The organism is Bradyrhizobium sp. 63_E2_N1_3 (genome assembly GCF_052076005.1).
In the GTDB taxonomy this organism is placed as follows: Bacteria; Pseudomonadota; Alphaproteobacteria; order Rhizobiales; family Xanthobacteraceae; genus Bradyrhizobium; species Bradyrhizobium barranii.
The window spans coordinates 1-57671 of the sequence record NZ_CP197235.1 but is presented as its reverse complement, the minus strand read 5'-3'; the positions used below and the strand labels follow the sequence as shown (position 1 = coordinate 57671).

The 57671-nt window shown below is 64.4% G+C and carries 48 protein-coding genes and 1 pseudogene (1 of these 49 running past the window's edge); 11 read left to right on the top strand and 38 right to left on the bottom strand.

The window, feature by feature from the left end; translation table 11 throughout:
* The 11 genes from AB7531_RS00245 to tsaB all read right to left on the bottom strand — a co-directional run.
* Positions 1-160: the beginning of a helix-turn-helix domain-containing protein gene (locus AB7531_RS00245; protein ID WP_008131807.1), read on the bottom strand. Its footprint begins 254 nt before the window's first position; the window shows 160 of its 414 coding nt (coding positions 1-160); its start codon is at positions 158-160; its stop codon lies beyond the left edge, outside the window.
* A 219-nt stretch (positions 161-379) separates the two neighbouring features.
* Positions 380-1993 carry an apolipoprotein N-acyltransferase gene (gene lnt / locus AB7531_RS00240; protein WP_063980133.1) on the bottom strand — a complete coding sequence of 538 codons (1614 nt, stop codon included), beginning with the start codon at positions 1991-1993 and terminating at the stop codon, positions 380-382.
* Positions 1990-3108, bottom strand: coding sequence for a hemolysin family protein (locus AB7531_RS00235; protein WP_063980132.1), 1119 nt, complete (start codon positions 3106-3108; stop codon positions 1990-1992). Before AB7531_RS00235 ends, lnt begins: the two co-directional genes overlap by 4 nt.
* Before the next feature lies 1 nt (position 3109).
* Entirely contained in the window at positions 3110-3598 is a 489-nt protein-coding gene (gene ybeY, locus AB7531_RS00230) for an rRNA maturation RNase YbeY (RefSeq protein WP_223153827.1), read from the bottom strand.
* 82 nt (positions 3599-3680) lie between these two features.
* The gene (locus AB7531_RS00225; RefSeq protein ID WP_063980131.1) at positions 3681-4676 is read right to left on the bottom strand and encodes a PhoH family protein; all 996 of its coding nucleotides are present in this window, start codon (positions 4674-4676) and stop codon (positions 3681-3683) included.
* A 64-nt stretch (positions 4677-4740) separates the two neighbouring features.
* Complete coding sequence (gene miaB / locus AB7531_RS00220) at positions 4741-6135, bottom strand: tRNA (N6-isopentenyl adenosine(37)-C2)-methylthiotransferase MiaB (RefSeq protein ID WP_063980130.1); 1395 nt, start codon at positions 6133-6135, stop codon at positions 4741-4743.
* Positions 6136-6289: 154 nt separating this feature from the next.
* A complete protein-coding gene (locus AB7531_RS00215) occupies positions 6290-6697 on the bottom strand; it encodes a hypothetical protein (RefSeq protein ID WP_063980129.1) in 408 nt (135 codons plus the stop codon).
* Between the two features lie 16 nt (positions 6698-6713).
* Entirely contained in the window at positions 6714-7397 is a 684-nt protein-coding gene (locus AB7531_RS00210; protein ID WP_063980128.1) for an HAD family hydrolase, read from the bottom strand.
* 52 nt (positions 7398-7449) lie between these two features.
* On the bottom strand, positions 7450-7905 hold the full coding sequence (locus AB7531_RS00205) for a Fur family transcriptional regulator (protein ID WP_028150589.1): 456 nt from the start codon (positions 7903-7905) through the stop codon (positions 7450-7452).
* Positions 7906-7944: 39 nt separating this feature from the next.
* Positions 7945-8430: a ribosomal protein S18-alanine N-acetyltransferase gene (gene rimI / locus AB7531_RS00200; protein ID WP_063980127.1), complete on the bottom strand. Its 486-nt coding sequence runs from the start codon at positions 8428-8430 to the stop codon at positions 7945-7947.
* Complete coding sequence (gene tsaB, locus AB7531_RS00195) at positions 8427-9122, bottom strand: tRNA (adenosine(37)-N6)-threonylcarbamoyltransferase complex dimerization subunit type 1 TsaB (RefSeq protein ID WP_063980126.1); 696 nt, start codon at positions 9120-9122, stop codon at positions 8427-8429. The genes rimI and tsaB overlap by 4 nt, the downstream gene beginning before the upstream one ends.
* Before the next feature lie 306 nt (positions 9123-9428).
* Here tsaB and AB7531_RS00190 point away from each other — a divergent pair, with 306 nt between their 5' ends.
* The gene (locus AB7531_RS00190) at positions 9429-11114 is read left to right on the top strand and encodes a methyl-accepting chemotaxis protein (RefSeq protein ID WP_063980125.1); all 1686 of its coding nucleotides are present in this window, start codon (positions 9429-9431) and stop codon (positions 11112-11114) included.
* Between the two features lie 110 nt (positions 11115-11224).
* Here AB7531_RS00190 and AB7531_RS00185 read toward each other — a convergent pair whose 3' ends face one another.
* From AB7531_RS00185 to murJ, 4 genes are all read right to left on the bottom strand, one after another.
* Positions 11225-11794, bottom strand: coding sequence for a NifU family protein (locus AB7531_RS00185; RefSeq protein ID WP_063985958.1), 570 nt, complete (start codon positions 11792-11794; stop codon positions 11225-11227).
* Positions 11795-12094: 300 nt separating this feature from the next.
* A complete protein-coding gene (locus AB7531_RS00180) occupies positions 12095-12589 on the bottom strand; it encodes a universal stress protein (RefSeq protein ID WP_063980124.1) in 495 nt (164 codons plus the stop codon).
* Between the two features lie 110 nt (positions 12590-12699).
* A complete protein-coding gene (trpS, locus tag AB7531_RS00175; RefSeq protein ID WP_063980123.1) occupies positions 12700-13752 on the bottom strand; it encodes a tryptophan--tRNA ligase in 1053 nt (350 codons plus the stop codon).
* Between the two features lie 75 nt (positions 13753-13827).
* Positions 13828-15378 (bottom strand): murein biosynthesis integral membrane protein MurJ, encoded by a 1551-nt coding sequence (gene murJ, locus AB7531_RS00170; RefSeq protein ID WP_063980122.1) that lies wholly within the window; start codon positions 15376-15378, stop codon positions 13828-13830.
* Positions 15379-15503: 125 nt separating this feature from the next.
* On the opposite strand from murJ, the gene AB7531_RS00165 reads away from it, so the two are divergent.
* Positions 15504-16505: an adenosine kinase gene (locus AB7531_RS00165; protein ID WP_063980121.1), complete on the top strand. Its 1002-nt coding sequence runs from the start codon at positions 15504-15506 to the stop codon at positions 16503-16505.
* A gap of 141 nt (positions 16506-16646) precedes the next feature.
* On the opposite strand, the gene AB7531_RS00160 is transcribed toward AB7531_RS00165, so the two are convergent.
* Together AB7531_RS00160 and AB7531_RS00155 are read right to left on the bottom strand one after the other, a co-directional pair.
* Positions 16647-18341, bottom strand: coding sequence for an AMP-binding protein (locus AB7531_RS00160; RefSeq protein WP_063980120.1), 1695 nt, complete (start codon positions 18339-18341; stop codon positions 16647-16649).
* A gap of 193 nt (positions 18342-18534) precedes the next feature.
* Complete coding sequence (locus tag AB7531_RS00155; RefSeq protein ID WP_231143725.1) at positions 18535-19728, bottom strand: serine hydrolase domain-containing protein; 1194 nt, start codon at positions 19726-19728, stop codon at positions 18535-18537.
* A 347-nt stretch (positions 19729-20075) separates the two neighbouring features.
* Between AB7531_RS00155 and AB7531_RS00150 the strand changes: the two genes are divergently transcribed.
* Positions 20076-20396, top strand: a complete 321-nt coding sequence (locus tag AB7531_RS00150) for a hypothetical protein (protein WP_028150598.1) — start codon at positions 20076-20078, stop codon at positions 20394-20396.
* 112 nt (positions 20397-20508) lie between these two features.
* Entirely contained in the window at positions 20509-22002 is a 1494-nt protein-coding gene (locus AB7531_RS00145; RefSeq protein WP_063980118.1) for an NAD-dependent succinate-semialdehyde dehydrogenase, read from the top strand.
* 12 nt (positions 22003-22014) lie between these two features.
* Here the strand turns inward: AB7531_RS00145 and AB7531_RS00140 are convergent, their stop codons facing one another.
* A complete protein-coding gene (locus tag AB7531_RS00140; RefSeq protein WP_187387847.1) occupies positions 22015-22914 on the bottom strand; it encodes a helix-turn-helix transcriptional regulator in 900 nt (299 codons plus the stop codon).
* A 30-nt stretch (positions 22915-22944) separates the two neighbouring features.
* Here AB7531_RS00140 and AB7531_RS00135 point away from each other — a divergent pair, with 30 nt between their 5' ends.
* Both AB7531_RS00135 and AB7531_RS00130 read left to right on the top strand, forming a co-directional pair.
* Positions 22945-23865, top strand: a complete 921-nt coding sequence (locus AB7531_RS00135) for an NAD(P)H-binding protein (protein WP_063980116.1) — start codon at positions 22945-22947, stop codon at positions 23863-23865.
* Complete coding sequence (locus AB7531_RS00130; protein WP_063980115.1) at positions 23862-24227, top strand: nuclear transport factor 2 family protein; 366 nt, start codon at positions 23862-23864, stop codon at positions 24225-24227. The genes AB7531_RS00135 and AB7531_RS00130 overlap by 4 nt, the downstream gene beginning before the upstream one ends.
* 45 nt (positions 24228-24272) lie before the next feature.
* Here the strand turns inward: AB7531_RS00130 and AB7531_RS00125 are convergent, their stop codons facing one another.
* The 3 genes from AB7531_RS00125 to AB7531_RS00115 all read right to left on the bottom strand — a co-directional run bounded on the left by AB7531_RS00125 (position 24273) and on the right by AB7531_RS00115 (position 28752).
* Positions 24273-26489 carry a SulP family inorganic anion transporter gene (locus tag AB7531_RS00125; protein WP_063980114.1) on the bottom strand — a complete coding sequence of 739 codons (2217 nt, stop codon included), beginning with the start codon at positions 26487-26489 and terminating at the stop codon, positions 24273-24275.
* A gap of 352 nt (positions 26490-26841) precedes the next feature.
* Positions 26842-27756 carry a phosphoribosylaminoimidazolesuccinocarboxamide synthase gene (locus AB7531_RS00120; RefSeq protein WP_063985957.1) on the bottom strand — a complete coding sequence of 305 codons (915 nt, stop codon included), beginning with the start codon at positions 27754-27756 and terminating at the stop codon, positions 26842-26844.
* A 78-nt stretch (positions 27757-27834) separates the two neighbouring features.
* A complete protein-coding gene (locus AB7531_RS00115; RefSeq protein WP_063985956.1) occupies positions 27835-28752 on the bottom strand; it encodes a pirin family protein in 918 nt (305 codons plus the stop codon).
* Positions 28753-28816: 64 nt separating this feature from the next.
* Between AB7531_RS00115 and AB7531_RS00110 the strand changes: the two genes are divergently transcribed.
* The 3 genes from AB7531_RS00110 (at position 28817) to AB7531_RS00100 (ending at position 32086) form a co-directional block, all read left to right on the top strand.
* Entirely contained in the window at positions 28817-29389 is a 573-nt protein-coding gene (locus AB7531_RS00110) for a GNAT family N-acetyltransferase (RefSeq protein WP_063980113.1), read from the top strand.
* A 62-nt stretch (positions 29390-29451) separates the two neighbouring features.
* Entirely contained in the window at positions 29452-30516 is a 1065-nt protein-coding gene (locus tag AB7531_RS00105) for a helix-turn-helix domain-containing protein (protein ID WP_063985955.1), read from the top strand.
* A 142-nt stretch (positions 30517-30658) separates the two neighbouring features.
* Entirely contained in the window at positions 30659-32086 is a 1428-nt protein-coding gene (locus AB7531_RS00100) for a serine hydrolase domain-containing protein (protein WP_063980112.1), read from the top strand.
* Between the two features lie 193 nt (positions 32087-32279).
* Here AB7531_RS00100 and AB7531_RS00095 read toward each other — a convergent pair whose 3' ends face one another.
* Positions 32280-33647 (bottom strand): MmgE/PrpD family protein, encoded by a 1368-nt coding sequence (locus AB7531_RS00095; RefSeq protein WP_063980111.1) that lies wholly within the window; start codon positions 33645-33647, stop codon positions 32280-32282.
* A 124-nt stretch (positions 33648-33771) separates the two neighbouring features.
* Here AB7531_RS00095 and AB7531_RS00090 point away from each other — a divergent pair, with 124 nt between their 5' ends.
* On the top strand, positions 33772-34887 hold the full coding sequence (locus AB7531_RS00090) for an FUSC family protein (protein ID WP_063980110.1): 1116 nt from the start codon (positions 33772-33774) through the stop codon (positions 34885-34887).
* A gap of 4 nt (positions 34888-34891) precedes the next feature.
* Here the strand turns inward: AB7531_RS00090 and AB7531_RS00085 are convergent, their stop codons facing one another.
* The 7 genes from AB7531_RS00085 to AB7531_RS00055 form a co-directional block, all read right to left on the bottom strand.
* Positions 34892-36205: an SMI1/KNR4 family protein gene (locus tag AB7531_RS00085; RefSeq protein ID WP_063980109.1), complete on the bottom strand. Its 1314-nt coding sequence runs from the start codon at positions 36203-36205 to the stop codon at positions 34892-34894.
* Between the two features lie 143 nt (positions 36206-36348).
* The gene (locus tag AB7531_RS00080; protein ID WP_063980108.1) at positions 36349-36999 is read right to left on the bottom strand and encodes a 2-hydroxychromene-2-carboxylate isomerase; all 651 of its coding nucleotides are present in this window, start codon (positions 36997-36999) and stop codon (positions 36349-36351) included.
* Between the two features lie 22 nt (positions 37000-37021).
* Entirely contained in the window at positions 37022-38416 is a 1395-nt protein-coding gene (locus tag AB7531_RS00075; RefSeq protein ID WP_063980107.1) for an MATE family efflux transporter, read from the bottom strand.
* A 228-nt stretch (positions 38417-38644) separates the two neighbouring features.
* Positions 38645-39940 (bottom strand): UDP-N-acetylglucosamine 1-carboxyvinyltransferase, encoded by a 1296-nt coding sequence (gene murA / locus AB7531_RS00070; protein ID WP_014491005.1) that lies wholly within the window; start codon positions 39938-39940, stop codon positions 38645-38647.
* Positions 39941-40294: 354 nt separating this feature from the next.
* The gene (locus AB7531_RS00065) at positions 40295-40762 is read right to left on the bottom strand and encodes a hypothetical protein (RefSeq protein ID WP_063980106.1); all 468 of its coding nucleotides are present in this window, start codon (positions 40760-40762) and stop codon (positions 40295-40297) included.
* Positions 40763-41389: 627 nt separating this feature from the next.
* Positions 41390-41818 carry a hypothetical protein gene (locus AB7531_RS00060; RefSeq protein ID WP_199877118.1) on the bottom strand — a complete coding sequence of 143 codons (429 nt, stop codon included), beginning with the start codon at positions 41816-41818 and terminating at the stop codon, positions 41390-41392.
* A gap of 161 nt (positions 41819-41979) precedes the next feature.
* Complete coding sequence (locus AB7531_RS00055; protein WP_187387846.1) at positions 41980-42474, bottom strand: hypothetical protein; 495 nt, start codon at positions 42472-42474, stop codon at positions 41980-41982.
* Between the two features lie 522 nt (positions 42475-42996).
* Between AB7531_RS00055 and AB7531_RS00050 the strand changes: the two genes are divergently transcribed.
* Positions 42997-43611, top strand: coding sequence for a MarC family protein (locus AB7531_RS00050; RefSeq protein WP_063980104.1), 615 nt, complete (start codon positions 42997-42999; stop codon positions 43609-43611).
* Positions 43612-43824: 213 nt separating this feature from the next.
* Here AB7531_RS00050 and gyrB read toward each other — a convergent pair whose 3' ends face one another.
* From gyrB to dnaA, 9 genes and pseudogenes are all read right to left on the bottom strand, one after another.
* The gene (gene gyrB / locus AB7531_RS00045) at positions 43825-46260 is read right to left on the bottom strand and encodes a DNA topoisomerase (ATP-hydrolyzing) subunit B (RefSeq protein WP_063980103.1); all 2436 of its coding nucleotides are present in this window, start codon (positions 46258-46260) and stop codon (positions 43825-43827) included.
* Positions 46261-46542: 282 nt separating this feature from the next.
* The gene (locus AB7531_RS00040; protein WP_063980102.1) at positions 46543-47286 is read right to left on the bottom strand and encodes a hypothetical protein; all 744 of its coding nucleotides are present in this window, start codon (positions 47284-47286) and stop codon (positions 46543-46545) included.
* Positions 47287-47425: 139 nt separating this feature from the next.
* Positions 47426-47611 (bottom strand): annotated as a pseudogene (locus AB7531_RS00035) (hypothetical protein); the annotation flags it as partial.
* A 164-nt stretch (positions 47612-47775) separates the two neighbouring features.
* Entirely contained in the window at positions 47776-50214 is a 2439-nt protein-coding gene (locus AB7531_RS00030) for an arylsulfatase (protein WP_063980101.1), read from the bottom strand.
* Positions 50215-50459: 245 nt separating this feature from the next.
* Positions 50460-52643 carry a hypothetical protein gene (locus AB7531_RS00025; protein WP_063980100.1) on the bottom strand — a complete coding sequence of 728 codons (2184 nt, stop codon included), beginning with the start codon at positions 52641-52643 and terminating at the stop codon, positions 50460-50462.
* Positions 52644-52749: 106 nt separating this feature from the next.
* Positions 52750-53493, bottom strand: coding sequence for a hypothetical protein (locus AB7531_RS00020; RefSeq protein ID WP_063985953.1), 744 nt, complete (start codon positions 53491-53493; stop codon positions 52750-52752).
* Positions 53494-53613: 120 nt separating this feature from the next.
* Positions 53614-54750 (bottom strand): DNA replication/repair protein RecF, encoded by a 1137-nt coding sequence (gene recF / locus AB7531_RS00015; RefSeq protein ID WP_063980099.1) that lies wholly within the window; start codon positions 54748-54750, stop codon positions 53614-53616.
* A 109-nt stretch (positions 54751-54859) separates the two neighbouring features.
* Positions 54860-55978, bottom strand: coding sequence for a DNA polymerase III subunit beta (dnaN, locus tag AB7531_RS00010; protein WP_014491013.1), 1119 nt, complete (start codon positions 55976-55978; stop codon positions 54860-54862).
* 280 nt (positions 55979-56258) lie between these two features.
* On the bottom strand, positions 56259-57671 hold a 1413-nt coding region (gene dnaA / locus AB7531_RS00005; RefSeq protein WP_063980098.1), incomplete at its 5' end, for a chromosomal replication initiator protein DnaA.

Below are 57671 nucleotides of genomic sequence, written 5' to 3'. Positions count from 1 at the left end.
TTGCGCCGACGCGATTCGTGCCCTTCTCGTACTTCTGGATCTGCTGGAAAGTCAGGCCCAAAGCTTCACCGAGCTTTTCCTGGCTCATGCCCAACATGATGCGGCGCATACGCACGCGGCTGCCGACATATTTGTCAACAGGGTTGGGCGCTTTCGACATTTCCTCAGCCTCCAAACATCACCTTCGGCGCAATCACAAGAATGCCTCCGGTGCCAGCAGCGTCAAAATCAAACCCTGTTATTGGGAAACATTGCGGAGAAATTTAGCAACGCCCACTGTCTTTTGCAGCCGGTGCAGAATGAGGAGGGCGCGTGCAGTCTGTCAACCGTGGGACTACGGTTGTCAAAGGATTCCGGTCGCGGCGGCCGCGAGGCGTGATCAGGGGTGCCGTTTGGCAACACGTCGGCGGACCGCCAGAAACACGGCCAGCGCAACGAGCATGGCTGCGGGCACGTCGCCCACCCGCGCATAGACGGTCGGCGGAATTGCGGCGGGCAGGTTTGCATCCAAAATGCCTTCGACGCCGAGGCCGAGGCTGGCAACGGTTCGTCCCACCGGATCGATCACCGCTGACACGCCGGTATTGGCGGACCGGACCAGCGGCAATCCGAGCTCGATCGCACGCATCCGGGCCTGCTCGAGATGCTGATAGGGACCGGTCGATATGCCGAACCAGCCGTCATTGGTGAGGTTCACGATCCAGCCCGGACGCTCATTGCGGCCGGCGACCTCGCCTGGAAAAATTGCTTCGTAACAGATCAGCGGCAGCGCGGGCGGCGCGCCGGGCACCGATAGCGCATGTCGCACGCTGCCCGGAATGAATCCGCCGCGCACGCGCGTGAGTTGCTCAAAGCCGAGCTTCTCCATCAAGTCCTGGTAGGGCAGGAATTCGCCGAACGGCACGAGGTGCAGCTTGTCATAGACCGAAAGCACGCTGCCGTCGTGATCGATCACGTAGATCGAGTTGTAGGCGCGCGTGATCGGCGTGCCCCGCGGCAGGTCGGGGGCGCGAACCGAGCCCGTGATCAGCACCGTACCCTTCGGCAGCAGCTCGGCGATCTGCGCCATCGCGTCGGCTTCGCGGGTCAGGAAGAACGGAAAGGCGGATTCCGGCCAGATCAGGATGGTGGCATCGCGCACGCCGGTCGATTGCGGCCCCGAGGCGCGGTCCGACAGCGCCAGGTATTTCTTCATCACCTCCGCCTTGGCGGCGTAGTTGAATTTCGCGTCCTGCTGGAGGTCCGGCTGCATCAGGCGCAGCTTCGCGCCCGCGACCATCGTGGTCGGATGCAGCGACAGGCGGATCGCGCCGAAGATGCTCATGACAATCAGAAGGGCAATCGCAGCAGCCGGCGCGCGCCATGCCGGGCGGCGATCGGGCGTACGGTCGATCAGCGCCGCCGGGCTTGCGAAGATCGCAACGCTAAGGAACGTCATGCCCCACAGGCCGATCAGCGACGCTGTCTGCGCCAGCGGCAGCGGCTCTGACAGGGCATAGCCGAACGCGTTCCAGGGGAAACCGGTCAATGCGTGACCACGCAGCCATTCGGCGATGGTGAGACTTGCGGCGAGCGCGAGGATGCGCGTGGCATCCTTGGTCCAGAGCAGGCGGGCCAGCGCGAATCCGATCGCGGTGAAGATGGAGAGATAGGCCGGCAGGCCAAGCACGGCGAACGGCGTCAGCCACGCGAACACGTCGGCGTCGACGAAGAAGGCGTAGCCGATCCAGTAGAGGCCGGGGACGAAATAGCCGAGCCCGAACCAATAGCCCGTCAGTGCCGCGGCAGGGACGCCGCGATATCGTCCGGCGCCCGCGCCGTCGATCAGCCAGACCAGCACCGGGAAGGTGATGAACAGCACCGGAAAGACATTGAATGGCGCCAGCGCCAGCACCGACAGCGCACCGCATCCCATCGCGATGAGCGCACGCTTCCATCCCCAGGTGAGGATGATGGCAAGCGCAATCTGCCGAAACCGCTGGAACGGGCTCACTGCGAACCGGTCCCGTCGCTTGGCGGCGGGACGGGCGTGTCGCTGGAAGGCGGTTGACCGCTCTCCGGCGTGGCTTCGCGGCGGCGGCTCTCGCGCTGGGTACGCGGCGCAGGGCGCTCCTTCCGTGTCGAGATGCGCAGCCGCTTGACGCGGCGCGGATCGGCATCGAGCACCTCGATCTCGTAATGGCCGGGGCCGGAGATCACCTCGCCGCGCACCGGCAGGCGCCCGACGAAGCTGACGAGATAGCCGCCGAGCGTCTCGACTTCCTCACCCGCCTCGCCGGTGACGAAATCCTCTCCGATCACCGTGCGGACGTCGTCGAGGCTGGCGCGGGCGTCTGCAATGAAGGCGTTGTCGGGCAGCCGCACGATCGAGGGCGGCTCGTCGCTGTCATGCTCGTCGTCGATCTCGCCGACGATCTGCTCGACGATGTCCTCGAGCGAAACCAGTCCGTCGCTGCCGCCATATTCGTCGACCACCAGCGCCAGATGAATGCGCGTCGCCTGCATCTGCGCCAGCAGGTCGATCGCCCGCATCGACGGCGGCACGTAGAGCAGCTTGCGGATGATGCGCGCATCCTGCAGCGGTAGCGCCAGGTCGACCGTACGCAGGTCGAGGCCGGCCGGCAGCGGTTTCTTGCGCTTGGTTTTCGTGGCCTCGGACACCCGTGCGCGCGCGGTCATGAAAGCGAGCAGATCGCGGATGTGGACGATGCCGACGGGGTCGTCCAGCGTCTCGTTGTAGACGACGAGACGCGAATGGCCGGCGCTCTCGAAGCGGTCCATCAATTCGCCGAGCGGGATGTCGCGCTTCACCGCGATGATGTCGGCACGATGCACCATGACGTCGGCGATGCGGCGCTCGTGCAGACCGAGGATGTTGCGCAACATGGTGCGCTCGACGGTCGAGAAGCCGGTGTCGTCAGGCGTCGTGGCATCGAGCACGACCTGGAGATCGTCGCGCACCGATCCCGCCTTCCAGCCGAACAGGGTGCGAATGGCACGCAGCAGCCAGCCTTCCGCGGTCGGCCGCATCACCTCGCCTGATGTCACCACGACCGGCAAATTGGCGGTATTGCGCGGATTGTCGTGAATAGGGTCGGAATCGGGCATCTCAATGCGTCCCCGGGCGGTCTGCATAGGGATCGGGTATGCCGAGATGAGACAGGATCTCTCGTTCGAGCGCTTCCATCTCCTCCGCGTCGCCATCGTTCTCGTGATCGTAGCCGACCAGGTGCAGGAAACCATGCACGGCGAGATGGCTCAAATGATGATCGAACGGCTTCTGTTCCTCGTCCGCCTCGCGCCGCATGGTCTCGTAGGCGATCGCGATGTCGCCGAGCATGCGCGGCGCATCGCCTTCCTTCCACTCGCCCTCCGGCTGGAGCGCGGGAAACGACAGCACGTTGGTCGGCTTGTCGATGCCGCGCCAGTTGCTGTTGAGCGTACGGATACCGGCATCATCGGTCAGCATCACGGCCACTTCGGCGTCGGCAACGTCCTCGTCGACACTCTCGGCGGCGGCCGCCACCGCACGCTGGATCACCGCTTCGGAATCGGGTTCGCGCTGCCAGCAATCGGCAACGACGAGGACCTCGGTCATGGGAAGGTTTGGATGTGACATCTTGTCTGTTCGGAACCAAAGGACGCCCTGTCCGCGCCCGTATGGTCCGGTTGTTGTCTCGTCAGGATTTACCGGCGGCCGGCCGCTGCGGCTGCCCCTCATAGGCAGAGACGATTCGTGCCACGAGCTCGTGGCGGATCACGTCCTCGGCTTTGAAATGAACTTGTGCAATACCTTCGACGCCGCCCAGCAGGCGCGTCGCTTCCGCAAGGCCCGAAGTCTGGCCGTTCGGCAGGTCGATCTGCGAGGGATCGCCGGTCACGATCATGCGGCTGTTCTCGCCGAGACGGGTCAAGAACATCTTCATCTGCATAGACGTGGTGTTCTGCGCCTCGTCCAGGATGATCGCGGCGTTGGTCAGCGTGCGGCCGCGCATGAAGGCGAGCGGCGCGATCTCGATCTCGCCGGTCTGGAGCGCCCGCTCGACGATGCGCGCGTCCATGAGATCGTAAAGCGCGTCGTAGATCGGACGGAGATACGGATCGACCTTCTCGCGGAGATCGCCGGGCAAAAAGCCGAGCCGCTCGCCGGCCTCGACCGCCGGACGCGACAGGATGATCTTGTCGACTTCCTTGCGCTCGAACAGCTGCGCGGCATGCGCGACCGCGAGCCAGGTCTTGCCGGTGCCGGCGGGGCCGATGCCGAACACCAGCTCGTGGCGCTTCAGCGCGCGGATGTAGGAATCCTGCGCGGCAGTGCGTGCGCGCACCGGGCGCTTGCGCAAATTGATGCTGTCGAAGGTGGATTTGGCCGATTTGGCGTCGAATTCGAACAGCGAGCCCTGTGCGATCACGGCGCGGATCGCGCCTTCGACTTCGCCCTGGTCGAGATCCTGCCCCTTCACGGCCTGCGCGTAGAGTGTCTCCAGCACGCGGCGCGCGGCGTCGCAGCCGTCGCGCGTGCCGCCGATGGTGATGTGGTTGCCCTTGGAGTCGACCACGACGCCGAGCCGCCGCTCGATCTGGGCGAGATGCTGGCCGTAGGGGCCGACCAACGCGGATGCGGCGCGGTTGTCGTCGAAGTCGATGACGACCTGGGTCTCGGGCGGAACTTGCATGTCGCGGTCAAATTTGCGGCTGGGAGCGAACGAAGACGAATCCGATGCGCTTTTTGGCAAGGGTTCAGGCTCCAATGGCTTGCGATAAAGCGGGCTCGCGCGCGTTACGCGGCGTCACGAGCTCACCGAGGAAACTATAGCGTTCGAGGCTGTCGATCCGGACCGGCAGGATTTGTCCGATGATGTCGGGCGAGGCCATCACATGCGCAGGCTGGAGGAAGGCAGTGCGGCCGACGATCTGGCCCTCCTTGCGGGCCGGACGCTCGAACAGCACATCGACCGTTGAGCCAATCGCGGCCTTGTTGAAGGCCGATTGCTGGCTGTCGATCAGTTCCTGGAGCCGCTCCAATCGCTGGTCCATCTCGGCGGGGGACACCGTCTCCTGCATATCCGCGGCCGGCGTTCCCGGCCGGGCGGAGTATTTGAACGAATATGCGGCAGCGTAGCCGATTTGCGTGACAAGCGCGAGGGTGGCGAGAAAATCTTGCTCGCTTTCACCGGGGAAGCCCACGATAAAATCTGATGAAAAAGCAATGTCTTGGCGCGCGGACCGGAAACGGTCGATGACACGCCGATAATCATCGGCGGTATGTTTCCGGTTCATGGCGGCAAGAATCCGGTCCGAACCCGACTGCACCGGCAGGTGCACGAACGGCATCAGCTCGCCGAGATCGCGATGGGCTGCAATCAAACTGTCATCGACATCGCGGGGATGGCTGGTCGAATAGCGCAGCCGCGCGATGCCGGGAATCTTCGCCAGATGTTCGAGCAATCGGCCGAGCGGCCAGCTTGTCCCGTCCGGTCCCTCGCCATGATAGGCGTTGACGTTCTGCCCGATCAGCGTGAGCTCCCGGACGCCGTTGTCAGTCAGCCGCTTCACGTCATCGACGATCTTCGCCACGGGACGCGAGACTTCGGCGCCGCGCGTATAGGGCACCACGCAGAAGGTGCAGAATTTGTCGCAGCCCTCCTGCACCGTGACGAAAGCGGAAATGCCGCGCGCGCGGATTGCATCGGGTTTTGGCTGGGCCAGGAAGCCGAACTTGTCAGCCGCGGGAAATTCGGTCTCGATCGCGCGGCCTTCGTCGCGCGCTCGCTTCAACAACTCCGGAAGGTGATGATAGCTCTGCGGGCCGACCACGACGTCCACCACCGGCGCGCGGCGCGTGATCTCAGCACCCTCGGCCTGCGCCACGCAGCCCGCCACCGCGATCTGCATCGCCCGGCCCCCGCGCGCGGCCTCGTCCTTGGCAACCCGCAGCCGGCCAAGCTCGGAATAGACCTTTTCGGAGGCCTTCTCGCGGATATGGCAGGTGTTGAGGATGACGAGGTCGGCATCCTCCGCGTTGGCCGTCTCCACGAATCCTTCCGGAGCCAGCGTGTCCACCATGCGCTGGGCATCGTAGACGTTCATCTGGCAGCCATATGATTTGATGTGCAGCTTGCGCGGCGGCGTCATGGAACCCGGAATTGAGGTGGAGGACGCCCCTCAGATATAGGCTGGAGGGGCGAAAATCCAGCGAATGGAGCCCTCAACGGGATTCCGGGCGCTCCCAAAGGGGAGACAGGTCCCAAAACCCCTCGAATCGGGCCCGCCTGGCGTGGATCCAGCACTACACGCGAGGGGCGGCGAGCCATTCCGGAAAAAACTCTTCCTGCGCGTCGACCGAGGCCGGGGTCACATCAGGCCCGGTGTCGAAGATTTCGACGAGGTCGGCCATGCGCGCATGGACACCTTTCTTCATCCGGTATGCCTTCAGCCCGGCTCCCATGTCCCTCGCCATTGCGGACGGATACACATTGAGGCTGGCGCCGTAGCAGAATGGGATAAGCCCTTCACGCTCGAGCTGACGGCGGATCAAGCACAGGGCCTCGAAGAAATCGGGGGCTTCAGCTTCGATCATCTTTCCGCGATAGGTGCAGGTCAGCTTGCAGACGACAGGATCAATTTCGTACTCGGTGATTACTGCCCTTTCGTCGTTACTGCCGCCGATCAGAGCGATGTTGTGTTGCTCGTCCATGGTCCCGACACGCTCTTTACGACCGAAGCTCGGCCATACCGACGTTTCGCTGGACCAACTCCGGCAACTGATGCATGTCGGCAAAGGTCAGGTCGGCCCCGGCCTTGCGCAGGGTCTCGGCATGGCCGTCCCCGCAATGGCTGCCCCCATGGAAGCCGAACACGGTCATGCCGGCCGCTCGCGCCCCGGCGATGCCGGCCAGGCTGTCCTCGATCACGACGCAGCGCTCGGGCGCCACGCCCATTTCCTTGGCCGCGAACAGGAACAGGTCCGGTGCCGGCTTGCCGTTCTTGACCTGCGAGGCCGAGAAGATGTTCGGCGCGAGGCGCTCATAGAGGCCCGTGCTTCCCAGGCTCACCTGCATGCGCTGATGCGAGCCGCTCGAGGCGACGCAGACGGCCTGCGTGACGACATCGAGCACATCGTGGATGCCGCGGATCGCTTCGAGGTCGGCTTCGAACGAGCGGAACAGCTCGTCCTGCAGATCGCTGTGATAGGCCTCGGGCAATTTGCGACCGAGCTCGGTCTCGATCTCCAGATTGGCCTGCCGCGTCGAGCGACCGAGGAAGCGCGCGAATACCTGCTCCGAGGTGATGGAATAGCCGTGCCGCGTGAGTACATCGGCATGGGCGCGACAGGAGATCACCTCGCTGTCCACGAGCACGCCGTCGCAATCGAAGATGATGAGATCTATAGGCACGAGGGCATGATCCGGAAAAGTGTGAAGCGGTTTTCCGACAAGATCATGCCACTTAAGACGTCGGCTTGTCGTCGTCGAGCGGGACGCAATAGAGCTCGAGCCGATGGTCGACCAGCTTGTAGCCGAGCTTGCGGGCGATCTCCGCCTGCAGCTTCTCGATCTCCTCGGAGGTGAACTCGATCACCTTGCCGTCGCGCAGATTGATGAGGTGGTCGTGATGGCTGTCGCGCATCGTCTCGTAGCGCGCGCGGCCCTCGCGGAAATCATGGCGCTCGATGATGCCGGCATCCTCGAACAGCTTGACGGTGCGATACACGGTCGAGATCGAGATCTTGTCGTCGACGGCGACGCAGCGCCGGTACAGTTCCTCGACGTCGGGGTGGTCGACCGATTCCGCCAGCACGCGGGCGATGACACGGCGCTGCTCGGTCATGCGCATGCCGGTGGCGGCGCAGCGAGCCTCGATGCCGGTCGCCTTGGAGGCGGAGGAAGGTTTAAGTCCAGTCATAGTGTGTCTGCCTGACGGGGGCGCTTTCTGCCATCAATGTTACGACAAGTCACGTCGCATCAGAAGTGCGTTCAATTGTTCCCCGTTGGGCTGCTTATAGTAGCGTTCGCGGCGCCCGACCACCATGAATCCGGCCCGATCGTAGAGCCGCCGCGCCGGCTGGTTATTTTCCTCGACTTCGAGAAATATTGTGCGCACGCCGCGCCCTGCGAGGTGGCCGAGATGCGTCATCAGCAGCGTGCCGGACAGCCCGCGGCCGCGGTGAGCCTGGTCGACCGCGATGGAGAGGATTTCCGCTTCGTCCGCGCCGATCCGCGACACCGCGAATCCGATGGTCTTGCGGCCGAGCCGCAACCGGTGCACGAGCGTGTTGCGCTCGCCGATCATGCCTTCGAACTCGCCTTCGCCCCAGCCGCGGGCAAAGGATTGTCCGTGCAGCTGCGCCAGCCGCGCGGCGTCGCGCGTGGAGGCCGGCTCGACGGCGGCCGTGCCGCCGCGCCACCATTCCGAAAGCCATCTCATCATGAGGTTGCGGCTTGTGCTGCGAACGGTGGCTGTGCGGCCGGCTTTGCGTCGGGTGCCTTCAGATAGAACGGCCGCGCCGGCGTGGTTTCGGGATTGGCCGCGGCGCCGAGCCAGGCGACCCAGCCGATGTCGGGCGCGGGCTGGGCGTCGACCGCAACGGGTTGCGGACCGTCCTTCGGCCAGCGATCGGCGAGGATCTTTGCGGCATTGCCGACCAGATGCGGCGCACCGAATTGCGAGGCCGCGATCGCCGCGTCAATTGGCACGACGCTCGGCCGCACCAGCGGGCTACCGTCGCCGGCTACGATCTGGAAGTAGACGTGATCGTGCCGCGCATCGATCGCCGAGATCACCGGCGCCGTTCCGCTCTGGCCGACGACGGTGGCGGCATAGGCCGAAAGCGTCGTCAGCCCGACCGCGGGCCGCTTCGCCGCAAGCGCAAGGCCGCGCGCCGCCGAAATGCCGACCCTCAGGCCCGTGAAGCTTCCGGGACCGACGGTGACGGCGATGCGGTCGAGCGAGGTGAAGGCAAGATCGGCCGATTGCATCACACGCGCGATCATCGGCATCAGCGCTTCGGCGTGGCCGCGCTTCATCAGAAGCGATTCCTCCGCAAGCAGCTGGACGGCGTCGGTGTCGAGAACGGCAGCCGCGCACGCTTCCAGCGCGGTATCGATGGCAAGGATCAGCATCGAATCAGCTTAGTCGGTCGAGCCGCGGTCGAACCAGTCCAAGTTTGATTTCTCGACAGGCGCACGATCGGCCCCGTAATTCTACGTGGACGCGAAGGCGACAAAATTTTCGCTCCCCATTTTCGATGCGGATGCATCAATTTGCAACCTTAGAGATAGCTAAGTGATTGAAATGTTGGCATTTTAAGTAATCATTAGCAAACCAATGACACCGTCAACGGGCGGGAGAGTGAGTCAACGACGACTCAGACGGGGCGCTTTGGCAGATCAAGCCGCGCCTGTTCGGTCATTTGGAAGGGTTCATTTATGTCTTTTTGGCGAAGCGGTTCTTCGGCTAGGGAGGCTTTGGCTCAGGTCATTGCACTCGGCAAGTCGCAGGCGGTCATCGAATTTAATCTCGACGGCACCATTATCACGGCCAACCAGAATTTCCTGGACGCGATGGGCTACCGGCTCGACGAGATCGCCGGCAAGCACCACAGCATGTTCGTGATGCCGGAGGAGCGGGGCAGCGCGGCCTATCGCGAGTTTTGGGCGCAGCTCGGCCGCGGCGCATATCAATCAGCCGAATACAAGCGGCTCGGCAAGGGCGGCCGCGAGATCTGGATCCAGGCGTCCTACAATCCGATCATCGACGAGGCCGGCAAGCCGGTGAAGGTCGTCAAGTTCGCGACCGACATCACCGCGCGCAAGATCCGCAGCCTCGAAGATGCCGGCAAGATTTCCGCGATCGGCCGCGCCCAGGCGGTGATCGAGTTTAATCTCGACGGCACCATCATCACCGCCAACGAGAATTTCCTGAGCACGGTGGGGTATCGGCTCGACGAGATCCAGGGGCAGCATCACAGCATATTCGTGGGGGCAGGTGAGCGCGATAGCGCAGCCTATCGCGAATTCTGGGCCAAGCTCGGCCGCGGCGAATTCCAGTCCGGCGAATACAAGCGCTTCGGCAAGGGCGGCAAGGAGGTCTGGATTCTCGCTTCCTACAATCCGATCCTCGATGAGACCGGCAAGCCGTTCAAGGTGGTGAAGTTCGCGACCGACGTCAGTGCGCAGAAGCTGTCGAATGCGAATTTTGCCGGGCAGATCGAGGCGATCGGCAAGTCGCAGGCCGTGATCGAGTTCAGCATGGACGGTAAGGTTTTGACAGCCAACGAAAACTTCCTCGGCGCGCTCGGCTATACGCTGTCCGAGATCGTCGGCAAGCATCACAGCATGTTCGTGGGCACTGACGAGCGCGACAGCGAAGCCTATCGGGCCTTCTGGGCCAGGCTGAACGCCGGTGAATTCCAGTCCGGCGAATATCAGCGCGTCGGCAAGGGTGGCCGGCAGGTCTGGATCCAGGCCTCCTACAACCCGATCCGCGACCTCAACGGCAATCCGTTCAAGGTCGTGAAATACGCCTCCGACACCACCGCCCAGGTGATCGCGCGCAAGCGCAGCGAGAAGGTGCGCGATATGATGGAATCGGTCGCCGCTGGCGCCGAGGAGCTCAACGCCTCGGTGCGCGAGATTGCCGAGGCAATGACGCGCTCGCGCGAGACCGCATCGACCGCGGTCGATCGGGTCGAGGCGGCGGACCATCAGGCGCAGCGGCTGACGCAGGCGGCGGAGTCGATGAGCATGATCGTGCAGCTGATCGGCAGCATCACCGGTCAGATCAATCTGCTGGCGCTGAACGCCACCATCGAATCCGCGCGCGCCGGCGAGGCCGGTCGCGGCTTTGCCGTGGTGGCATCTGAAGTGAAGAACCTCGCCAATCAGGCCAAGCAGGCCGCCGACCGGATCGAGCAGGAGATCGGCAATCTGAACGGCATCTCGGTCGACGTGGTCGCCGCGCTGGGGGCGATCCGGGGCGCGATCGAGGGCGTCAGCGAATATGTGTCGTCAACGGCCGCCGCCGTCGAGGAGCAGAGCACCGTCACCAGCGAAATGTCGGCGAGCATGCGCAAGGCCGCGGAAGAGGCGGCGAGCATCGGCCAAGCGGCGTAGGAGAGATCTCGTAGGGTGGGCAAAGCGAAGCGTGCCCACCTCTTCTTTTCGCGATGATTGCATAGTGGGCACGGCGCAAGCGCGCCTTTGCCCACCCTACGGCACTTCGCCTACATCGGCCGAACTTCGACCACGTCGGGCACGAAATGCTTCAGCAAATTCTGAATGCCGTGCTGGAGCGTCGCGGTCGACGACGGGCAGCCGGCGCATGAGCCCTTCATGTTGAGATAGACGATCCCGTCCTTGAAGCCGCGGAAGGTGATGTCGCCGCCGTCATTGGCGACCGCGGGCCGCACGCGGGTCTCGATCAGATCCTTGATCATGTCGACCGTCTCGGCATCGGACTCGTCGAAGAACTCATCCTCGTCGTCGAGATCGGCATCGCTTGGAGCCGCGCCATCGGCGAGCAACGGCGCGCCGGACATGTAGTGCTCCATGATGGCGCCGAGGATCGCGGGCTTGAGCTGCTGCCATTCACCGTTCGCCTTGGTCACGGTGATGAAATCCGATCCATAGAACACGCCGGTGACGCCGGGCACGTCGAACAGCTTTTCGGCCAGCGGCGAGCGCGTGGCCGATTCGCGGCTCGAAAATTCCATCGGGCCGCCGTCGACGACGACGCGGCCGGGAATGAACTTCAGCGTGGCGGGATTGGGGGTGGCTTCGGTTTGAATGAACATGGTTTTCTCCAGACGTCGCCGGTTCAAGGCCGGCGCGCAAGCTATCCAGTAGCAGATGGCGACGGGGAACGCACGGTCAAGGGGTGGGTAGGACGTTTCGTTGCGATATCAGCGGGTTAGGACACTTTAATATTCCCGCGCCGTCATGGCCGGGCTTGACCCGGCCATCCACGCCTTGCTTCGTGGCGCCAAGAACGTGGATGCCCGGGCCTTCGCCGCGCCGAAGCGGCTTCGGCCGCGCAGGCGGGACAAGCCCGGGCATGACGGATATCTGGTTGGCCGCAGTCCAGATAGGGACGCCTACGACAGCGAATCCACGCTTCCATCGCTCAGCGCGCCCGAGATGATCGTCACCGGCACCGGGAACGTGCCCAGTTCATGCGCCAGCAGCGAGACCAGCGGTCCCGGACCCTCCGCGCCGGGATTGGCGGCGAGCACCAGCATGGCGATGTCAGGGTCCTCGTCGATCACGGCGAGCAGTTGTTCCATTGCATCGCCTTCGCGGATCACCCGCTCCGGCGTGATCGCGGCGATGCCGTTGGCGCGGCCGGCGGCGCGGTCGAGCGCGGCTTCCGCCGCCTCCTGCGCCTCGGCGCGCATGATCTCGGCCACCCCGAGCCATTCCTGACTCTGCTGCTCGGGCTCGATGATGCGCAGCATGACCACACCGCCGCCGGCGCGGATCGCCCAGCGGCTGGCATAGTAGACCGCGCGATCCCATTCGGCGGTGTCATCGACGATCACGAGGCATTTGGGCTTGTGACCCGGCTCGAAGCAAAGTCGCTTGCTGGTCATGCATGTCCCGGAATGTGCACGGCCGGCATGCTGCCACACTCCCTCACGCTTGGGGAGAGGAGAAGCTGCCGGCGCAGTGGGCGCCGGCCGGGTCTCGCAAATGCGGGAAATCAGCGCCGGCGGATGAAGCCGACGATGTCCTTCGAGAGCTTCATGGTCTCGTCGGCGATCGCGCGGGCCCGGTCGGCGCCATCGTTCAGGATCGCGTCGATATGGCCGGGGTCGGCGACGAGGCGCTTCATCTCGCCGGCGATCGGCGAGAGTTTCGTGACGCACAGATCCACCAGCGCATTCTTGAAGCTGGAGAACTGGCCGCCGCCGAATTCGCGCAGCACGTCAGCCTTGGAGCGGCCGGAGAGCGCGGCGAAGATGCCGACGAGATTGTCGGCCTCGGGGCGCGCTTCCAAGCCCTTTTCCTCTGACGGCAGCGGCTCCGGATCGGTCTTCGCCTTGCGCACCTTCTGCGCGATGGTGTCGGCGTCGTCGGTCAGATTGATGCGCGAATTGTCGGACGCGTCCGACTTCGACATCTTCTTGGTGCCGTCGCGCAGGCTCATCACGCGCGTCGCGGGGCCCGTGATCAGCGGCTCCGGCAGCGGGAAGAACAGGCCGTCATTGGCGCCGAGGTTGCGGATCGAGTCGCCAAAGTCGTTGTTGAACTTCTGCGCGATGTCGCGAGAGAGCTCGAGATGCTGCTTCTGGTCCTCGCCGACCGGAACGTGGGTGGCGCGGTACAGCAGAATGTCGGCGGCCATCAGCACGGGATAGTCGAACAGACCCACGGAAGCGTTCTCGCGGTCCTTGCCGGCCTTCTCCTTGAACTGGGTCATGCGGCCCAGCCAACCCATGCGCGCGACGCAGTTGAAGATCCAGGCGAGCTCGGCGTGGCCGGAGACCTGGCTCTGGTTGAACACGATGTGCTTCTTCGGATCGATGCCGCTCGCGATGAACGCCGCGGTCACCTCGCGGGTGTTGCGCGCGAGCTCGACCGGTCCGCCCCAGACGTCCACGCCTTGCGTGATTGCGTGCATGTCGACGACGCAATAGATGCAGTTGTGGGTTTCCTGCATCTTCACGAAGTTGACGATCGCGCCGAGGTAATTGCCGAGATGCAGATTGCCCGTCGGCTGGACGCCCGAAAAGACCCGTTCAACGAATGCCATGGTAAGTCTTCCTGGAAGGTATTCGGCCGTCGTTTCCAACAGCGGCGCTGCCCCGTCAAGGGTAATTCGATGGCGTCAAGCCTCGGACTCGGTCCGGGCCGGGCGCTTCAGCGCGTTAGCCGCCTCGCGCCACGAGGCCGCGCCGAGGACCTGCAGGAGCACGCCATAGACGGCGATTCCGGCTGCGATCTGCACGCCCAGGACGATGAAGCGGATCAGCCCATGCGCCTCGGCGGGCGTCAGACCGGTCGTGAGCCAAAGCAGGGCGCCCATGGCAGCCGCGGCGAGCATGATCCGCGGCAGCCGGTTGCGGGCGGCCGCATCGACCGAGAAGCCGAACTCGCTGGTGCCTTTCCGCAGCAGCGAGATCGCGCTGCTCCAGGCGCCGGCCGCGATGCTGGCAGCGATTCCGCTCGCGCCAAGGACGTGTCCGAGCACGACAGCGAGGGCGATCGCGACCACAAAGCCCTTGGCGGTCGCCAGCAGCGGCGTCATCGTGTCGCTGCGGGCAAAGTAGGCCGGCGACAGCGCCTTGATCAGCACATGCGCCGGCAGGCCCAGCGCCAGCCACATCAGCGCATGTGCGGTGGCCGTGCTGTCGTCCGCGCCGAATGCGCCATGCTCGAACAACAGTCGCACGATCGGTTCGGCCAGAACGATCAGGCCGAGCGTCGCGGGCAGCGCCAGCCCGGTCGCCAGTTCCAGCGCGCGCGATTCCGCATGCGCCACGGCGTCACGGTCGCCGCTACGCACCGCGCGCGTCAGCTCCGGCACCAGCACCGTGCCCATCGCGACGCCGACGATACCGAGCGGCAGCTCGATCAGGCGGTTGGCGAAATAGAGCCAGGACACGGCGGAGGGCGTTGCAGAGGCGATGATCGCGCCCGCGACCATCAGCCATTGCGGGCCCGAGCTTGCGATCATGCCGGGGATTGCCTTGGCGAAAAAGCCGCGCATCTCCTGGTCGAAGCTGATCCGCAGCGGCGTCGCCAGTCGCGCGCTTCGCTGCGACAGCAGCATCAGCAATTGCAGCAGTCCGGCCACGCCGACGGTCGCCGCCAGCATCCATGCTGCGAAGCCGGCGTCGGCATGCCAGACGAGCAGCATCGCAATGGCCGCAATCAGCGCGATGTTGAACAGCAGCGGCGAGAATGCTGTGAGTGCAAAGCGCCCCTGCGCATTGAGCAGCCCCATCAGCACGGTGACAGGTCCGGCGAAGGCGAGATAGGGCAGCATCAGCCGCGCGTTCGCGACGGCAAGATCGAGCGTGCCGCTGCCGAGAAAACCCGGCGCGATGATCGTGATGATCAATGGCATCAACAGCGCAATCACGATCGAGATCGCGATCAGCGCCGCGCTGACCGTGCCGAGCACGCGTCCGGCGAAGGCGGAAGCGGCCGCTTCGCCGTCGCGGTCACGGACGCGTAGCCAGGCCGGGATCAGGGCAGCGTTCAGCGCCCCCTCGCTGAGCAGTCGCCGAACCACATTGACGAGCTGAAACGCGGCCAGAAACGCATCGGCCACCGCGCCCGTGCCCAACAGTGCAGCAATCATCGAATCGCGTGCAAAACCAAGCAGCCGCGAGGCCAGTGTTCCCGTTGAAACTGTCAGGAAAGAGCGGATCATTGCGCCGACATAATACCGTTGCTTGCCCGCCTGGGGCCGGTCGTGATAGGCCGCGAGCCAGATTTCAGACCGACAGGAAGCGGATTTCCGCGGGTATCGCAATCCGCCAAACAGGATCAAGGTGAATGGCTGACGTGAAATATGACGTTCTCGGCATCGGCAACGCGCTGTTCGACGTGCTGGTCCGGACTGACGAGGCTTTTCTGGCCAAACACGCCATGACCAAGGGCAGCATGTCCCTGATCGACGAGGCGCGGGCCGCCGCCATCTACAAGGACATGGGCCCGGCGACCGAAGTCTCGGGCGGCTCGGCCGCCAACACCATCGTCGGCATCGGCAGCCTCGGGGCACGCGCGGCCTATGTCGGCAAGGTCAAGGACGACCAGATCGGCAAGCTCTATGTCCACGACATCCGCGCCGCCGGCGTCGCCTTCAACACGCCCGCCGCGAAAGACGGCCCTGCGACCGGCTGTTCCTACATCCTGGTCACTGATGACGGCGAGCGCACCATGAACACCTATCTCGGTGCCGCACAGGACCTGTCGCCCGCCGACATCGATCCGGCCGAGATCGCGTCGGCCGGCATCGTCTATCTCGAAGGCTATCTCTGGGATCCGAAGAACGCCAAGGACGCCTTCGTCAAGGCGGCCCAGATCGCGCATGATGCCAAGCGCAAGGTGGCGCTGACGCTGTCGGATTCGTTCTGCGTCGACCGCTATCGCGACGAATTCCTCGGGCTGATGCGCAACGGTACCGTCGACATCGTGTTCGCCAACGAATCCGAGCTGCATTCGCTCTACACGACCTCGGACTTCGACACCGCGCTGAAGCAGCTGCGCAACGACGTCAAGCTCGGCGTGGTCACCCGCAGCGAGAAGGGCTGCGTGGTGGTGACGCCGACCGAGGCCGTCGCCGCGCCGGCCTCGCCGATCGCGAAGCTGGTGGACACCACCGGCGCCGGTGATCTCTTCGCCGCCGGCTTCCTGTACGGTCTCGCGCGTAACCTGGCGCACAAGCAGTGCGGCGAGCTCGGCGCGCTCGCGGCTGCCGAAGTGATCCAGCACATCGGCGCGCGGCCGCAGGTGTCGCTGAAGGAGCTGGCGCAGCAGCGCGGGTTGACCGTTTAAGGAAGTCGCGCCCCAACCGCGCTGTCGTCGCCCGGCTTGACCGGGCGATCCAGTATTCCAGAGGCGGTTGTGATTTAATCGAGACGCCGCGGCGTACTGGATTCCCCGTTTTCGCGGGGAATGACAGTTGCGGCTCGCGGCCTAAGCCGTCTTCGCCGCCTTCAATCCCAGCCGCTGCTCCACCGCATCGCGCATCACGAATTTCTGGATCTTGCCGGTCACGGTCATCGGAAACTCGTCGACGAACTCCACATAGCGCGGGATCTTGTTGTGCGCGATCTGGCCGTCGCAGAACGCGCGAACCTCTTCGGCCGTCAGCGTCTCGCCCGGCCTGACGCGGATCCAGGCGCAGAGCTCCTCGCCATAGCGGGTGTCGGCCACGCCAAAAATCTGCACGTCCTGAATCTTGGGGTGGCGATACAGGAATTCCTCGATCTCGCGCGGATAGAGGTTCTCGCCGCCGCGGATCACCAGATCCTTGATGCGGCCGACGATGTTGCAATAGCCCTCGTCGTCGATGGTGGCGAGATCGCCGGTGTGCATCCAGCCATTGGCATCAAGCACGTCCGCCGTCTTTTCCTTCTCCTCCCAATAGCCCAGCATGATGCTGTAGCCGCGGGTGCAGAGCTCGCCGCGTTCGCCGCGCTTGACGATCCTGCCCTCGAGATCGACGACCTTGACCTCGACATGCGGATGAATCCGCCCGACGGTAGAGACACGCCGTTCGAGCGGGTCGTCCGTCGCGCTCTGGAAGCTGACCGGACTGGTCTCGGTCATGCCGTAGGCGATGGTGACCTCGCGCATGTTCATCTCGGTGTTGACGCGCTTCATCACCTCGATCGGGCAGGGCGCGCCCGCCATGATGCCGGTGCGCAGCGATGTCAGGTCAAACTTTGGGAATTCGGGGTGATCGAGCTCCGCGATGAACATCGTCGGCACGCCGTACAGCGCCGTGCACTTTTCCTGCTCGACCGCGCGCAGCGTCGCGAGCGGATCGAAGCCCTCGCCGGGATATACCATCGTCGTGCCGAGCGTGACGGAGGCGAGGTTGCCCATCACCATGCCGAAGCAGTGATAGAGCGGCACCGGAATGCAGATGCGATCCTGCTCGGTCAGGTGCATCGCACGTCCCGTGAAATAGCCATTGTTGAGGATATTGTGGTGCGTCAGCGTCACGCCCTTGGGCGATCCCGTGGTGCCGCTGGTGAACTGGATGTTGACGGGATCGTCGAATTGCAAGGCAGCGCCGAGTGCAGTGAGCTGCTCGCGATGCTGCGCTCCGCCCATGCGCGCGACCTCTTCGAACGGGATCGTACCTGATGCCGCGGGGCCACCGATCTGGATCACCATCCGCAAGTCCGGCAGTCGCGCTGCGTTGAGTTGTCCGGGCTTGGCGCCGGCCAGTTCCGGCAGCAGCGTGTTGAGCATCTCAATGTAATGACTGGTCTTGAACACGGTCGCCGTGACGATCGCCTTGCAGCCGACCTTGCGCAGCGCGAACTCCAGCTCGCTCAAGCGGTAGGCGGGATTGATCGTCACCAGGATCAGGCCGGCCTTGGCGGCGGCGAACTGGGTCAGCGTCCATTCCGGCCGGTTCAGCGACCAGATGCCGATCCGCTGCCCTCGCTCGAGGCCGAGCGCGAGAAAGCCGGCGGCGAGCGCGTCGACCCGTTCGGCGAATTCGGTCCAGGTCCATCGCACGCCGTGGCTAGGCGAGACCAGCGCCTCGCGATGGCCCCAGCGCCGCACGGCGCGGTCAAGGCTGCGGCCGATGGTTTCGCCGAGCAGCGGCGTGTCCGAGATGCCGCAAACATAGCTGTCGGCTTTATCAGACAATTCGAAATCCTCTCGTCAAAGATAGTCAGTGCGATCTTTTTCGGTCGTCATGCCCGGGCTTGTCCCGCCTGCGCGGCCGAAGCCGCTTCGGCGCAGCGAAGGCCCGGGCATCCACGTTCTTCGTGCAGCAAGGTCAGGCGTGGATGGCCGGGACAAGCCCGGCCATGACGTGTGGGGAGAGCTCGGCTCTCCCTTAGGCCGCCTTCTTCCCGCTGCCCGCATCGAGCCCGGCATACACGCCACGCTCGAATCCCGTGAAGGCCTCGATGCACTTGGCGTCGACGAACGGCAACACCTGCATCAGGATCACGCCGGAAACATCGCGCGCCGGGTCGATCCAGAAATAGGTGTTGGCGAGACCGGCCCAGGCGAGGCTGCCGGCGCTGCGGCCCTCCGGCGTCTTGGCAGTATTGATCAGGAAGGACAGCCCCCACTTCTTCACGATGTCGGGGAAGAGATCGACATCGTTGGTGTACATGGGCGCAACCGTCGTCATCTTGCCAATGGTGAGATCGCCGATGTGGTTCTGGCCCATCAGCGCGACCGTCTCGGGCTTCAGCACCTGGTTGCCGTTGCCGCGGCCCTTGTTGAGGATCATCTGGGTGAACTTGATGTAGTCGCCGGCAGTGCCGTAAAGGCCGCCGCCGCCCATGCAAAATTCCGGATTCTGCTCGATCTCGAACGGGATCGGCGCCAGCGATCCATCCTCGCCGCGAGCATGGGTGGCGACCAGCCGCTGGCGCATGTTGTCGGTGATCTTGAAGCCGGTGTCGCTCATACCGAGCGGAGTGAAGAGATTGTCGCGCAGATAGGCATCGAGCCGCTTGCCGCTCACGGCTTCCACTGCCTTGCCGACGAAGTCGATGTTGATGCCGTATTCCCAGCGCGTACCGGGATCAGACATGATCGGCGTCTTCAGCGCGACGTCCTGGCAGGAGAAGATGTTCGGGGTTCCGGTCTTCTCCAGATAGACCGCGAGATCGCCGTTCCACACATTGTAAGCAAAACCAGCGGTGTGGGTCATGAGCTGGCGCAGCGTGATCGCGCCCTTCGCCGGCCGCAGTTTCGGTTCGCCCTTGGCATCAAAACCTTCGAGCACCTGCGGCTTGGCGAGGTCGGGCAGCACCGAACCGATCGGCGCATCCAGCGACAGCTTGCCCTGCTCGACCAGCTGCATCGCGCCTGCTGAAGTCACCGCCTTGGTCATCGAGGCGATCCAGAACACGCTGTCGTCAGTCATCGCATCGGGCTTGGACAGGTCGCGCTTGCCGAACGCGCTTTGATAGATCACGTCGTTGCCGCTGGCGGCGATCGCGACGACGCCGGGAATCTCCTTGGCGTCGCTCTTCTGGCGCAGGATCTCGTCGATCTGGGCTTTGCTTTGCATACGCGTTTCCTCCGGTTTGATTATTGTTGGAAGCGAATGATTGTCCTCCTGCACGGTCCGCGCGGCAAGCGCGTCCAGATGCCCGCGCCGGTCGCGATGTCGTGACTTGACGGTGCGTGGCGTGCGCAGGACGAGAGAGGGCTGAACTGCAACACTCCGTCACAATCTGCGGTGGATGGCCGCAACTCACCGTGACCGTGGATAGGCTCTGGCGATATGTTTCACGTGTTTGAAGCACTTGAAACATTTTGTGCGTTGCGGCGTTTCCGCACGCGGCCAATCGACGGCCAACGTTAAGACTTGATGCAAATATTGGCGGTCGTTCATGACCGCGAGGGGGACCTCAGATGATTTCGACTTGGAGCGAATGGAAGCGCTATCCCCGTCCCGGACGGGGCGACAATCTCGAGGCGCCGATTTCGCCCGGCATTTACGAGGTCCGGATCGCCGGCACCGGCGCGCTCTATTCGTTCGGCGCTGTCGATAATCTGGCGCAGGCGCTGGCGCTGCTGCCGGTGGGCTCGAAATCCTGGTTCGGGCGCCGTGACACCTCGGACGTTCCCGATCTCGAATACCGTACGTGCGCGACGTCCTCGAAGGCCGACGCCAAGGCGGCCGCCGAGCGCATGATCGGTCGGCGCGAGACGTATATGAGTGGCGCGGCATAACCGCGCCGTTGCCACTTTAACTCCCAGCAGATGTGCGTTGCGGGACGGTGCATTGCGCGCCGTCTGTCCCTATATTCGGGGCCGATCCGATCGCGCCCCGAGGAACAATGCCATGACCCCGACTGCCGCCGCACGCGCCCCGCAAGCCACGTCCAATCTGCGCGACCGGTTGAAGGATCCGTCGTTGCTGAAGGAGGCCTGCTACATCGACGGCGCCTGGGTCGGCTCGCCGGTCTTCGCGGTGAACAATCCTGCGACCGGCATCGAGCTCGCGAAGGTTCCGCAGCTTGGTGCGGACGATACGACCAAGGCGGTCGAAGCCGCCGAGCGCGCCTTTCCGGCCTGGGCCAAGCACACCGCCAAGCAGCGCTCCAACATCCTGCGTAAATGGTTCGAGCTGATCATCGCCAACCGCGAGGATCTCGCGCTGATCCTCACCTCCGAGCAGGGCAAGCCGCTCTCCGAGGCGCTCGGCGAGGTCGATATCGGTGCCGCCTATATCGAATTCTTCGCCGAGGAAGCCCGTCGCGTCTATGGCGAGACCATCCCGACGCAGCGGCCCGATGCGCGCCTGCTCGCGATCAAGCAGCCGATCGGCGTCTGCGGCGCGATCACGCCGTGGAATTTCCCGAACTCGATGATTACCCGCAAGGTTTCGCCGGCGCTGGCGGCCGGCTGCACCGTGGTGCTGAAGCCCGCCAACGAGACGCCGCTCTCGGCGCTGGCGCTGGCCGTGCTCGCCGAGAAGGCCGGCGTGCCCAAGGGCGTGCTCAACATCATCACCGGTGACGCGCCGCCGATCGGCAAGGTGCTGTGCGAGCACCCGGCGGTGCGCTTCGTCGGCTTCACCGGCTCGACCGCGGTCGGCAAGATCCTCTACCAGCAGGCCGCCGTCGGCGTGAAGCGGCTCGGCCTCGAGCTCGGCGGCAATGCGCCGTTCGTGGTGTTCGACGATGCCGATATCGATGCCGCGGTCGAAGGCGCGATCGTCTCGAAATACCGCAATATGGGTCAGACCTGCGTCTGCGCCAACCGCATCTACGCCCAGGACAAGATCTACGACGAGTTCGTGCAGAAGCTCTCGAAGAAGGTCGCGGCGATGAAGATCGGCGATGGCACCGAGAGCGGCGTCACGCAGGGCCCGCTGATCAATTTGAAAGCGGTCGACAAGGTCGAGCGCCACATCGCGGACGCCGTCAAGCGCGGCGCCAAGGTCGTCACCGGCGGCAAGCGCAGCGAGCTCGGCCGCTCCTTCTTCGAGCCGACGGTGCTTGCCGACGTCAAGTCGGACTCGCTGGTGGCGCAGGAAGAAACGTTTGGCCCGCTCGCGCCGGTGATCCGCTTCAAGGACGAAGCCGATGTGATCGCGATGTGCAACGCCTCGCCGTTTGGCTTGGCTTCGTACTTCTACTCCCGCGATCTCGGCCGCGTCTGGCGCGTCGCCGAAGCGCTGGAATCCGGCATGGTCGGCGTCAACACCGGCCTGATCACGACCGAAGTCGCGCCCTTCGGCGGCGTCAAGGAAAGCGGCCTGGGCCGCGAAGGCTCGCGTCACGGCATGGAAGAATATGTCGAGATCAAATACGTGATGATGGCGGGGGTTTAAGACCGTCGCCGATCAGTCCTTGCTTCGACGCAGTTCGCTCGGACTGCGTCCGAGCTCGCGTCGCATCCATTTGGCCAGATGAGACTGATGGGCAAAGCCCGCTTCGAGGGCAACATCGCTTAGCTTGCGATCGCCTTGAAGGAGGAGCTGGCGCGCGTGCTCCACTCTCCTTCTCAGGATGTAGCGATGAATCGTGACATCCATGGCCGCCTTGAACCATGTACGCAGATGTGAGCTGCTGACGCCGGCCTCGCGGCTGAGAATGTCGATTGTGAGCGGCTGGTCGAGATTTGCATCGATATAGGCGAGGACTCTCTGGAGCTGCGCGTTCGAGAGGCGGATGGCCTCTCCCGGCGGATCATTCGCCAGGTTGATCAATTCGACCGCCAGGGCCATTCCCACGTTTTCGGCAAACAACGGGCCGCTCGGCGAGCCCGCTTTCACGTCGCTTTCGAGAGCCTGTCCAAGCAGAACGATGCGGTCATTCCGCAGCATATGATGATGCGTGAGCCGGGCGGCTGCCAATTGTCGACTCCTTGATGCTGCATGGTCCAGCATGCCTGGTGCGAGCCGGATCTGAAGCGACTGGTAGGGCGTCTCAGCCACGAAGCCGCCGATGGCGCCGGACGGAACCACATCGATATCGCCGGCCTGACGTAGAAACTGCTCCCCGGTCTCGAGACAGAATGAGCGCGTCGCCCGGCTGAGGTGGATGATGATGCGGTGATCGCCGATCGGCTCCAGCGCAACGGCGTCAGGCTCGGTTCGCCTGGCCGCAGCGGTGGCGCCGGCCGATGTTGACGCCGAACTCGGTCTCGCACGCATGGGCCAGGCTCCAGATCTTGGCGGAACGTGTTCGATATTTGGCGGATCGTGCGCGATTTTCAACGGCGCGGGCGTCAAAGAACTCATCTGTCGTTTCCCGACAAATGAGGATGCCAAGTGAGTCACTACGTGATTGTGGGAGCCGGCCCGGTCGGGCGCGAAACCGCGCGCCTTCTGGCGGAAGAAGGACACAGTGTCATCCTGACCAGCAGGAATGCCGGATCGCTCAATGCCGGCGATGTGCGTACGGTTTCGTCAGATGCCACCGATGCCGCACAGCTGGCGGTACTCAGCAAGGGCGCGGATGCGATCTTCATGTGCGCGATGGCGGCCTATCATCGTTGGCCGACCGACTTCTTTCCGATCATGGACGGAACGGTCAAGGCGGCCGAGCAGGTTGGTGCCAGGCTGCTCGTGGTCGGGAATGTCTATGGCTATGGCGCGGGATCTGCGAGCCCTCTCACGCCGGACCTGGAGCCGGACCCGACCACCCGAAAGGGCACGACCCGGCACATCATGTGGCAGCGTGCGTTGCGATCGAGCGTTCCCGCCCTTGAAGTGCGGGCGAGCGATTATCTCGGCGAGGGCGCAGTCGCCTATTTTTCCCTGCTGGCGTTGCCGTCGCTGCTTAGGAACGAGCCGGTTGCCTTCCTCGGCGATCCGGATGCCGCGCATGCCTGGTCTTTCACCAAGGACACGGCGACGACGCTGGTTGCAGCGTCGCGCTTCACTGGAGAATGGGGCCGCGCCTTTCACGTGCCGTCGCAGTCGGCGTCGGTGCGCGAACTGGTACGGAGATTCGCAGCCGCGCTGAAGATCGACGCTCCTGGCCTGTCGCGACTCGCCCCGGCTGAGCTGGAAGGCATCGGCTTCAGCGAAGGGATCGAGATGGCCTATTTGTTCGAAAAGCCGCTTTTGCTCGATGCCGGCGATACAGAGAAACTGCTGGGCGTCACCGCGAGCAGTCTGGACACCATGGTTCGCGACACACTTTCGCAAGTAGCAGACATGGTTGCGACAGGGAAGGAAGCAAAATGAGTGAACAGGTGACCAATCTCGTCCAGAACTACATCGCGGTCTGGAACGAGAGAGATGCCGGGAAGCGCCGGTTGCTGATCGACAGAGTCTTCAGCGACGCGTGCGTCTATATCGATCCGAATGACTCGGTGGCTGGAAAGGATGCGATCGAGCGCCTGGTGCAAGCCTTGCAGGCGAGACTTCCGGATCTCCGCTTCACGCTCGCCGGTCACGTGAATGCGCATCACGATCAGATCCTGTTCGGCTGGACGCTGGCTGCGCCCGGAGCCGCAACACCTGCCGCCACAGGCGTCGACATGGCGGTGTTGGACGGTGACCGCATTCGGCAGCTTCATGGATTTGTAAATCCGCGGGACCAATAGCGTGTAGCCCGGATTGCGCTCCGCTCGATCCGGGCTACAGGTCCGTCACCGCCGCAACACCGCAATCGTCCGGTTCGCGAACGTCAGCCGCTCGGCCATGACCGACACGAAATAGGTCAGCAGCTTGTGGCTGAGCGTGGGGTCCTCGTCCCTGATCGCGTCGAACTGGAGCGTGTTGAGCACGTAGAGCACGCTGGCGACCTCGGCCTGGATCGTCGCGCTGCGCGGCGTGTTCGACACCAGTCCCATCTCGCCGATCGTGGTGTAGCGCCCCAGGCTGCGCACGCGCGTGGTGCGGTCGTCGTCGGCGGGGACCATGATGCCGACGCGGCCGTCGAGGATGAAATGCATGGAATCGGCGGGGTCGCCGGCCTGCACGATGATGTCGCCGGCCTCGACCTCGAGGCGCTGGCAGCGGTGGATCAGCGCGTCGGCGTCGGCCTCGCTGTCGAGTATCCCCGTGAACCAGTCGCGCAGGCTGGCTTCTTCCTGCTCCCGCCCCTGATGCTGCGAGATGATCTCGTTCTCGCACCATTCCAGCGCATGATCGAGCTCGCCGATGATGGTGACGCCCTCACCGACGAAGTCGCTGGAGCGCAGCACCTTCTCGGCCGCCGCCGACAGATGCACCAGGATCAGCTCGACGCCGAGGTCATGCGCGCTGCGCTTGATCTGGGCGAAGCTGTAGGCGGCCGAGGAGTCGACGCCGGTGACGAGCTTGAAGTCGAACAGCAGATAACGGCACTCCGGGCGCTCCTGGAGCAGCTGTTTGACGTGCTGGTAGAGCCGGTTGGCGGAGCCGAAGAACAGATAGCTCTGCAGGTTGAGGCCCTGGATGTTGCCGCCATGGGCCAGCAGCACGTCCTGGTCGTCGCGCGAGCGGTCGAGCGAGGAACGATATTCCGAGCCGTCGAAACTGTACTTGATCGACTCCACCCGTGCGGCGCTGAACGCAAACGTCGCGCAGCCGATGATCACGCCGATCAGGATGCCCGGCACGAAGCCCCAGGCGACGATGATCGCGATGATGGCGATCAGCGAGAGATATTCGAGCTTCGAGAGCCGCTTGCGCGACTCGATGATCCATTTGTGGAGCTGGTCGGCGCCGAGATAGAGCAGAAGGCCACCGATGACGAATTTCGGGATGAAGCCGAGCAGATCGGGCGCGACGGCAAGCATCAAAAGGGACAACGCCGCGACCGTAAGGCCGGACAAGCGTCCGCGGCCGCCGCTGGAGAAATTGAGGATCGTGCGGCTGATCGAGCTGCAGCCGGCATAGCCACCCAGCATGCCGGTCAGGATATTGGCGGCGCCGGTGACGTTCAGCTCGCGCTCCAGATTGGCCTCGCGATGCACGGCAACCTCGATGCCGGTGGTGTTGAACAGCGTGCTGGAGGCCGTGACGAAGATGACGGCAACCACGTTGCCGAGCAGGTCCGGCACGGCAAACCAGGGATAGCGGGCGAGATCGTCGGTGTGCCAGGGCAGCATGAAGACCGCCTGCGGCGGCGGCTGAAACGTCCAGCCCAGGGCGCGAGCGTGATCGAATGAAACGCCGGTGATCCAGAACGCCAGATGCGCCGTGAGCACGCCACCGACCAGGATGATCGGCAGTCCGAACGGGCTGCGCGAGCGATGCCAGGTCAGGTACAGCACCAGCGCCATCGCGCAGGCGGCGCCCAGCTCCAGCAATGTGGTGCCGTTGGCGAAGTGCGTCAGCGTCGTGAACTGGAGCGGGTGGTTGGTGATCACCCGCACCGCGCCCAGGGCGATGAGAAGCCCGGTGGCGCCGAGGAAGCCGCCGACGACGGGATAGGGCACGTAGCGGATGGCGCGGCCAAGCCGCGTCAGGCCCAATCCGCACAGCACCAATCCCGTCAGCACCGTCGACAGGCCGAGCGTGATCAGAACCGGCGAGAGCAGCGGCGTCGACAGGTTCGCCGTCTCGAGGCGTTCGACCACCGAGGCCGCCAGAATTCCTGTCACCGCCGCGGTCGAGCTGTCGGGGGCACCAATTGCGAAGGGCAGGGAGCTGCCGAGCCCGATGACGACCGCAAGCACCGCGGAACTGACGAACGTCGCCGTGATTCCGTAGGACAGGTAAGGCGAGAGCGGCCCGGCGAAGATCAGCAGCGAATAGGACAGCCCGAAGGTGACGGTCAGGACGCTGGCCGCCGTTCCGCCCAATATATCATTCAACGCACGCTTGAGGGCCGGATTGAATCGCGAAGCCGGGCTGAAAATAATTGCTGGATCGGTCACGCCGTTGCGCTCGCCCCTGAAAAGTCCCGTCCCGAGACGTAGACGAGTACGGGCTTAGCGCAACTGGATTCTTGTAACTGTGAAACATCCGACAGTTTTGCGGCGGTTTGGCGTGTGAACGGCCAATCACACGCGGCGGGCCATCCACGTCATTGCGAGCGCAGCGAAGCAATCCAGTCTGTGTGTTCCTCATCCTGAGGAGCGCGGAACGCGCGTCTCGAAGGATGAAGGCCCCGCTGGTGGCCTCGCCCTTCGAGACGCGCGCAAAGGGCGCGCTCCTCAGGGTGAGGAGCAGCAGCTCTGGATTGCTTCGCTTCGCTCGCAATGACGGAGCGAGACGAAACAGCCGGGCTTAGATCTTCAGCTCTTTCCCCGTCACGCGCCTGTAAGCTTCGAGATAGCGCTTGCTGGTTGCATCCACGACGCTGGCGGGCAGCGGGGGCGGCGGCGCGTCGCCGTTCCAACGGCCGGCGTGGCGCTCGACGTCGAGATAGTCGCGCAAAGGCTGCTTGTCGAAGCTCGCCTGCGGCTGGCCGGGCTTGTAGGCATCGACCGCCCAGAAGCGTGAGCTGTCTGGCGTCATGACTTCGTCGATCAGGATGATGCGGCCGTCCTTGTCGCGGCCGAACTCGAACTTGGTGTCGGCGATGATGATGCCCTGCTCGCGGGCGAGCTCCTCGCCGAGCGTATACACCGCGCGCGTCATGCTCTCGAGCGTGTAGGCGACCTCGTCGCCGACGACTTCTCGCATCTTGGCGATGGTGATGTTCTCGTCATGGCCAGTCTCGGCCTTGGTCGCCGGGCTGAAGATCGAAGGCTCCAGCTTCTCGCTCTCGACGAGGCCCTCCTTCAGCTTCTCGCCGGCCAGCGTGCCGCTGGCGGCATATTCCTTCCAGGCCGATCCCGAGAGATAGCCGCGGATCACGCATTCGATCGGGAAGACGGTGGTGCGGCGCGACAGCATGGCGCGGCCGAGGATCTCGGCGCGATGCGGCTTCAAGGCCGGCACGGCGGCAATGATCTCGTCGGCGTCGGCGCTGATCATGTGATGCGGCACCACGCCTTCGAGCTCGTTGAACCAGAATGCGCTGATCTGGGTCAGCACCGCGCCCTTCATCGGGATGGTCTCGCCCATCACGACGTCGAAGGCGCTGATGCGGTCGGTGGTGACGAGCAGCAGGCGGTCGTCGTCGACGGCGTAGATATCGCGCACCTTGCCGCGTCCGATCTTGGGTAGGGGCAGGTCACTGGAGAGCATGGCGGTCATCGGCAGGGCCTTCGCAGACAAGTCCTTCGGACAGGGGATTCAGGCCGCACTGGATGGTACGGCCTAAATCGGGATAGCCTATTCCGGCAGCGGAATGAACTCATGTTCCTGCGGAACCCCGGCGAAGCGGCCGGTTTTCCAGTCCTCCTTGGCCTGCTCGATCCGCTCCTTGCTGGAGGAGACGAAATTCCACCAGATGTGGCGCGGGCCTTCCAATGCATCGCCACCGAGAAACATCATGCGCGTTGCCTTCAGCGCCTTCACGGTGATGCGGTCGCCGGGCCGGAAGATCAGGAGCCGCGGCCCCTCGTACCGCTCGTTCGCGATCTCGACCTCGCCGTCGACGACGTAGATGGCGCGCTCCTCGTGGTCGGGGTCGAGCGGCACGCTGGCGCCCGCGACCGCCGTGACCTCGGTGTAGAACCAGGGCGACACCATCGTAACCGGCGAGGTGATGCCGAACGCGGAGCCCGCGATCACCCGCGCGGTGAAATCGCGCTCGGAAATCATCGGCAGATCGCCCGCGCCGTAATGCTGGAACGACGGCGCGATCTCTTCGGATCCGGCCGGTAGCGCGATCCAGCTTTGCAGGCCCAGCATCTGCTGCCCCGAGGCGCGCTGTGCGTCCGGGGTGCGCTCGGAATGGGCGATGCCGCGGCCGGCGGTCATCAGATTCATTGCGCCGGGCGCGATCTCCTGGACGTTGCCCTCGCTGTCGCGATGCATGATCGAGCCGTCGAACAGATAGGTGACGGTGGCAAGCCCGATATGCGGATGCGGCCGCACGTCCATGCCCTTGCCGGAGACGAACTGCACCGGGCCGAAATGATCGAAGAAGATGAACGGCCCGACCATCTGCCGCTTGCCATGCGGCAGCGCGCGCCGCACCACGAATCCGTCGCCGAGGTCGCGGGTGCGTGGCACGATGACGAGATCGAGTGCGTCGCAGGACATGGGATCGCCGAGCACGGGATCGTTCGAGGGTTGCCAGCTCATGGTGGTCTCCTGTTTCTTGCTGGTATGATCGTAACAGAACAATGTCGGGAACGGGAGAAGACCGATGATCCCACCGCTCAAGCCAGGCGCCAGGCTGCTCGAGGTCACAGGCCCCCGAATCGAGACGGAACATTTGATCCTGCGGCCATGGCGCGCCAGCGACATTGCGCCGAATGCCGCGATGTTGTCCGACCCCGGCACCGCCCGCTTCATCGCCGCCGACGGCAAGCCGGTCACGACCGAGATTGCCGGCTGGCGTAACGCGGCCGTGATCTCCGGACACTGGGCGCTCCACGGCTTCGGCATGTTTGCGGTCGAGGAGAAATCGAGCGGCAGCTACATCGGGCGGGTTGGTCCGTGGTGCCCGCCGGGCTGGCCCGGCTTCGAGGTCGGTTGGGGCATCGCCAGGGATTTCCGCGGCAAAGGTTATGCGGTGGAAGCGGCCAGCGCATCGATCGACTGGGTGTTTGACAGCTTTGAGATCGACGAGATCATGCACTGTATCGAGAGCACGAATACGCCGTCGCAGGGCGTGGCGCGCAGCCTGGGCGCCCGGAAGGAGCGCGAAATCGATCTGTTCGGCAAGCCGGCCGACGCCTGGATCACGTCGCGCGCCGCGTGGACCCGGCGAAATTGAATCGGTCTTTGATTTGAACTAGGTTCGCGTCACGCGCGTGCGTGCGCGATCGGGTCGACCGGATGCTGCTTGCCAATCTCGAACTTGCCTTTCGCGCCGGCGCCGTGGCGCTGCTGTTGGTGTTGGCGGCATCGTTGTTCTCGGACTTCCGCAACGTGCTGGCGGCTCGCCTCGGCGCCGCCTTCGCGCTCGGCTCGGCCGCGCACGCGGTGAGCTATTCGGTCGGCGTGACGTCGCTAGTGCCGGCCTGGCATGCGCCGCTGATCGCACTGTCGACCGGCAATATCGTGGTGTTCTGGCTGTTCACGCGCGCGCTGTTCGACGACGATTTTCGCCTGCGCTGGTGGCATGGGCTGGTCTGGGGACTGGTGACGGCCTTCAGCTTCGCCGGGTGCGTCTGGATCGCGCCGGGCGGCCATGTGCGGTTCTCCGTCACCGTGGTGAACCTGATCGTGCTCGGCTTCATCGCGCTCGCGGTAGGGCAGACGATCGCGTCGTGGCCGGCGGATCTGGTCGAGCGCCGGCGGCGTGCCCGCGTCTTCATCGTCTGCGCCGCCGCGCTCTATGGCGGACTGAACGCGCTGCTCCAGATTGCCGTTGCCGGCAGTGACGTCGGCGATGTCGCCAACACCATCAATGCCGGCGTGCTGGCCTGCGTCGTTGCGGCCATCGCCTACGCGATGATGCGCGTCGATGGTGCGGACCTGTTTCCGGCGAACGCGGGCGTCACGCCAGCGGTCATTCTGAGCCATCCCACAGCCACCGATGAAGCCGCCGACCAGAAGCTGATCGACGCCCTGATGCGCCTGATGGCGGATGAGCGGGTCTATCGCCAGGAGAACATCACCATCGGCGTGCTGGCGGGCCGGCTGAAAATTCCCGAATACAGGCTGCGCCGGCTGATCAACCAGCGGCTCGGCTACCGCAATTTCAATGTGTTCCTGAACAACCACCGGATCGAGGAAGCCAAGGCGGCGCTCGCCGATCCCGCCCAGGCCGAGGTCCCCGTCATCACCATCGCGATGGACGCCGGCTTCCAATCGCTCGGTCCCTTCAACCGCGCCTTCAAGGCGGTGACGGGCGTGACGCCGACGGAATACCGGCGGCTCAAGGTGAGTGCGGCGTAAGTTCTAACCCTTTCCAATCACGCCGAAATTCCAGAATCGACCAGCCCGGTTCAGTTTCAGCCAGTCTATTTTCCAAATCCGGCGAGCACTCCTCCGCCCACTCCGGCTTCCTCCCGGCACACGCCCCAGCCGGAGAAAGCCCGTGACCCGCCGCCGCAAGATCATCCTCCTGACCACCGCCGTCGCCTGTATTGGCCTCGCATTCGGCGCCGCTCGCGCGCGCAACGCGCCGCAGGTCGCCACCGGCTTCCTCGCCGACATCCTCTGCGCCGAGACATTTATCTCCGGCCTCGATCCGCAGCGCACCTTCACCGAGACCACCGACGCGATGCCGGGCTCGGGCCTGATCACCTGGGCGATGGACTACCGGATCGACCGGGTGCGCAAGGACGTCACCGTGACGCTGTTCGGCCTCGGCCGTAGCCATGCCGTCTATCGCGAGGGGCTGGGCTGTACGCTCGAGCACGGCGCTGATATCGCCGACGTCGCGCCGCCGGCCGACGACAAGCAGCCCGCATTGCTCCCCGAGATCGCGGGACCCTCGATCGTGCCGCCACAAAGCCCGGAGCTGTCGGCCGCACTCGATCGCGCCTTCACCGAACCCGCGCAACCGCCCGCCCGCCGCACCCGCGCCATCGTCGTCATGAAGTCAGGCCGCGTCATCGCCGAGCGTTATGCGGATGGTGTCGGGCCCGAGACGCCGCTGCTCGGCTTCTCCATGACGAAGTCGGTGATCTCGGCGCTAACAGGCATTCTCGTGCGCCAGGGCAAGCTGAAGCTCGACGGGCCCGCGCCGGTCGCGGCGTGGACAAATCCGGATGATCCGCGCCACGCCATCACCGTCGACCAGCTGCTGCGGCACACCGCGGGCCTCGCGCTCGGCAGCTCGCTGCAGGCTTCGCTCGGCTCCGCCTTCGAGCCGGTCAATCGCATGAAATTCATCGAGGACGACATGGCCGCCTATGCCGCGAGCATGCCGCTTGCCACCGCGCCGGGCGCGGTGTGGAATTATCACGACGGCAACACCATCATGCTCGCGCATCTGATCCGCAATGCTTCCGGCGGCAGCCCCGCGGACGCGCTGCGCTTCGCGCGCCGTGAATTGTTCGCGCCGCTCGGCATGCGCCACGTCACGCTCCAGCTCGACGGCGCCGGCACGATCGAGGGATCGAGCGAGATGCTGGCCTCCGCGCGCGACTGGGCGCGCTTCGGTCAGCTCTATCTCAATGACGGCGTCGCCGGCGGCAAGCGTATCCTCCCCGAGGGCTGGGTGAATTACGCGGCGTCAGCCACGCCGAATGCCTTGGTCGGCATCGGCGCCGGCTTCTGGACCAACCGGGGCGACAGCTTTGGCGCGAATTTCCGCGTGGAGCACGGCTGGCCGCGCGATGCGTTTTTCGCCAAGGGCACGATCGGGCAGTACACGATCATCATTCCCTCGGAGCGTCTGGTGATCGTGCGGCTGGGCCGCTCGTCCAACTGGCCGCCGGAAGCGGATGGCGTGTTCGATCTGGTGCGGGATGTGGTGGCGGTGACGCGCGAGAAGGGGAAAATGGCGGGGGTGGATTGATGACAGCAGCAGAGCGCTGTCTCTTACCCTCCCCTGGAGGGGGAGGGTCGATCGCGCGCAGCGCGAGCGGGGTGGGGTGAACCCTCCGCACGGGCACTGTTGAATGCGGAGGGACCGTCACCCCACCCCGTCTCATATTTCGCTGCGCTCTATATGAGCCGACCCTCCCCCTCCAGGGGAGGGTAAGCAGCTCCTACCTCCCCAGCTCCGTGGCTTTCGCCACGCGGTCGAACCGCTCCAGTGTCATGATCGCGTCCGCAAACTTCTCCGCGCGCGCGTTCAGCACCGGGCGCGCCAGCGTCAGAAACTTCTGCTGCATCGCCTGCGCGTCGGGGAACGAATTCGGCTCGCCCGAGGGATCGGCATAGAGCCGCTCATGCACGCCATCGTCTGTCGTGATGCTGACGCGCGCGCCGAACGGGTGGGTGCGGCCGACCTCGAGCCGATCGTCCTGCACCACGTCGAACTTGTCGGCGAGCGCGTCGATGGCGGCGTCACCAAGGCGGTTGTAATCGTCCCAGCCGAACGAGCCCTGGTCGAGCGCGAGCGCACCGGTGAAGAACATCGAGAACTGGCCGCCGACGATCGAGGTGGGATGCCGCTTGGTCGCGACATCGCCGGTCAAGGTGATGCCGTTCCGATGCAGGCCGATCTCGACGCGCTTGACCTGGTCGGGCGTCAGATTGTGCTCGCGCCGCATCGCGATCAGCGCGTCGATCGCCGCATGGGTGTAGCGGCAGCTCGGATACGGCTTCACGCCGATCTTCATCGTCTCATAGGTCTTGCCGAGCCCGGCGACCGCCTTGTCCGGATGCGCGTTGTCGGTGTAGCCGGCGAGCAGGCCGTGCTTGCCCTCGACCGATTCGCTCGCGCCGACGAAATCGTTGCGCGCCAGCGTCGCGGCGATCACGCCATTCATCGCGGCGGCGCCGACCTGGTAGCGCTTGTTCCAGGCGCCGTTGACCAGGAATTGCAGCGAGCCCGCGGCCTGGCTGCCGGAGACGCCGAAGGCGGCGATGATCTGTTGCTCGGACAGGCCGAACAGTTTGCCCGCGGCGGCCGCCGCGCCATAGGTGCCGGCGGTCGCGGTCGGGTGGAAGCCGCGCGCGTAATGCGAGGTCGGGTCGAGCGCGTTGCCGAGCCGGCAGCAGACCTCATAGCCCGCGACGATCGCGGTCAGCACGTCGCGGCCCGACGCGCCGACCATCTCGCCGACGGCGAAGGCGGCCGGAACCACCGGCGCGCTCGGATGCAGCGAGGAATCCGCGTGCGTATCGTCGAAATCGAGGGAATGGCCGAGCGCGCCGTTGAGCAGTGCCGCGACCGCCGGCGTCCAGGTCTTGCTGTCGCCGAACACGGTGGACTCGCCCTTGGTGTCGAGCGCGAGCGCTTCCAGCATCTTCAGGATCGAGGGGGTGGATTCCGCCTCGCTGCGGGCCCGGATGGCGCTGCCGAGGAAGTCCAGCGTCAGCACCTTGGCGCGATTCAGCACTTCCGCCGGAATATCCTGGTATTTCAGATTGACGACATAAGCGGCGAGCGTTGCGGTTTCGTGAGCCATCGTGTTTCCTCGTTTTGGCGCGCAAGTTAGGCGGGCTGATTTGGCCTTTCAAGCGGCCTTGGGGCCGCGGGCATCAGCCATGCTTTTGGCAGGCTCCAAGAGGATCGGACCGGGACATTCGACGATGGCATTCGCAAGACAAATGTTCGACCGGATCCGATCACGGCGCACGCAGTTGGGGCTGGCGATCCGGGTCACGGTGGCCGCAGTGGCGGCCTATGCGATCGCCACCGCGCTGCATCTGCTATTGCCGCTCTGGGCCGTGCTGACCTCGCTGATCGTGACCCAGATGAGCGTCGGCCGCTCGCTGAAGGCGACGCGCGACTACGTGCTCGGCACGATCGGCGGCGCCATCTATGGCGGCGCCATCGCGATCCTGATCCCTTATTCCACCGAGGCGGGCCTGTTGGGGCTGCTGGTGCTGGCGGTCGCGCCGCTCGCCTTCGTGGCCGCGATCAACCCAAGCCTCAACGCCGCCACGGTGACCGCGATCATCGTGCTGCTGGTTCCGACCATGCATCATTCAGATCCCCTGGCGTCGGCGATCGACCGCGTCAGCGAGGTCGGGGTGGGCGCCATCACTGGCCTGCTGGTCTCATTCCTAGTGCTGCCGTCCCGCGCCGTGCGGCAGATCCGCGCCAGCGCGGCCACGCTGCTCGAACTGATCGCGGATGCCTTCACCGAACTGCTCGCGGGGCTCACGCGCGGCCGCGACAACGACGCGCTGCACCGGATCCAGGACGGCATCGGCACGGCAATGGTGGGCATGAACGCGATCGGCGCCGAAGCCGAGCGTGAACGCTCCGTGCGACTGTCGAGCGGCCCCGACACCGGCCCGCTGCTGCGCACCGTGCTGCGGCTGCGCCATGACGTCGTGATGATCGGCCGTGCCACGGTGGTGCCGCTGCCGGCCGAGGTGCAGATGCGGCTTGCAGCCCCGCTGACGGAAGTCTCGACCGTGATCGCGCGATTCCTTCGCTCCGCCGCCGCGGCGCTGCGCGAGGGCGCCGGCGCGCCGGCGATCCATCCGGTCCACGTCGCGCTCCAGCATTATGCCGAGGCCGTCGCCGCCGTCCGTCATGACGGCCTGATCCGCGGCCAGCCCGGCGACACCGCCGAGCGCTTCTTTGCCATCGGCTTCTCGCTGGAGCAGATGCACCAGAATCTCTGCGATCTCGATCGCGTCGTCGGCGAATGGTCAGAGGCTTCGACCGACAAGTCCGCGCGCGTGGCGGAGTGATTCTTTAGAGGTCGAAGAAAGCGAGCGCTGCCGCGTCGCGCTGCTCGATGCCGTCGGTCAGCGCCTTCAGCGCGACATCGAAGCCGGGCTGCTTCTGCTCCAACTCCCATGCGCCGTCATGGTCCCACTGAAAGCACTGGCCATGTCGCTCGCCCGGCTCGACATGGAGCAGCAGGCAGCGACTGAGCTGTGATGGCTCGGCGATGGGCACCAGGTGTTTCAGCGACACGCCATACTCCTTGCGGAAATAGGCGCAGGCCTCTTCGAGCTCGTCCTCGGAATGAGCAATGAAGTCGAGGACGTTGCGCAGCTGCGTGGCCAGCTCGTCCGGTGCGTAGAAGCGTAGCTCGGAGGACGATTCAGGCAGCCGTACCAGCAGCTCGGTCTCGCCGCGGCTCAGCAGGAAATTGCGATAATCGTCGGGCAGTTTGACATCGATGGCCTGCTCTGCCGCGCTGACATCCGCTTCGCTGGCCGGCGTGCCGGGCTTCCAGCGCCAGCCCTTTGCGGTCGTGCCTGCCTTGCGCCGGGCTTCATATTCGGCGTAGCCGGGAAACAGCGTGATGACATCGTAGCCGCCGAACCGTGACCATTGATAGGCATCGTCAAAGGCTTCCTCCCGTCGCTCCGGAAAGAAGCCGCAAAGAATCTCGGCACGCTGGAGAATGCGATCATGGTTCGGAGCGATCTTGCAGAGATGCTCGATCGTCGCGAGCGCCGCGACCGGATTTTCCGCGAGAAGATAGACGTCGCTGAGCAATTCGAGGATGCTACCTTCAAGGTCGCCTTCGTACATGGACCAGGCGTAATGCGACTGTCCCGCAGCCCGCCGTGCGCGGAGCGCGTCACGCGCCTGTTCGGCAAAGCGCAGGGTCTGCGTAAAATCTTCGCCTGCGGCCTTGCCGTGATGAGCGGCGAGCCAGAGATACAACGGCTCATGTTCGGCCGGAGTGCCCTTGAGCGCGTCGAGCTGCGCGGCCTGCTCGGCCATCGGCGCGCTGAGCGCCAGGATCATCAGCTCATCGAGCCCCTTCTGCCAGTCCGGCTTGGCTCGCGGATTGGGACCGAGGTCGCGCAGCGTGTAGTTGGTATGATCCGTCTCGACATAGCCGGCTGCGACCAGCTTGGCGACATGGCGGCGGAAAGCCGCTGCGGCGCCGGCGATATCAGGAAATTCCTCGCGCAGGAATTCGTTCGCGTCGGGCTCGCCCTTCCAGTTCATATGAATGCCGATCACCATGGGATCGCTGCCCGGGACCAGCATCAGCTCGCGATCGTCATCGCCGGGTGCGCGGTGGAAGAACTTTGCCAGATACATGCGACCCTCCGAACGCGCCGCCGGGATCGGGGCGCCACGTCTCAGTCGCAGTTTCAGGGAAACCGGTTCATGCCGGCCGGCAAGAGCGTTTTCGAGCGAAGCGGATAGCGGTTCGCGTGAAGAAAACGCGTCCTAAACAACGGTCAGCGCTTTTTCAGGCCCTTAGCCACCATGCGCCAGAGCAGCAGGTCGATGCGGTCCTGGCCGAAGAACGGCTCGTTCTCGAACACGAAGGTCGGCACGCCCCAATGGCCGGAGGCGGCATGGTCCTTTTCGTTCTCGGCGATCACCCGCTCGTAGCGATCGGGGTCGGCACTGATCGCTTCATCCATCGCGGCGAGATCGAAGCCGGCCGCTTCAGTGGCGCGCGCGAGGTGATCGCCTTCGTTCCAGCCCGCCACCGAGCCGTCCCACAGCACGCGCGCGATCGCATCGGTGAATGCGAGCGAGCGGCCTTCGAGCTGCGCCATCGCACCCAGCCGGGTCAGGCGGTGGATGTAGGGCTGCTCGGCCGCAACATCGAACGTCGTCTTGTCCTGCACGATCGGATCGGGCCTCGGAAAGCGGAACGGGATGCCCTCGTGCTGCGCCACGCGCGTGCTGTCGAGCACCACATAGCGAATGAAGTTCGGACTGGCCTTCTTGAAGAAGCCGGGCACGCGGACGGCGAGCGGATAGACCGGCCGCAAATTCACCGCGAGATCGTACTCTTCGACGAGCTTGAGCGTCTTCGGCAGCGCCAGATAGCTGAAGGGACTGCGGTAGGAGTAGAAGAGATCGACGGACAGGGTCATTGCACCGGCTCCATGATCCCGATCATCCCGCCAGTCTGCGCGTCAGCATGCGGAAGCGCAAGATCAGGAGGCCAGCATAGACGAACGTGCCGGTCGAGAACCCGATCCAGACGCCGACCGCGCCGAGCCCGGCATTGAAGGCCAGCACCCAGGCGATGGGAAAGGCGACGCACCAATAGCCGATCGCCGCGAACAGCAACGTCATCCTGGTATCGTTGATGCCGCGCAGCGCGCCGGCCATGATGGTCTGGAGGCCGTCGGCGATGAAGAAGGTCGCTCCGACCAGCAGCAGGGTCGCCGTCAGCTCGACGGTGGCCGCGCTGGCCTCGCTGCTCCCGAAGAACAGCCGTCCGAGCGCGTAGCGGCCGAGGATGATGGCAACGGTCAGGGCCGAGACCAGCGCTACGCCAAGCACCGCCGCGACGAGGCCCGCTCGCCTCACCGCGGCCGGGTCGTCGCGGCCGAAAGCATGGCCGACGCGGACCGTCGCCGCCATGCCGATGCCAAGCGGGACCATGAACAGCACGGCGGTGACCTGGAGCGCGATCTGGTGCGCGGCAAGCGCCGTGGTCGAGATCAATCCCATCAGCAGCGCGGCGGACGAGAACAGACCATATTCCAGCAGCAGGGAAAACGAGATCGGCGCACCGACCGCGATGAGCTGGCGCATCAGGGGCCAGTCGATCCGCCACAGATGGGCGAGCGGGCGGTAGTCCGCGAATGGCTTTCGCCATGCGGCGATGGCGAGCACGGCGAGGAAGGTGCCGAGATTGACGAGCGTGGTCGCGAGCCCCGCGCCGAACAGGCCGAGCTCCGGCAGGCCGAACAGGCCGTGGATCAGGCAATAGACCAGCGCCGCGTTGGCGGGGATCGCTGCAACGGTGATCCACAGCGGCGGCTGCGGCCGGTTCACCGCGCTCATCATGCTGCGCAACGCGATGAAGCCGAGCGCCGGCGCGATGCCCCAGGCCAGCCCGTTCAGATAGCGCTGCGCGAGCGCGGCCGATTGCGGCGCCTGTCCGAGCGCCAGCAGGATGCGCTCGCCATAGAGCGGCGAGGCCATCATCGGCAGCGAGATCAGGAGTGCGATCCACAGGCCGGCGCGCAGGGAGCGGCGGATGCGCTTGACGTCGCCGGCGCCGAACGCCTGCGCGGCCAGCGGCGACACCGCGGCCATCAATCCGAGCCCGAAGGTGAAACTGACGAAATAGACGGTGTGCGCCAGCGCGGCGGCCGCGACCGCATCCTCGCCGAGCCGCCCGATCAGCGCGAGATCGGTCGTGATCATCGCGATCTGCCCGAGCTGCGTCAGCATCATCGGCACGGCCAGCCGCAGCGTCTCGACGAACTCTTCGGCGAGATGGTTTTGCGGCACGCCGGCTTGCGGCTGCGGACGAGGCTGGACGGTGTCGAGCATGGCGGTTGCAATAGCACAGCCGCACGTCGAAAACATGGCCCAGCTCTCGTGTCCCGGACGCGCGAAGCGCGAGCCGGGACCCGGGAGCCAAGGGCGCGGCTCTCAGGAACCGTAGGGTGGGCAAAGGCGCGCTTGCGCCGTGCCCACCATCAGTCCAACGCGGCAACAGAAGCGGTGGGCACGCTACGCTTTGCCCACCCTACGATACTGTGGCGCGGAGAGAACTTCTCAGCCCTTCCTTTCAGGCACGCGCCTGATCTTGGCGCCGAGCGCGTTCAGGCGTTCGTCGATGCGCTCGTAGCCGCGCTCGATCTGGTCGGCGTTGTTGATCGTGGAGGTGCCCTCGGCGCAGACCGCGGCGAGCAGCATCGCCATGCCGGCGCGGATGTCGGGCGAGATCATCGATGCGCCACGCAGGCGGCTGGGGCCGGCGATGATGGCGCGATGCGGATCACAGAGAACAATTCGCGCGCCCATGGCGATCAGCTTGTCGACGAAGAACATCCGCGATTCGAACATCTTCTCGAACATCAGGATCACGCCGTCGCATTGCGTGGCAGTGACGATCGCGATCGACATCAGATCGGCCGGGAAGGCCGGCCAGGGCTGATCTTCCAGCTTCGGCACGTGGCCGCCGAAATCGTCCTGGATCTTCAGCGTCTGGTTCGAGGGCACGATGAGATCATCACCCTCGATGCGGCAGACGATGCCGAGCCGCTCGAACCCCATGCGGATCGAGCGCAGATGCTCGACGCCGGCGCGCACGATGCGAAGCGGGGAGCGCGTGACGGCCGCAAGCCCGATCAGCGAGCCGACTTCGATATGGTCGGGCTGGATCCGGTAGGTCGTGGCGCCCAGCGTCGCCGGTCCATGCACGATCATGGTGTTGGTGCCGATGCCCTCGATTCGCGCGCCGAGCGCGACCAGGAAATTGGCGAGGTCCTGCACATGCGGCTCGGAGGCCGCGTTGCGCAAATGGGTGACGCCGTCGGCGGCGACCGCCGCGACCAGCGCGTTTTCGGTTGCGGTGACGCTCGGCTCGTCCAGAAACACGTCAGCACCGGCAAGCTTTGCCGCGCGGAATTCGAGCCGGTCGGTGGCGGTGACCTTGGCGCCCAGTTGTTCGAGCGCGAGCACATGGGTGTCCAGGCGGCGGCGGCCGATGACGTCGCCGCCGGGCGGCGGCAGCATCACTTCGCCGCAGCGGGCGAGCAGGGGGCCTGCGAGCAGGATCGAGGCGCGGATACGGACGCAGAGCTCGGGGTCGAGGTCGGCGGCGCGGATGCTCTTGGCGTGGATGTGCAGCGTATTGCGGGCGGTCCATTCCGCCGCCGCGCCGACCGAGCGGATCAGCTCGACCAGCGTCTCGGTGTCGCGGATCCGCGGCACGTTCTCCAGCGTCACCGGATGCTCGGTGAGCAGGGCGGCGGCGATGATCGGCAGCGCCGAATTCTTGTTGCCGGACGGCTCGATCGAGCCCGAGAGCCGGTGACCGCCCTCGACAATGTACTGGATGGGCGCCACGGGGTTCTCGCTGTCCTGTTGGGTGGGGTGTTTCGGGCGGAAACTACAGAGAATTGAGCGCGGGAGCAATTGTGCTCGCTGCGGTTAGAGCCAGCCTGTTAGCCCCGAAGAGGCTGCTAGCCCCTCATGGTGAGGAGCGCGGAACGCGCGTCTCGAACCATGAAGGCCCGGACATCTCGCTTGCGACCATCCTTCGAGACGCCCGCTTCGCGGGCTCCTCTGTCCCGTGCTGAGGAGCGGGCTTCAATGCCCCAGGATGAGCCGGTCTCCCGTCCGCCACCGCGCGAGCCATTCTATCCCGCCCGGCGACCTTGAAGTTACAAGGATGAGGATCGGAGCTTGCGGCAAGCGGCCCTAGAACAGGCCGATGTTGTTCGCCACCACATAAAGGACGACGATCAGCATCAGGACGCCCATGGCGAGGAACGATATCTCGATGGCGATGGCGCCGCTGCCGAGCGCGGCCGCGACGCCCGCCAGAAGCCTCTCCTCGCGAAACACGAGCGCGAGCACGGAGAACAGGATGGCGAGCAGGCCGAGCGAGATCGCGCCGATCGAGGATGCCTCCCTCAGCTGGCTTCCCGTCGACTTCTCGCGTGGCGGCGCCTGATACTCGACGCCCTTGACCCGCGCGATCATGCGATCCTTCAGGCGGTGGCCGGTGTCGACAATCACTTTGTCGGCCGGCGGCGGCGGGTAGATCGCGGGTATGACCCAATGCGGCAACACGGCCGCGATCAGCGCCAGCACACCGACGATGCTACCGATCACGCCGAGACGGCGAGAGGGGAGGACAGGGCTGGCAGTTGCGGAACTGGTCATGGCCGCGACGTTTCCCGGCCAGAACGGGCCGATGGGTTCACGCCATTTCGTCGTGATGGCCGCTGGTCGGGTTCATCGGCGGTGTTTCCACAGCGTCATGGCCGAGCATAGCCGTCCAAAGGACGGCGTCGCTTCCGCTCGCCTGTCCCGGCCATCCACGCCTTTGCCCCGATGCACGAAGAACGTGCCCTGGGACAATCCCGGGCATGACGCCCCTTCGTGAATGTGTCTCCACACAAATAACTTTGACACAGTCGCCCGAAATTTCGCAATAGAATCAAGGGTCACTCGACGTGCCGTAAAATAATTCTCTGACTCAAATAACTCAACAGCCTGACTCTAGGAACGCGCTCCAACGCCTAACTCTGACTCTACCGCGTCGGGCGCCGCTTCTGGTTGTATCGACGCCTTTGCAAGGCGGCGCACTGGAACGTCCCGCACTCGGCGGACGCGGGAGGGTATACTTAGGTGGCCATCGAAGGCGTCATTGGCCAAGAAGTTAACGGTCTATCGAGAGTTTGAAGGCCTGCAGGTGCGGACGCCATCAGGTGTTGACCGATGATTAAACGTCATGAGCTCGCTCGATCTAAGCGAACCACGTCGAGCTTCATCAGAATGGCAATTGCGTCATGATTTATCGCGAGCGAATACGACATCGAACCTCTGTTTGGCGACCACCTGATCAAAGACGCCGTTCAGCCGGTCGTTGGCCGCGTCATAATTGAGCGTGTAGGTCGAGCCGTTGTAACCGGCGGCGCGCAACTCGAAGAGCAATTTGAGCGCGTTACCGTCCCTGCTCGCGACCGCGACATGAAAAGGCAATGGTCTCGGATTTGCGTAGCTCGCGTCGAGTTTGCCGTCCGCGTCAACAGCTCGGATGGTGATCACGTAACCTCCCTGGAGACGTACCCAGCGGCCGAGTAGCCTGTCAAATGCCGGTTCAGCTGACGACTGCCTTGCGGCCGTCGTTGCGGATGGCTGCTGAGAAGGCTGCTGCGCCAATGCCGGATTCACGATCAGGGAGAGGCAGAGCATCACAAATGGAATGGGATTCATATTGGTTCGATCCGCTTGGTTGCTTCTTCGTCGATCCCGCCCCATGAACCTTGCTTCCTGCCATGAAGCGCTCAGGCCGCTTTATTTGTAAAGCCCCGGCAGTGGCTCAGATCAGTCGCGCTCCGCTACTAAATCGGGTGACATATTGTAAGGTAAACTTATTATTGCTGCAGAGCATTTTCTACAGTCATTGCGATCCATGCAGAACTCGATAGACCCTGCTTGCGTGCGGTGGCATTGAGCGCGTCGACGACATCCGGCGCAAGTGGAACGTTGACAATGACGTCCAGCCCGCTTTCCAAGCTGTAGACCAACTGCGTGATTTGCCCAGCGAAGCGCCGAACCTTTGCAGCTTTTTCTGCATCAGTCTGCGAGCTTTCTTGAGCGACGATCAGGCAGTAAGCGCCGACAAGATGACTTACAATCTGACTCTTTGCCATACCGTCCCGACGTAGAGTATCGATAGTCGAGTTGAGCCGGCCGAGACTTCCCATCGCGTCAGCGTCGGGAAGAAGGGCCTTCATTCTTTCAAGCTTTGAGGGATCGCTGCTGGTAAAATTGAAAGGACAGTTGAGTTTTTCGATAGCGGCGGAGGGCTCTGGCGAGAGCATGATTCCCAATAGCATGAGGCTTCGCGGCAGTGACATCTTAGTCATGGGATGCTCCGTCATTTGTGAGCCAGACGGAGAGACTGCTACGCTGATCAAGTTAGAGCAATATGCCTGAACCGCGGGACACTCTAACGAAAATTGTCAGGGAGACTGACGCTTGGTGTAGGTGATCACGTGCCACGTCGTTCCTCGAGGACGACCACGGCGGACCTGTAGCGGGTGATGGCGCGTCGCAGCGTTGCAGCCCACTGAAACCGCCTTCGCGAGATTTTCGGGTCGTTCGATTTTCAGCTTTGCAATAAGGTCGCCAAATGAGCCGAGCGCCAAATCGCTCGGCTTGCGAATCAATGACGGATAACTGTCGACGGAGATGTTGGAAAAGTTATTGACACTCTGTGACATCGCACCAAGCTAGCCGTCGTTCTCGACCCGAATGCCAAAGCGATGTTTTCGATCCGACATTCAGCCCGTTTACCGATTTCGCACTGCCAGAGGCTAGGACGCGCGTCAGAATAATCACGCACCCGGCGATTGAGCAAATGCCCCTAGAATTTGTGAGTCGATCGCGTGACAGACCTTCACCAAATTCTGCAAGCGATTGTAACCATTTTGGCCGTTATCAATCCCGTAGTGTGCGGTTCGCTCTTTCTGAGCCTGACGCCGAATCTGACCGCGCCGGAACGACGACGCGAGGCGGCCAAGGTCGCCCTCAACATTCTGATCATATTGATGGGCTCTGCGTTGGTCGGACTCAAGGTTTTAAGCATCTTCGGGATTTCGCTTGACGTGTTCAGGGTCGTCGGCGGAATGATCATCGCGTATATGGGATTCGATATGCTGCGTGGCAGCCATACGGTTGCTCAGGCGCCGCCCGACAATAGCGACGCGGACGTTCAGGGCTCACTTGTACCACTTTTAATGTTTGCAGCCGGTCCCGGAACTATTACGGCCGTGGTCACGTTGGCAGCTGTTCATACGCCCGATGGTTTGCCGGTGACGGCAATCATCGCCGCTGTCGCTGGAGCAGGCGTAACATTTGTGGCGTTGACCCTCGCTGTTCGGCTTGGGCCTCGTCTAGGCCGAGGCACGCAAGCGACAGTCACACGCTTCATGGGGCTCATCGTAGCGTCCATGGGAATGCAATTCGTGCTGGTCGGCCTAAAGGCGTTTCTTGAGACTTAGGGTCACAATCATCGCGTAGCGAACAATCGGCCAATGAGGTGGCGCTCGAGGGCATCCTTCCCGCGGAAAGCTTTCGCTTGTTCGAGCCGTTTTACACCACAAAGGAAAATGGTCTCGGTCTCGGGATGTCAATCTGTTCGACGATAATTGAGGCGCATGGAACGTCATGCCCAGGACAAGCCCGGGCATGACGATCACCCAAAGCCACGAGCCTCAGATATCGATCGTCGCGCTCAGCGAATGTTCCTGGATGAAGTCGCGGCGCGGCTCGACCACGTCGCCCATCAGCTTGGTGAAGATGTCGTCGGCCTCGTCGACTTCCTTGACCTTCACCTGCAGCAGCGAGCGCGCATCGATGTCCAGCGTCGTTTCCCAGAGCTGCTCCGGGTTCATCTCGCCCAGACCTTTGTAACGCTGCAGCGTGATGCCCTTGCGGCCGGCGTCGGTGACCGCTTCGAACAGGTCGACCGGGCCGTAGACCATGTGCTCGATGTCCTTGCGCCGCAGCTTGCCAGGGCGGGCATAAACGTCCTGGAGCTTCACGGTGTATTCGTCGAGCTTGCGGGCTTCGACCGAGCCCAGGAAGGCGGCGTCGATGACGGCGGCTTCCTTGACGCCGCGCACGGTGCGTTCGAACTGGAAGCCCTGGCCTTCCACGTACTGGCCGACCCAGCCGCGCTCGACCTCCTCGGCCTGGTTGTCCAGCCGTCCCGCGATGTATTGTGCCGCTGCGGCGGCTTTCTCGGGATCGCCGTAGATCGCCTTGTTGAGCACGCCGGTGATGGCGGCCTGCTCGATCACCTTGCGATTGTAGCGGCTGTGCAGATTGCGCAGGACGCTGCGGACGGTGCGGGCGTCGTCGACCAGCGAGCGCAAATCGCGGCCGGTGCGATCACCGCCGACGCCGGGAATGAAGACGCAGTCGTCGAGGCCTGTGTCGATCAGATAATCCTCGAGCGCCCGCTCGTCCTTCAGATACTGCTCGGACTTGCCGCGGCTGACCTTATAGAGCGGCGGCTGGGCGATATAGAGGTAACCGCCGTCGATGATGTCGCGCATCTGACGGTAGAAGAAGGTCAGCAGCAGCGTGCGGATGTGGGCGCCGTCGACGTCGGCGTCCGTCATCACGATGATCTTGTGATAGCGCAGCTTCTCGATCGAGAATTCGTCGCTGATGCCGGTGCCGAGCGCGGTGATCAGCGTGCCGATCTGCTCGCTTCCCAGCATCTTGTCGGGGCGGACGCGCTCGACGTTGAGGATCTTGCCGCGCAGCGGCAGCACCGCCTGGAATTCGCGGTTGCGGCCCTGCTTGGCGCTGCCGCCTGCCGAGTCGCCCTCGACGATGAAGAGTTCGGACTTGGCCGGATCCTTTTCCTGGCAGTCGGCGAGCTTGCCGGGCAGCGAGGAGACCGAGAGCGGGCTCTTGCGCGTCAGCTCACGCGCTTTTCGCGCGGCTTCACGCGCGGCGGCGGCCTGGATCACCTTGCCGACGATCATCTTGGCTTCGCTAGGGTGCTCCTCGAACCAGGCCTGGAGCGCCTCGTTGAGGACGTTCTCGACCACGGGACGCACTTCCGAGGACACCAGCTTGTCCTTGGTCTGCGACGAGAATTTCGGATCGGGCACCTTCACCGAGAGAACGGCGGTGAGACCTTCACGGCAGTCGTCGCCGGTCAGCGCGATCTTTTCCTTCTTCGCATTGGCCTCGGCATAGCCGTTGACCTGGCGTGTCAGCGCGCCGCGGAAACCGGCCAGATGGGTGCCGCCGTCACGCTGCGGGATGTTGTTGGTGAAGCACAGCACGTTCTCATGGTAGCTGTCGTTCCACCACAGTGCCGCCTCGACGCCGATGCCGTTGGCCTCCGCGCGCACCATGATCGGCGCCGGCACGATCGCCTTCTTGTTGCGGTCGAGATATTTGACGAACTCCTCGACGCCGCCGGAATAGTGCATCTCCTCGCGCTTCTCGACCGCATGGCGCATGTCTGAGAGCGCGATGTTGACGCCGGAATTGAGGAAGGCGAGCTCGCGCAGGCGGTGCTCCAGCGTCGCGAAATCATATTCGATGTTCTTGAAGGTTTCCGTCGAGGCCTGGAACGTCACCTCGGTGCCGCGCTTGCCCGGCGCGTCGCCGACCACCACCAGCGGTGCGACCGCATCGCCATGGGCGAACTCGATGTAGTGCTCCTTGTTGTCGCGCCAGATGCGCAAGCCGAGCTTGCTCGACAGCGCGTTGACGACGGAGACGCCCACGCCGTGCAGGCCGCCGGAGACCTTGTAGGAATTCTGGTCGAACTTTCCACCGGCATGGAGCTGGGTCATGATGACCTCGGCCGCGGAGATGCCTTCGCCCTTGTGGATGTCGACGGGAATGCCGCGGCCGTCGTCGCGCACCGTGACGGAATTGTCGGCATTGAGCACGACGTCGACGCGCGTAGCGTGGCCCGCGAGCGCCTCGTCGATCGCGTTGTCGACGACCTCGTAGACCATGTGGTGCAGGCCCGAGCCGTCGTCGGTGTCGCCGATATACATGCCCGGGCGCTTGCGGACGGCGTCGAGACCCTTGAGCACGCGGATCGATTCCGCCCCGTAATCGCTTGGATTTGAGGGCTCGTTTTCGGCAGGCGTCTGCCGAGCAGGTTCTGTCATGAGAGGCCTTCGAGATGTCGCCCGAATCAGCGGCGCAAAAGGCGCTGATTTGCAGGCTATTTGTGCCATGAAAGACCGCTTGCGCCTAGCGCAAAGTATCTTCCGGCAACCCTTTGACGAAATAGGGATTTTTTGCCGGTTTTCAAGGCTCCTGGAGGCCGATTCTGGGGCTTGCGAAAAGGGCGATTCGAGGCCCTGTTTTTAGCTCTTGAAGGCGTGGATTTTGCGGGGCGGAGAAGCGCGTTCCCAGGCGCCGTGGCGCCCCGGAACAGGCCACCAGGTTCAGTAGATCTGATCCGGCCTCTTGTCGTCGTCGCCCAAGCTGAGGGACCAGGCCTCGCCTGAGGCCACGGTGATGGTATCGGTGCGCACCGGATAGCCCGACACGACCAGCTTGTAGGAATATTTGCCGGGCGGCAGATCCAGCGTTTGTGGGTGATTGACGCCGCCCGCGATCTTGATGGTCTGATCGTTGATCGTGAGCGAAGCCGTGTCCGGCGCGAGATAGCCGAATATCAGCCGCGCTTGTCCTGCTATCGGCAGGAAATTGGCCTTCGCCGCGGCCTCCGTATTCCGCTGCACCAGGCTGACAATGGTCTCGTCCTGCGCGCGGCCAAGCTTCAGGGTGGCCGGCCCCTTGGGTGAGGCGAAGGCGAGCTGCACATGATCGGCGGCAACCACAGTGCTTTCAGGCCTTTCCTCCCAGCCACGCTTTGCGAGCTCCCTGCGGTAGAAGGCGAGCACATCGCTGAGCTGGGCCTGCACATGGGCTTCGAGTCCGACCCGCAGCGGGATTTCGATGCCGGTCATATGGGTGGTGTTGGAGCTGGAGAAGTTGTGTTGCTTCGGCACCGGCATCTCGGCGTTTGGATCCGCCGGTGTGAGTGCGGCCGAAGTTTGCGGTGACGGGTGCGGCAGCCATCCGCCGGCGCCTGCGGCGACCAGGCCGCCCGCGAGAAGAGCGAGGCCGCACGCGAACAGCCGCCATCGTGCCGGGACCTTCGTTCTGCGCCTCACCGTCGTCATGCCACTCTCCAGGGATGTCGCGCGTTGTAGTCTTCGCGCGATGCAGCGGCTGCGACACAGTCGCCGCCGCCTCCGGACGACTAGTCGCCCCACCAACTGGACAGGTTCAACCTGGCCGTTACAGGCACAGGCGGCGGGATCAATACATCTGAAGCGGCAGCACGTCGTCGCTTGGCCCCACCAGGAGGCCCCAGGCGTCGCCGGCGGCAACGGTCAGGGTTTCGTTGCGAGCGGGCTGCCCGGGCAGGCGCAGCGCGTACTGATACTTGCCGGGCGGTAGATCCAACATCGGGCCTTTCGGCGATTGCGGGCCGCCGGCGCCGGCAACGCATCCAGCGCGCCAAATGAAGAATCCACTGCCGGCACTCCCTTCTATACGCGATGATATTTCGCGCGGGCTTTCGAAGCGGATCCCGCCGAACGATTTCTTAGCGAAGAAGGATGAGTCGTGGCGTTGGGGCCGACATGAATCGCCACGACTTGTCGCGCTCAGTCCCTCGCTCTTTCGAGCGCGTGTCGAATGACCTTTTGCTCATCCTCCGTCATCTGCGTCGCGCCAAGCTTGAAGGTCAGCTTGTCGATCTTGCCGGTGAAACGGAAGGGCAGCTTATAGCTGTCGTCCACCGTCGTGCGGGTGTCGCTGCCGATGTCAAACGTTTCGTCGATGGCCATAAGAAACGGAATCGTGTGCGGGATCGTCTTTGCGGCCACCAGCTTGCCATCGGCCGTCAGTACACCGGTGCCACCCTTACCCGGGCCGGGTCCGTTGTACTTGAAGTCGAATACAATGGTGTGCTTGCCCGGCTTGAGCGCATCGGTAAACAAGTCGCGACCGCCAATGCCGCCTTCCCAGCGGTACCGTTCTAGATCGAGCAGGTTATAGACGAAGACAGGCTTGCCTTTGAGCAGGTAGAGGGCGTATCCGCCAAAGCGACCGCCTAGAGTTGCGATCATTCCTTCCGCGCCGCCCTTAGGAACGGTAACCTCGGCCGTGATCGTGTAATCCTTATTGAGAAGGCTCGGAGCGTTAGCGTCAGGGATGCCAGCGTTCTCACCAGAATATGTGAAAACGGTTCGTCCGGCGGTCGCGCTTGGGCGCGGTGTCACAATGCGGGGCAGGACCGAGTTGTCCAGCGGAAAGACCTGGTATTTCGCCGCCTCCGACAGGAACAACGCTTGCAACTCCTTGAGCTTGTCGGGATTCCTGGCTGCGAGGTCATTGGCCTGCGAGTAATCCTCGGCGATGTTGTAAAGCTCCCACTTGTATTCATTGATCCCCGGCAGCTTGGCGGTGCCCAGAAGCCAGGGAGGCGCAGGCGGCGTCGTACATGCATACCAACCATCGTGATAGATGCCGCGGTTCGCGAACATCTCGAAATACTGCGTGTCGCGCTTTGACGGCGCGTTGGCGTTAGCCTGGTCGAACGTATAGGCCATGCTGACGCCCTCGATGGGCCTTTGCTTGATGCCATTGACGGTGTCGGGAGCCTGAATGCCTGTGGCTTCCAGAATCGTCGGCACGATGTCGATCATGTGATGGAATTGGCTGCGGATGCCGCCGACGTCCTTGATGTGGCCGGGCCATGAGATGGCCATGCCTTGCCGGGTGCCGCCGAAGTGCGATGCCACCTGCTTGGTCCACTTGAACGGGGTGTCGAAGGCCCACGACCACGCCACCGACATATGCGGGTAGGTCTTGTCGGAGCCCCAATCCTCGTAGTGCAGCATCAGCTCGGTTTCGGGCAGTTTCAGAATGCCGTTGTAGGCGGTCATCTGGTTCGGCGTGCCCTCGAGGGTTCCTTCGGCGCTGGTGCCATTGTCGCCGCTGATGTAGATGATCAGGGTGTTGTCGAGTTTGCCCATGTCCTCGACCGCCTGGATGACGCGGCCGATTTCGTAGTCGGTATACGCCGCATAGCCGGCAAACACCTCGGCTTCGCGCGCGTACAATTTCTTCTGGATGAACGAGAGCGAGTCCCACTTCGGCAGCGTATCCGGCCAGGCGGTGAGCTGGGTGTTCGCCGGGATCACCCCGAGTTTCTTCTGGTTGGCGAAGATCTGCTCGCGCAGCTTCTCCCAACCCATGTCGAACTTGCCCTTGAACTTCTCGCTCCATTCCTTCTTCGGCTGATGCGGCGAATGGGTGCCGCCGGGCACGTAGTAGACGAAGAACGGCTTCTCGGGCGCCGCCGCGTTCAGTCCGTTCATGTAGTTGATGGCGTCATCCGCCATGTCGGTGATGAGGTTGTAGCCGGTCTTGCCGACCCATGGAAAAACCTGGCTCGTGTTGCGGAAAAGGTAAGGCGTCCACTGGTCGGTCTCGCCGCCCATGAACCCATAAAAATACTGAAATCCCATGCCGATTGGCCATTGGTCGAACGGCCCGGCTGAGCTGTACAGATAGGTCGGGGTGTTGTGGTTCTTGCCGAACCATGAGGTGGCAAATCCGTTATCCCGCAGAATGGTCCCGATCGTCGCACTTTCCTGGCCAATGACGGAATCGTAGCCCGGATAGCCGGTGGACATTTCACCGATCACGCCAAACCCGACCGAGTGGTGGTTGCGGCCGGTGATCAGCGCTGCCCGCGTCGGCGAGCAGAGCGCTGTCGAGTGAAACTGCGTGTAACGCAGGCCCGCCTTGGCGATGCGATCCATGTTCGGGGTCGGGATCACCCCACCGAAGGTGCCGGTCACGCCATAACCCTGGTCGTCGGTCATGATCAGCAGCACGTTCGGCGCGCCTTTGGGCGGCACAACGGACGGTGGCCAGTATGGCTTGGAGTCCGTGGCATCTTCCTTGATCACGCCTTCGAACTTCGGAGGCTCAGGCGGAAGCTGCTTGCCATCGATGGTTGTCGTGGCGCTCGGCGAACCCGGCGTGCCGGTGGTTTGCTGCGCGAGGCTGGTCGTCTCCAGCGCGCACAGCATAAAAGCGACGGTCAGTGCAGTGCCGCAAAGCAGCAAGTTGCGGTGGTTTAGTAAGCGGCTTTCTGGCTTTGAGCTATCGTCAACGTGACGGGTACGCGTCATTGCAAGCTCCCTCTTGGAGACGTCAGAACCTTGTTGACGCCTATTCGGGAGGCAACGCCGCAACGCTCTGTTGATTTAGATCAACTTTCCGCCCACGGGTCCGAAACGCCGGCTGCGCGTGGGCGCACCTGCTTCGTCGCACCTCAATACATCTGCAGCGGAAGCACGTCGCCGCTTGGCCCCACCAAGAGGCCCCAGGCGTCGCCGGCGGCTACGGTCAGGGTCTCGTTGCGAGTGGGCTGCCCGGGCAGGCGCAGCGCGTACTGGTACTTGCCGGGCGGCAGATCGAGCATCGGGCCTTTCGGCGATTGCGGGCCGCCGGCGCCGGCCGCGATCTTGATGGTCTGCTTGTTGATCGTCAGCGACGCCTCCTTCGGCCCGATATTGCCGAGCATCAGCCTCGCCTGTCCCGCCTTGGGCATGATGTCGGCCTTGGCCGCTGCCTGCGGATTCCGCTGCACCAGGCTGACCGTTGTCTCCTCCCTGGCGCGGCCGAGCTTCAGCATGGCCGGCCCCTCCGGCGAGGTGAACGCCAGCTCCGCCCGCTCGGCGGTAACAGTCGCGCCGTCAGTCTTTTCCTGCCAGCCGCGCTTGGTGAGCTCTGCGCGATAGAAGGCGAGGACATCTGAGAGCTCAGCCGGAATGCTGGCTTCAAGCTCCTTGCGGAACGACTGGTCGCTGCCGGGGAATTTCGTCGAGCTGATCCCGCTCGAGCTGCGCTGCGTCGGCACCGGCAGGGCGGAATCGGGATCGGGCTTCAGCGGCTCGGTCGATTTGGCCTGCATGGCCTTGGATTCTGTCGGTTTGGATTGTGCCGATTTGGTCTCGACCGGCTTCGCCGCGGCCACGACCAGGCCGGAGCCGGTGGCGCTGACATTCACTTTCGGGCCCATCTGCATCACGGTCATCGAGATCGACTTGCCGCCCTTGGAGAACTCCATCACCGCCATGTTGGGCTGGTTGATGACGGAGGGCTGCTCCTTCCAGCCCGCGTTCTTCAGCGATGCGCGGTAGAAGGTGCCGAGCGCCTTCACGCTCGAATTGGAGGAGAATTCGAGCCGACCGTCGCCGCCTTCGAATATCACGCCCTCGGCGGTCTCGGGCAGCGGCACCGGTGTCTTGCTGTCGGCGAGCGCATTGAGCGGCGCATCGGAGAGTCCGGCGGCCTGCACCTTGCGCCGCGCCTCGTCGGCGGCGATCATCTTCTGTGCGGCTGCTGCGGCATCGCTGAAGAACTTGTCGTCGGCCTCCTTCTTCGCCTTGGCGCGGGCGGCAAGCGCGGAGTCCTTCACCTGCACGTTCAGGCTGATCATGGTGAAATCATATTTGCGGCCAAGCCGCAGCACGCCGGTCTCCTCGGCGTTGGAGACTTTGATTGCGACTTCGTCGCCGGGCGCGAGCGGCGCGCTGCCATCTTCCTGCCAGCCGCGCGCGGCGAGCTCGCGGTGATAGAAGGCGAGCACGGCGGGCAGCTCGGCCATCGCGGCGGCCGACATCTCGCGCTTGTTGGAGCTTGCGCTGCCGAGGCCCCTGGCCGTCTTGGTCGGGGTTGGCCGCGGCAGGCCGGCCAGATCGCCATCGGCCTTGAGCTCGCTGGGCAGCGCGAAGGGCGCGACGCGGATATCGATATTGGTGCGGCCGTCGTCGCGGCGTGTCAGCGTCAGCATCACCGGCTTCTGCTGGTAGAAGCCGGTGTCCTTGCTGTCAGGGTGCGCGTAGAAGGCGCGCAGGCCGTTGGGAACGGTTTCATCCAGGCTGGTCGTCCAGCGCGCGGCGGTTTCCGGCGTGAGTTTCTGCCAGCCGATCGCGGCCATCTGGCTGGCGTAGAAATCCGACGTCGCATCGAGCGCGCTGGGCGCGATGCAGCCGAGATAGGGCCGGGTCCCATCGAACATGATGTCGCTCGCGCCGTCCGGAAACGGCACGTTCCCGTAGATCCGGTCGGTCGTGTAGTAGACCACGGATTGATCGGGCCGGCCGAGGGCCTGCGTGAAGTGAACCGAAAGGCCCTGCCGTCCCTTCTTGAAGTTCAGATTGGTGCTCTTCTCCTCCAGCGGCCTCACATAGAGCACCCAGCCGTCGGCGCTGAGGAGTTTCTTCACCGCCGGCGATGTCACGGCTTCCGGCGTCGGCATGCGGTATTCGACGCGGTAGGGATCGGGGCGCGAGGTGTCTTCCACCGCGCCCTCGAGCTGCGGCAGCGCATGGACGTCGACGATGCCTCCGTCGGCGGCGGCCGCGGTCGAGCAGCTCGCCATCAGGACAAGGCCGCAGGCAAGCAGCTGCCATCGTGCCGGGACTGGCGTCCCGCGCGGGATCATCGACATCGTCACGTCTCCAGGATATCGCGCACGGCTCAGGCGTGCGCATTTGCAGGCTGCGACACCGTCGGCGCGGCCTCAGACGAGAAGTCGCGGCAGAAACCCGGGAGGTTCAATACAGCAGGAGCGGCGACCATGCCTCTCCGTCGCGCCCGACCGTAAGCTCCCAGGTATCGCCGGCAGCGAAGTTGAGGATGTTCGTCGTGGCTGGATGGCCCGGCACGCTCACCTCGTAGGAATATCTGCCGGGCTGCAGATCCAGCGAAACCGCGTAGGCGCCGGCGGCGTGCTTGATGGTCCGGTCGTTGATCGTGAGCGAGGCTTCCGTTTCGCTGATATTGGAGAACACCAGCTTCGCCTGGCCGGGCTCGGGCATCACGTTCGCATTGGCCGCGACAGATGCGTTCTTCTGCACGAGATTGACGGCGGTGCTGGCGTCTTTGCGGTCGAGCGCCAGCATGCCAGGTCCGAGCGGGGAGGCGAAGGCGAGCTTGACGTGATCGGCGGAGACCACCGCGCCATCGCGCTGCTCCTGCCAGCCGAGCTTGCTGAGTTCGGTGCGGTAGAAGGCGAGGACGTCGCCGAGCTCGGCGGGCACGGTGGCCTCCAGCCTTGTGCGGAGTGGCGTTTCAATGCCCTTGACGACGGTGGTGTGCGTTCCTCGGTAGCTGTAACGGGTCGGCGCGGGCAGCTTGGCAGCGGGGTCCGGCGTGAGTGCCGACGCGAACAGCGGCGACAGATGCGGCACCCAGGCGCTGGCGCTTGCTGCGAGCATGCAGACCGCAAGCAAGAGGAGGCCGCACGCAAAGGCCAGCCATTGAGCCGGGACTCGCGCCCCGGTCCTTACCGTCCGCATCTCATTCTCCAGGGTTTTCGCGCGTGACGTCATTTGCGCGCTGGCGACGGCCGTGACAGGCATCGCCACGGCCTCAAAAGGCTAGTCGCGATTGCAAACGGCCGGGTTCAACGGCGCGGTCTAGCGCCGGGCGGAGACACGTCCGCTCTCGACGTCAAAGACGTCGCCGCCTGCGCCAATGTCGGCAAAGGCGGCGGGGTCGGCGCCGGTCAGCCACACCTGCGCGCCGAGCTTGCGCAGCTCCTCGAACAGCGCCGCGCGCCGGTTCGGATCGAGATGCGCGACGACCTCGTCGAGCAACAGCAGCGGCACGATGGCGGTCATCTCAGCGACCAGGCTCGCATGCGCCAGCACGAGGCCAATCAGCAGCGCCTTCTGCTCGCCGGTCGAGGCATCGCGCGCCGGCATGCTTTTCGGCGCATAGATCACCTGGAGATCGGTGAGGTGCGGGCCGTCGGTGGTGCGGCCGGCGATGGCGTCGCGCGGGCGGTTGTCGCGCAGGATCTGGCGGTAGCGGTCCTCGACCGACGTCGCGGTCTCCGTGAGCAGCGCATTCTCCATCCAGCCGTCCAGCGCGATTTGCGCGGACGGAAAGGCGGATTCCTGCGCGCGGGCGTTGAGCATGCCGGTGAGGCGCGCTGCGGTCTGGCCGCGCGTTGCGGCGACCGCGACCGCAAGCTCCGCGGTCTCGCGCTCGATCGCATCACACCAATGGTCGTCGTAATTGCGCGTCTCGAGCAGGCGGTTGCGCGAGCGCAGGGAGCGTTCGAGCGCGGAGATGCGGCTGGAATGCTCGCTGTCGATCGCCAGCACCAGGCGGTCGAAGAAGCGCCGCCGCTCGGAGGCCGCGCCCATGAACAGCCCGTCCATCGCCGGCGTCAGCCACACCATGCGGATATGGTCGCCGAAGGCGGTGGCCGAATTGACCGGCTCGCGGTCAATGCGGCAGCGCCGGCTGACTGTGGCGTCCGCGCGCGGCGCGTCGATGCCGGTGCCGAGCGTGGCGAGCCCCAGCGCGCCCTCGACCTGCGCCGACACCGCCCAGGAGCCGTCGCCCTGGTTGTCGGCAACATCTTCCAGCGTGGCGCGCCGCAAGCCGCGGCCCGGCGACAGGAACGAGATCGCCTCGATGCAATTGGTCTTGCCGGCCCCGTTCGGCCCGACCAGCGCCACCATGTCAGCCGCCGTCTCGAGCCCCGCCGCCCGATAATTGCGAAAATGCGTCAGCGTCAGGCGTTGAATGCGGGAGGGGGTCATATCACTCTGTCATTGCCGGGCACCCACGTTCTCAGGCTCCCAAGACGTGGATGGCCGGGACAAGCCCGGCCATGACGTATGTAGGCAATGCGAAGGAGGCCGGTAGGCCTCACACCCGCATCGGCATCAGCACGTAGAGCGCGCTCTTGTCGTCCTTGTCCTGCACCAGGGTCGGCGAGCCGGGGTCGGCGAGCTTCAGCGTGGCGACGTCGCCTTCGATCTGGGCGGCGATGTCGAGGAGGTAGCGCGAGTTGAAGCCGATATCGAGGGCGTCGGAGGCGTATTCGACTTCGAGCTCTTCGGTCGCGCTGCCGGAATCAGGGTTGGTGACCGATAGCACCAGCTTGCCCGGCGACAGCGAGAGCTTCACGGCCCGGCCGCGCTCGCTGGAGATGGTGGAGACGCGGTCGACCGCGTTCTCGAAATCCTTCTTGTCGACGACGAGTTCCTTGTCGTTGCCCTGCGGGATCACGCGGCCATAGTCGGGGAAGGTGCCGTCGATCAGCTTCGAGGTCAGCACCACATTGCCGATCGTGAAGCGGATCTTGGCCTGCGACAGCTCGATCGTGACTTCGGCCTCGTTGTCCTCGATCAGGCGCTGCACCTCGCCGACGGTTTTCCGCGGCACGATCACGCCGGGCATGCCGTCGGCGCCCTTGGGCTGGACCAGGTCGAGCTGGGCGAGCCGGTGGCCGTCGGTGGCAACGCCGCGCAGGGTGGCGGCCGTGGCCGTGCCCGCGGCGTGCAGATAGATGCCGTTGAGATAATAGCGCGTCTCTTCGGTCGAGATCGCGAACTGGGTGCGGTCGATCAGCCGCTTGACGTCCTTGGCGGCGAGCGAGAACGAGTGCGACATGTCGCCGGCGGCGAGATCCGGGAAATCATTCTCCGGCAGGGTCTGCAGCGTGAAGCGCGAGCGGCCGGCGCGGATCGCCAGCACGGCGCGGTCGCCGTCGGCCTCCAGCACGATCTGCGAGCCATCGGGCAGCTTGCGCACGATGTCGTAGAACATGTGCGCCGGCACGGTGGTGGAGCCCGCGGTCGCGGTTTCGGCCGGGAGCGTCTCGGTCACCTCGAGGTCGAGGTCGGTCGCCTTCAGCGACAATTTCGCGTTCTCGGCGCGGACCAGCACGTTGCCGAGGATCGGAATGGTGTTGCGGCGCTCGACCACGCGGTGGACATGACCCAGCGATTTCAGGAGTTGCGCGCGTTCGACCGTAACCTTCATTGCACTACTCGCCCGATCCCCAAGGAAACACAACGTTGGAAAAGCCGGGCGGCGGGACGCGCGCCACGGCATCGAAGACCCCGAAAAGCCGGATCATCCAGCCGATATGACCAAAGCCGTCAGGGTCGCGCAAGGTGGCGCGGAAAGCCATCCGTTTCAAGGGATTGCGGGGTGGTTCCCCACGATTTACAGCCCAAAAGGAGGGCGGCCGTCCCGGCAAACGAACACCGCCGCCCAGGCATGGCCGGGGCGGCGGGAGAATGGCAGGAGCCTTAGGCGTTTATTCCTGAAGCTGGCGCTTCAGCGACTCGACTTCCTCGGACAGCGCCGTGTCCTTGTTGACCAGCGCCTCGATCTTGCGCACGGCGTGCAGCACCGTGGTGTGGTCGCGCCCGCCGAAGCGGCGGCCGATCTCGGGCAGCGAGCGCAGGGTCAGCGTCTTGGCGAGATACATCGCCACCTGGCGCGGACGGACCACGTTGGCGGTGCGGCGCGAGGACAGGAGGTCGGAACGGCTGACATTATACTGCCGCGCCACCACGCGCTGGATGTCCTCGATCTTGATCCGCTTCGGCTCCTGCGGCCGGACCAGATCGCGCACCTCGCGCTCGGCCATCTCCAGCGTCACCGGCTGGTTGTTCAGCTTCGAATGCGCGAGAAGCCGGTTGATCGCGCCTTCGAGGTCGCGGCCGTTATGGGTGATGGTGCGCGCCAGATAGAGCAGCACCTCCTCCGGCACGTCGAAGGTGGCGTGATGGGCGCGGGCCGCCGCGACGCGCGACTTCAAGATGCCATGCCGCAGTTCTTCGCCGAGCGAGCCCATCTCGACCACGAGGCCGCCGGCGAGGCGCGAGCGCACGCGATCGTCGAGGCTTTCGAGGTCGGACGGCGGACGGTCGGCCGCGATCACGACCTGGCGGCCGGCATCGATCAGCGCGTTCAGCGTGTGACAGAACTCGGCCTGGGTCGACTTGCCCTGCAGGAACTGGAGGTCGTCGATTACGAGCACGTCGATGCCGCGCAGCGCTTCCTTGAAGGCGAGCGCCGTCTGCGTCTTCAGCGCGGCGACGAAGCCGTACATGAATTTTTCGGCCGTGAGATACAGCACCTTGCGCTCGTTGCCGGAATTGCCGGCCCAGGTCACGGCCTGGAGCAGATGCGTCTTGCCGAGGCCAACGCCGGCATGGATGTAGAGCGGATTGAACATGACGGGATCGCCGCGACGCCCTTCGGCGACCTGACGAGCCGCCGCATGCGCCAGCGTGTTGGAGCGGCCGACGACGAAGCTTGCAAAGGTCAGGCGCGGATCGAGTGGCGAGCCGCCGAGCGCGTCGTGGTTTGCGGAGACCGGCGCAGTCGCCGTCGAGCGCAGTTCCGGCGCGGGCGCGCGGCGTGTTTCGACCGGCGCAGGCGTCTCCTTCTGCTGCACGACCGGGCGCACCGCGGAGCGAACGGTGAGATCGATGCGATGAACTTCCGGCGCCTCGGCCTGCCAGCACGACAGTACGCGCTCGGCATAATGCGCCTGAATCCAGCTCTTCAGGAAGCGCGTCGGCACCGAGAGCCGCACGCTCTCCTCCTGCACGCCTTCCAGATCCATACGGGCGAACCAGCTCGTATAGACGTCTTCGCCTACGTTCGAGCGCAGCCGGCTCTTCACGCGTGACCAGCGATCCTGTTCCGATGTGTTCAT

Coding starts and splice junctions, on each gene's coding strand:
- AB7531_RS00235 (WP_063980132.1), bottom strand. CDS start 3,108: ATGCCCGATTCCGACCCTATTCACGACAATCCGCGCAATACCGCCAAT.
- ybeY (WP_223153827.1), bottom strand. CDS start 3,598: ATGACCGAGGTCCTCGTCGTTGCCGATTGCTGGCAGCGCGAACCCGAT.
- AB7531_RS00225 (WP_063980131.1), bottom strand. CDS start 4,676: ATGCAAGTTCCGCCCGAGACCCAGGTCGTCATCGACTTCGACGACAAC.
- miaB (WP_063980130.1), bottom strand. CDS start 6,135: ATGACGCCGCCGCGCAAGCTGCACATCAAATCATATGGCTGCCAGATG.
- AB7531_RS00215 (WP_063980129.1), bottom strand. CDS start 6,697: ATGGACGAGCAACACAACATCGCTCTGATCGGCGGCAGTAACGACGAA.
- AB7531_RS00205 (WP_028150589.1), bottom strand. CDS start 7,905: ATGACTGGACTTAAACCTTCCTCCGCCTCCAAGGCGACCGGCATCGAG.
- rimI (WP_063980127.1), bottom strand. CDS start 8,430: ATGATGAGATGGCTTTCGGAATGGTGGCGCGGCGGCACGGCCGCCGTC.
- tsaB (WP_063980126.1), bottom strand. CDS start 9,122: ATGCTGATCCTTGCCATCGATACCGCGCTGGAAGCGTGCGCGGCTGCC.
- AB7531_RS00190 (WP_063980125.1), top strand. CDS start 9,429: ATGTCTTTTTGGCGAAGCGGTTCTTCGGCTAGGGAGGCTTTGGCTCAG.
- AB7531_RS00185 (WP_063985958.1), bottom strand. CDS start 11,794: ATGTTCATTCAAACCGAAGCCACCCCCAATCCCGCCACGCTGAAGTTC.
- AB7531_RS00180 (WP_063980124.1), bottom strand. CDS start 12,589: ATGACCAGCAAGCGACTTTGCTTCGAGCCGGGTCACAAGCCCAAATGC.
- trpS (WP_063980123.1), bottom strand. CDS start 13,752: ATGGCATTCGTTGAACGGGTCTTTTCGGGCGTCCAGCCGACGGGCAAT.
- murJ (WP_063980122.1), bottom strand. CDS start 15,378: ATGATCCGCTCTTTCCTGACAGTTTCAACGGGAACACTGGCCTCGCGG.
- AB7531_RS00165 (WP_063980121.1), top strand. CDS start 15,504: ATGGCTGACGTGAAATATGACGTTCTCGGCATCGGCAACGCGCTGTTC.
- AB7531_RS00155 (WP_231143725.1), bottom strand. CDS start 19,728: ATGCAAAGCAAAGCCCAGATCGACGAGATCCTGCGCCAGAAGAGCGAC.
- AB7531_RS00150 (WP_028150598.1), top strand. CDS start 20,076: ATGATTTCGACTTGGAGCGAATGGAAGCGCTATCCCCGTCCCGGACGG.
- AB7531_RS00145 (WP_063980118.1), top strand. CDS start 20,509: ATGACCCCGACTGCCGCCGCACGCGCCCCGCAAGCCACGTCCAATCTG.
- AB7531_RS00140 (WP_187387847.1), bottom strand. CDS start 22,914: ATGAGTTCTTTGACGCCCGCGCCGTTGAAAATCGCGCACGATCCGCCA.
- AB7531_RS00130 (WP_063980115.1), top strand. CDS start 23,862: ATGAGTGAACAGGTGACCAATCTCGTCCAGAACTACATCGCGGTCTGG.
- AB7531_RS00120 (WP_063985957.1), bottom strand. CDS start 27,756: ATGACCGCCATGCTCTCCAGTGACCTGCCCCTACCCAAGATCGGACGC.
- AB7531_RS00115 (WP_063985956.1), bottom strand. CDS start 28,752: ATGAGCTGGCAACCCTCGAACGATCCCGTGCTCGGCGATCCCATGTCC.
- AB7531_RS00110 (WP_063980113.1), top strand. CDS start 28,817: ATGATCCCACCGCTCAAGCCAGGCGCCAGGCTGCTCGAGGTCACAGGC.
- AB7531_RS00105 (WP_063985955.1), top strand. CDS start 29,452: ATGCTGCTTGCCAATCTCGAACTTGCCTTTCGCGCCGGCGCCGTGGCG.
- AB7531_RS00095 (WP_063980111.1), bottom strand. CDS start 33,647: ATGGCTCACGAAACCGCAACGCTCGCCGCTTATGTCGTCAATCTGAAA.
- AB7531_RS00090 (WP_063980110.1), top strand. CDS start 33,772: ATGGCATTCGCAAGACAAATGTTCGACCGGATCCGATCACGGCGCACG.
- AB7531_RS00085 (WP_063980109.1), bottom strand. CDS start 36,205: ATGTATCTGGCAAAGTTCTTCCACCGCGCACCCGGCGATGACGATCGC.
- AB7531_RS00080 (WP_063980108.1), bottom strand. CDS start 36,999: ATGACCCTGTCCGTCGATCTCTTCTACTCCTACCGCAGTCCCTTCAGC.
- AB7531_RS00075 (WP_063980107.1), bottom strand. CDS start 38,416: ATGCTCGACACCGTCCAGCCTCGTCCGCAGCCGCAAGCCGGCGTGCCG.
- AB7531_RS00065 (WP_063980106.1), bottom strand. CDS start 40,762: ATGACCAGTTCCGCAACTGCCAGCCCTGTCCTCCCCTCTCGCCGTCTC.
- AB7531_RS00060 (WP_199877118.1), bottom strand. CDS start 41,818: ATGAATCCCATTCCATTTGTGATGCTCTGCCTCTCCCTGATCGTGAAT.
- AB7531_RS00055 (WP_187387846.1), bottom strand. CDS start 42,474: ATGACTAAGATGTCACTGCCGCGAAGCCTCATGCTATTGGGAATCATG.
- gyrB (WP_063980103.1), bottom strand. CDS start 46,260: ATGACAGAACCTGCTCGGCAGACGCCTGCCGAAAACGAGCCCTCAAAT.
- AB7531_RS00040 (WP_063980102.1), bottom strand. CDS start 47,286: ATGACGACGGTGAGGCGCAGAACGAAGGTCCCGGCACGATGGCGGCTG.
- AB7531_RS00030 (WP_063980101.1), bottom strand. CDS start 50,214: ATGCTGTGCGCGCTGGAGACGACCAGCCTCGCGCAGCAAACCACCGGC.
- AB7531_RS00025 (WP_063980100.1), bottom strand. CDS start 52,643: ATGTCGATGATCCCGCGCGGGACGCCAGTCCCGGCACGATGGCAGCTG.
- AB7531_RS00020 (WP_063985953.1), bottom strand. CDS start 53,493: ATGCGGACGGTAAGGACCGGGGCGCGAGTCCCGGCTCAATGGCTGGCC.
- recF (WP_063980099.1), bottom strand. CDS start 54,750: ATGACCCCCTCCCGCATTCAACGCCTGACGCTGACGCATTTTCGCAAT.
- dnaN (WP_014491013.1), bottom strand. CDS start 55,978: ATGAAGGTTACGGTCGAACGCGCGCAACTCCTGAAATCGCTGGGTCAT.